The organism is Klebsiella spallanzanii (assembly GCF_902158555.1).
GTDB classification, from domain to species: domain Bacteria; phylum Pseudomonadota; class Gammaproteobacteria; order Enterobacterales; family Enterobacteriaceae; genus Klebsiella; species Klebsiella spallanzanii.
On record NZ_CABGGS010000012.1, the window covers coordinates 627,935 to 671,711 of the forward strand.

Annotated in this window: 46 protein-coding genes (1 of these 46 only partly in view); 33 read left to right on the plus strand and 13 right to left on the minus strand. The window is 53.4% G+C overall.

Annotation, left to right across the window (positions count from 1 at the left end; genetic code table 11):
- From damX to FN082_RS14115, 13 genes are all read left to right on the plus strand, one after another.
- On the plus strand, positions 1–625 hold the final stretch of the coding sequence (gene damX / locus FN082_RS14055) for a cell division protein DamX (protein ID WP_142463654.1). Its footprint begins 668 nt before the window's first position; only the last 625 of its 1,293 coding nucleotides appear in the window; its start codon lies off the left edge, out of view; the stop codon is at positions 623–625.
- 78 nt (positions 626–703) lie between these two features.
- Positions 704–1,531 (plus strand): adenine-specific DNA-methyltransferase, encoded by an 828-nt coding sequence (gene dam, locus FN082_RS14060; protein WP_139538985.1) that lies wholly within the window; start codon positions 704–706, stop codon positions 1,529–1,531.
- Between the two features lie 17 nt (positions 1,532–1,548).
- A complete protein-coding gene (gene rpe, locus FN082_RS14065) occupies positions 1,549–2,226 on the plus strand; it encodes a ribulose-phosphate 3-epimerase (protein ID WP_139538984.1) in 678 nt (225 codons plus the stop codon).
- Complete coding sequence (gene gph / locus FN082_RS14070) at positions 2,219–2,968, plus strand: phosphoglycolate phosphatase (RefSeq protein ID WP_142465381.1); 750 nt, start codon at positions 2,219–2,221, stop codon at positions 2,966–2,968. The genes rpe and gph overlap by 8 nt, the downstream gene beginning before the upstream one ends.
- Positions 2,969–2,971: 3 nt before the next feature.
- Positions 2,972–3,976, plus strand: a complete 1,005-nt coding sequence (trpS, locus tag FN082_RS14075; protein ID WP_139538982.1) for a tryptophan--tRNA ligase — start codon at positions 2,972–2,974, stop codon at positions 3,974–3,976.
- A 150-nt stretch (positions 3,977–4,126) separates the two neighbouring features.
- Positions 4,127–5,032, plus strand: coding sequence for a GntR family transcriptional regulator YhfZ (gene yhfZ / locus FN082_RS14080; protein ID WP_139538981.1), 906 nt, complete (start codon positions 4,127–4,129; stop codon positions 5,030–5,032).
- 16 nt (positions 5,033–5,048) lie between these two features.
- The gene (locus FN082_RS14085; RefSeq protein WP_139538980.1) at positions 5,049–5,411 is read left to right on the plus strand and encodes a PRD domain-containing protein; all 363 of its coding nucleotides are present in this window, start codon (positions 5,049–5,051) and stop codon (positions 5,409–5,411) included.
- Positions 5,412–5,494: 83 nt separating this feature from the next.
- Positions 5,495–6,658, plus strand: coding sequence for a YhfX family PLP-dependent enzyme (locus FN082_RS14090; RefSeq protein WP_142981809.1), 1,164 nt, complete (start codon positions 5,495–5,497; stop codon positions 6,656–6,658).
- Entirely contained in the window at positions 6,658–7,884 is a 1,227-nt protein-coding gene (locus FN082_RS14095) for a phosphopentomutase (RefSeq protein WP_139538978.1), read from the plus strand. The genes FN082_RS14090 and FN082_RS14095 overlap by 1 nt, the downstream gene beginning before the upstream one ends.
- Positions 7,881–8,759, plus strand: a complete 879-nt coding sequence (locus tag FN082_RS14100; RefSeq protein ID WP_139538977.1) for a phosphotriesterase-related protein — start codon at positions 7,881–7,883, stop codon at positions 8,757–8,759. Before FN082_RS14095 ends, FN082_RS14100 begins: the two co-directional genes overlap by 4 nt.
- A 10-nt stretch (positions 8,760–8,769) precedes the next feature.
- On the plus strand, positions 8,770–9,123 hold the full coding sequence (locus FN082_RS14105) for a DUF2620 domain-containing protein (protein WP_139538976.1): 354 nt from the start codon (positions 8,770–8,772) through the stop codon (positions 9,121–9,123).
- Positions 9,124–9,135: 12 nt separating this feature from the next.
- The gene (locus FN082_RS14110) at positions 9,136–10,440 is read left to right on the plus strand and encodes a YhfT family protein (protein ID WP_142465378.1); all 1,305 of its coding nucleotides are present in this window, start codon (positions 9,136–9,138) and stop codon (positions 10,438–10,440) included.
- A gap of 16 nt (positions 10,441–10,456) precedes the next feature.
- Entirely contained in the window at positions 10,457–11,545 is a 1,089-nt protein-coding gene (locus FN082_RS14115) for an aminotransferase class I/II-fold pyridoxal phosphate-dependent enzyme (RefSeq protein ID WP_142465377.1), read from the plus strand.
- A 40-nt stretch (positions 11,546–11,585) separates the two neighbouring features.
- Here FN082_RS14115 and cysG read toward each other — a convergent pair whose 3' ends face one another.
- The 4 genes from cysG to nirB form a co-directional block, all read right to left on the minus strand.
- On the minus strand, positions 11,586–12,959 hold the full coding sequence (cysG, locus tag FN082_RS14120) for a siroheme synthase CysG (protein WP_139538973.1): 1,374 nt from the start codon (positions 12,957–12,959) through the stop codon (positions 11,586–11,588).
- A gap of 11 nt (positions 12,960–12,970) precedes the next feature.
- Positions 12,971–13,780: a nitrite transporter NirC gene (gene nirC / locus FN082_RS14125; RefSeq protein ID WP_139538972.1), complete on the minus strand. Its 810-nt coding sequence runs from the start codon at positions 13,778–13,780 to the stop codon at positions 12,971–12,973.
- Between the two features lie 67 nt (positions 13,781–13,847).
- The gene (gene nirD / locus FN082_RS14130) at positions 13,848–14,174 is read right to left on the minus strand and encodes a nitrite reductase small subunit NirD (RefSeq protein WP_142981810.1); all 327 of its coding nucleotides are present in this window, start codon (positions 14,172–14,174) and stop codon (positions 13,848–13,850) included.
- Entirely contained in the window at positions 14,171–16,714 is a 2,544-nt protein-coding gene (nirB, locus tag FN082_RS14135; RefSeq protein WP_139538970.1) for an NADPH-nitrite reductase large subunit, read from the minus strand. Before nirB ends, nirD begins: the two co-directional genes overlap by 4 nt.
- Positions 16,715–16,954: 240 nt before the next feature.
- Between nirB and FN082_RS14145 the strand changes: the two genes are divergently transcribed.
- On the plus strand, positions 16,955–18,277 hold the full coding sequence (locus FN082_RS14145) for a cytosine deaminase (RefSeq protein ID WP_139538968.1): 1,323 nt from the start codon (positions 16,955–16,957) through the stop codon (positions 18,275–18,277).
- Here the strand turns inward: FN082_RS14145 and tsgA are convergent.
- Positions 18,274–19,458: an MFS transporter TsgA gene (gene tsgA / locus FN082_RS14150; RefSeq protein ID WP_139538967.1), complete on the minus strand. Its 1,185-nt coding sequence runs from the start codon at positions 19,456–19,458 to the stop codon at positions 18,274–18,276. The genes FN082_RS14145 and tsgA overlap by 4 nt on opposite strands.
- Before the next feature lie 277 nt (positions 19,459–19,735).
- Here tsgA and ppiA point away from each other — a divergent pair, with 277 nt between their 5' ends.
- From ppiA to argD, 3 genes are all read left to right on the plus strand, one after another.
- Positions 19,736–20,305 (plus strand): peptidylprolyl isomerase A, encoded by a 570-nt coding sequence (ppiA, locus tag FN082_RS14155; protein WP_004854889.1) that lies wholly within the window; start codon positions 19,736–19,738, stop codon positions 20,303–20,305.
- A 130-nt stretch (positions 20,306–20,435) separates the two neighbouring features.
- Entirely contained in the window at positions 20,436–20,999 is a 564-nt protein-coding gene (gene pabA / locus FN082_RS14160) for an aminodeoxychorismate synthase component 2 (protein WP_139538966.1), read from the plus strand.
- A gap of 90 nt (positions 21,000–21,089) precedes the next feature.
- The gene (argD, locus tag FN082_RS14165) at positions 21,090–22,310 is read left to right on the plus strand and encodes a bifunctional acetylornithine/succinyldiaminopimelate transaminase (protein ID WP_139538965.1); all 1,221 of its coding nucleotides are present in this window, start codon (positions 21,090–21,092) and stop codon (positions 22,308–22,310) included.
- Here argD and FN082_RS14170 read toward each other — a convergent pair.
- On the minus strand, positions 22,300–24,378 hold the full coding sequence (locus tag FN082_RS14170; protein ID WP_139538964.1) for a YccS/YhfK family putative transporter: 2,079 nt from the start codon (positions 24,376–24,378) through the stop codon (positions 22,300–22,302). The genes argD and FN082_RS14170 overlap by 11 nt on opposite strands.
- A 51-nt stretch (positions 24,379–24,429) precedes the next feature.
- Positions 24,430–25,062 (minus strand): cAMP-activated global transcriptional regulator CRP, encoded by a 633-nt coding sequence (crp, locus tag FN082_RS14175; RefSeq protein ID WP_000242758.1) that lies wholly within the window; start codon positions 25,060–25,062, stop codon positions 24,430–24,432.
- A gap of 304 nt (positions 25,063–25,366) precedes the next feature.
- Here crp and FN082_RS14180 point away from each other — a divergent pair, with 304 nt between their 5' ends.
- Positions 25,367–25,771, plus strand: coding sequence for an OsmC family protein (locus tag FN082_RS14180; RefSeq protein WP_004106401.1), 405 nt, complete (start codon positions 25,367–25,369; stop codon positions 25,769–25,771).
- Positions 25,772–25,817: 46 nt separating this feature from the next.
- Here the strand turns inward: FN082_RS14180 and FN082_RS14185 are convergent, their stop codons facing one another.
- The 4 genes from FN082_RS14185 to FN082_RS14200 all read right to left on the minus strand — a co-directional run bounded on the left by FN082_RS14185 (position 25,818) and on the right by FN082_RS14200 (position 28,760).
- Complete coding sequence (locus FN082_RS14185) at positions 25,818–26,687, minus strand: phosphoribulokinase (RefSeq protein WP_139538963.1); 870 nt, start codon at positions 26,685–26,687, stop codon at positions 25,818–25,820.
- Positions 26,688–26,722: 35 nt separating this feature from the next.
- Positions 26,723–26,941 carry a YheU family protein gene (locus FN082_RS14190; RefSeq protein ID WP_138359210.1) on the minus strand — a complete coding sequence of 73 codons (219 nt, stop codon included), beginning with the start codon at positions 26,939–26,941 and terminating at the stop codon, positions 26,723–26,725.
- The gene (locus tag FN082_RS14195) at positions 26,938–27,936 is read right to left on the minus strand and encodes a hydrolase (protein ID WP_180349582.1); all 999 of its coding nucleotides are present in this window, start codon (positions 27,934–27,936) and stop codon (positions 26,938–26,940) included. Before FN082_RS14195 ends, FN082_RS14190 begins: the two co-directional genes overlap by 4 nt.
- A 104-nt stretch (positions 27,937–28,040) precedes the next feature.
- Positions 28,041–28,760 (minus strand): NUDIX hydrolase, encoded by a 720-nt coding sequence (locus FN082_RS14200; RefSeq protein WP_139538961.1) that lies wholly within the window; start codon positions 28,758–28,760, stop codon positions 28,041–28,043.
- 191 nt (positions 28,761–28,951) lie between these two features.
- On the opposite strand from FN082_RS14200, the gene prs reads away from it, so the two are divergent.
- Together prs and FN082_RS14210 are read left to right on the plus strand one after the other, a co-directional pair.
- Positions 28,952–29,812 carry a ribose-phosphate diphosphokinase gene (prs, locus tag FN082_RS14205; protein WP_139538960.1) on the plus strand — a complete coding sequence of 287 codons (861 nt, stop codon included), beginning with the start codon at positions 28,952–28,954 and terminating at the stop codon, positions 29,810–29,812.
- Positions 29,813–29,825: 13 nt separating this feature from the next.
- Positions 29,826–31,316, plus strand: coding sequence for a nicotinate phosphoribosyltransferase (locus FN082_RS14210; RefSeq protein WP_139538959.1), 1,491 nt, complete (start codon positions 29,826–29,828; stop codon positions 31,314–31,316).
- A 60-nt stretch (positions 31,317–31,376) separates the two neighbouring features.
- On the opposite strand, the gene FN082_RS14215 is transcribed toward FN082_RS14210, so the two are convergent.
- A complete protein-coding gene (locus tag FN082_RS14215; RefSeq protein WP_139538958.1) occupies positions 31,377–33,281 on the minus strand; it encodes an ABC transporter ATP-binding protein in 1,905 nt (634 codons plus the stop codon).
- A gap of 175 nt (positions 33,282–33,456) precedes the next feature.
- On the opposite strand from FN082_RS14215, the gene kefG reads away from it, so the two are divergent.
- The 4 genes from kefG (at position 33,457) to slyD (ending at position 36,704) form a co-directional block, all read left to right on the plus strand.
- Complete coding sequence (gene kefG, locus FN082_RS14220) at positions 33,457–34,017, plus strand: glutathione-regulated potassium-efflux system ancillary protein KefG (protein ID WP_139538957.1); 561 nt, start codon at positions 33,457–33,459, stop codon at positions 34,015–34,017.
- Positions 34,004–35,809 carry a glutathione-regulated potassium-efflux system protein KefB gene (gene kefB / locus FN082_RS14225; RefSeq protein WP_142463636.1) on the plus strand — a complete coding sequence of 602 codons (1,806 nt, stop codon included), beginning with the start codon at positions 34,004–34,006 and terminating at the stop codon, positions 35,807–35,809. The genes kefG and kefB overlap by 14 nt, the downstream gene beginning before the upstream one ends.
- A gap of 12 nt (positions 35,810–35,821) precedes the next feature.
- Positions 35,822–36,022, plus strand: coding sequence for a YheV family putative zinc ribbon protein (locus tag FN082_RS14230; RefSeq protein ID WP_096000183.1), 201 nt, complete (start codon positions 35,822–35,824; stop codon positions 36,020–36,022).
- A gap of 94 nt (positions 36,023–36,116) precedes the next feature.
- Positions 36,117–36,704 carry a peptidylprolyl isomerase gene (gene slyD / locus FN082_RS14235; RefSeq protein ID WP_139538955.1) on the plus strand — a complete coding sequence of 196 codons (588 nt, stop codon included), beginning with the start codon at positions 36,117–36,119 and terminating at the stop codon, positions 36,702–36,704.
- Positions 36,705–36,762: 58 nt separating this feature from the next.
- Here the strand turns inward: slyD and FN082_RS14240 are convergent, their stop codons facing one another.
- The gene (locus tag FN082_RS14240) at positions 36,763–36,981 is read right to left on the minus strand and encodes a protein SlyX (protein ID WP_139538954.1); all 219 of its coding nucleotides are present in this window, start codon (positions 36,979–36,981) and stop codon (positions 36,763–36,765) included.
- Between the two features lie 222 nt (positions 36,982–37,203).
- On the opposite strand from FN082_RS14240, the gene fkpA reads away from it, so the two are divergent.
- The 9 genes from fkpA to FN082_RS14290 form a co-directional block, all read left to right on the plus strand.
- Positions 37,204–38,022 carry an FKBP-type peptidyl-prolyl cis-trans isomerase gene (fkpA, locus tag FN082_RS14245; RefSeq protein WP_139538953.1) on the plus strand — a complete coding sequence of 273 codons (819 nt, stop codon included), beginning with the start codon at positions 37,204–37,206 and terminating at the stop codon, positions 38,020–38,022.
- A gap of 166 nt (positions 38,023–38,188) precedes the next feature.
- A complete protein-coding gene (locus FN082_RS14255; RefSeq protein WP_110275001.1) occupies positions 38,189–38,911 on the plus strand; it encodes a helix-turn-helix transcriptional regulator in 723 nt (240 codons plus the stop codon).
- Positions 38,911–39,297 (plus strand): sulfurtransferase complex subunit TusD, encoded by a 387-nt coding sequence (gene tusD / locus FN082_RS14260; protein WP_139538952.1) that lies wholly within the window; start codon positions 38,911–38,913, stop codon positions 39,295–39,297. Before FN082_RS14255 ends, tusD begins: the two co-directional genes overlap by 1 nt.
- Positions 39,297–39,656 (plus strand): sulfurtransferase complex subunit TusC, encoded by a 360-nt coding sequence (gene tusC / locus FN082_RS14265; RefSeq protein ID WP_142463633.1) that lies wholly within the window; start codon positions 39,297–39,299, stop codon positions 39,654–39,656. The genes tusD and tusC overlap by 1 nt, the downstream gene beginning before the upstream one ends.
- Before the next feature lie 7 nt (positions 39,657–39,663).
- Positions 39,664–39,951, plus strand: coding sequence for a sulfurtransferase complex subunit TusB (gene tusB, locus FN082_RS14270; protein ID WP_139538950.1), 288 nt, complete (start codon positions 39,664–39,666; stop codon positions 39,949–39,951).
- A gap of 124 nt (positions 39,952–40,075) precedes the next feature.
- Positions 40,076–40,450 (plus strand): 30S ribosomal protein S12, encoded by a 375-nt coding sequence (gene rpsL, locus FN082_RS14275; RefSeq protein WP_002920115.1) that lies wholly within the window; start codon positions 40,076–40,078, stop codon positions 40,448–40,450.
- A 95-nt stretch (positions 40,451–40,545) separates the two neighbouring features.
- Positions 40,546–41,016, plus strand: coding sequence for a 30S ribosomal protein S7 (gene rpsG, locus FN082_RS14280; protein ID WP_004106370.1), 471 nt, complete (start codon positions 40,546–40,548; stop codon positions 41,014–41,016).
- Positions 41,017–41,112: 96 nt separating this feature from the next.
- The gene (gene fusA / locus FN082_RS14285; protein ID WP_139538949.1) at positions 41,113–43,227 is read left to right on the plus strand and encodes an elongation factor G; all 2,115 of its coding nucleotides are present in this window, start codon (positions 41,113–41,115) and stop codon (positions 43,225–43,227) included.
- 70 nt (positions 43,228–43,297) lie between these two features.
- A partial coding sequence (locus FN082_RS14290) for a GTP-binding protein (RefSeq protein WP_040154968.1) occupies positions 43,298–43,777 on the plus strand: 480 nt, incomplete at its 3' end.

Below are 43,777 nucleotides of genomic sequence, written 5' to 3' on the forward strand. Positions count from 1 at the left end.
AGCTACCGTTGCTCCGGTTCGCAATGGTGCCGCCCCGCGCCAGGCAACAACAGAGCGTCAGACAGCGGCAGCGCCGCGTCCGGCTGAGCGTAAGCATACGGTTATCGAACCGAAACCGCAGGCAACGGCGAAAGCGCCGACCGAGCCGAAGCCGGTTCCGGCACAGCCTAAACGTGTAGAAAGCGTGGCGACGACGGCTCCGGCAAAAGCGCCAGCGGCTCAGCCGACTAAGCCTGTTGCCACCGCGCAGACTAAACCGGCACAACCCGCAGCGACGACTGCTCCAGCAGCAACTGCAACTGCCGCTCCGGCAGCAACAGCGGCCACCGGTAAAAGTTCTGGCGATGTAGGCTCAATGAAGTCTGCGCCGTCTGGTCACTACACCCTGCAGCTCAGCAGCTCTTCTAACTACGACAACCTCAACGGTTGGGCGAAGAAAGAGAAGCTGGAGAAATACGTTGTCTACGAGACTACGCGTAACGGTCAGCCCTGGTACGTTCTGGTGAGCGGCATTTATGCTTCGAAAGATGAAGCGAAACGCGCTGTTGCTACGCTGCCAGCAGATGTACAGGCGAAAAACCCGTGGGCAAAACCGCTGCATCAGGTTCAGTCTGACCTGAAATAATGCCGCTGTGTCGTCTGAAGCGCAGGATGCTGTCGGAGCTTTCTCCACAGCCGGAGAATGTGTAATTAGTTAGGCAGCATGAAAAAGAATCGCGCTTTTCTGAAATGGGCAGGGGGGAAATACCCCCTGCTCGATGATATTAAAAAGCACTTGCCGCAGGGCGACTGCTTGATTGAACCCTTTGTGGGGGCCGGGTCGGTATTTCTTAATACCGACTTTTCTCGTTATATTCTCGCTGATATCAATAGTGATTTGATTAGTCTGTATAACATCGTCAAACTGCAAACCGACGAGTACGTTGCTGCGGCGCGTGAGATGTTCACGCCTGAAAACAATGTTGCAGAGCGGTATTACCAGTTCCGTGATGAGTTTAACCAGAGTCAGGAACCGCTGCGCCGCGCGGTGCTGTTCCTTTATCTGAACCGCCATGGCTACAATGGTCTGTGTCGCTACAATCTGCGCGGTGAGTTTAACGTGCCGTTTGGTCGTTATAAAAAGCCCTATTTTCCCGAAGCTGAGCTGTATCACTTCGCGGAGAAGGCGCAGTATGCAGAGTTTCATTGTGAATCTTATGAAGACTGTATGAAGCGGGCAGATAATCGCTCTGTTGTTTACTGCGATCCGCCCTATGCGCCGCTCTCTTCGACGGCGAATTTTACGGCTTATCATACGAATAGCTTTAGCCAGGAGCAGCAGGAGCTGCTGGCGAAAAAAGCGGAATCGCTGATGAAAAAGCGTATTCCCGTGCTTATCTCAAACCATCGCACGCCGCTCACTCAGGAGTGGTATAAAAATGCCGCTGAGACGCATATCGTGAAGGTTCGACGCAGTATCAGCAGTAACGGTGGTACACGTAAGAAGGTGGACGAGCTTCTGGCTCTGTACCGTCCGCCCAAGACCAAATAAATTTCAAGGAGATGCGGATGAAGCAGTATTTGATTGCCCCTTCGATTTTGTCGGCTGATTTTGCTCGTCTGGGTGAAGATACCGCCAATGCGTTGGCTGCGGGTGCTGATGTTGTGCACTTTGACGTGATGGACAACCACTACGTGCCGAATCTGACCATTGGTCCGATGGTGCTGAAAGCTCTGCGCAATTACGGTATCACTGCACCGATTGATGTGCATTTGATGGTTAAGCCAGTTGACCGCATCATCCCAGATTTTGCCGCTGCGGGCGCCAGCATCATTACTTTCCACCCGGAAGCCTCAGAACACGTCGATCGTACTTTACAACTCATCAAAGAAAATGGCTGTAAAGCCGGTCTGGTGTTTAACCCTGCCACGTCCCTGAGCTATCTCGATTACGTAATGGATAAACTGGACGTCATTCTGCTAATGTCCGTGAACCCGGGTTTTGGCGGTCAGTCTTTTATTCCGCATACTCTGGATAAACTGCGTGAAGTTCGTCGTCGTATTGATGAGTCGGGCTACGACATTCGTCTGGAAGTGGATGGCGGCGTGAAAGTGAGCAATATTGCCGAGATTGCCGCCGCTGGTGCGGATATGTTTGTTGCCGGATCGGCCATTTTCGATCAGCCGGATTATAAAAAAGTGGTTGATCAAATGCGTAGCGAATTAGCAAAGGTTAGCCATGAATAAGTTACAAAATATTCGCGGCGTGGCGTTTGACCTCGACGGTACGCTGGTGGACAGCGCCCCGGGGTTGACCGCTGCCGTTGATAACGCGCTGTATGCTCTGGAGCTCCCGGTTGCGGGTGAAGAGAGGGTTGTGACCTGGATTGGCAACGGCGCTGACGTTCTGATGCAGAGAGCCCTGACCTGGGCCCGCCAGGAACGCGCGACCCTAAGAGCCGCACAGGGTAAACCTTCTGTTGATCATGATGATATCCCAGTGGCGGAACAGCAAGCCATTTTGCGCAAGCTGTTCGATCGCTATTATGCCGAAGTTGCGGAAGAGGGGAGCTTTTTGTTTCCGGCCGTTGCCGACACGCTCGGCGCGCTACACGCAAAGGGCTTGCCGCTGGCGCTGGTGACCAATAAGCCGACGCCGTTTGTCGCACCGATTCTTGAGTCGTTGGATATTGCTAAATATTTTAGCGTAGTGATCGGCGGCGATGATGTGAAAAATAAAAAACCACACCCGGATCCGCTGCTTCTGGTCGCGGAGAAACTGGGGCTGGCACCCGCAGAGCTGCTGTTTGTGGGTGACTCACGCAATGATATTCAGGCGGCGAAAGCGGCTGGCTGCTGCTCAATCGGTCTGACCTACGGCTACAACTACGGCGAGCCGATTTCGCTGAGCGAGCCGGACTATATCTTTGATCAATTTAATGAACTCTTGCCCGCTTTCGGGCTACCGAACAGTGAAAATCAGGAATAAAAAATGACTAAGCCCATCGTTTTTAGTGGCGCACAGCCCTCAGGTGAATTGACCATTGGCAACTACATGGGTGCGCTGCGTCAATGGGTAAACATGCAGGACGATTATCACTGCATTTACTGCATCGTTGACCAGCATGCGATTACTGTTCGCCAGGATCCGCAGCAGCTGCGTAAGGCTACGCTGGATACGCTTGCGCTGTACCTGGCATGCGGTATTGACCCAGAAAAAAGCACCATCTTTGTTCAATCTCACGTGCCGGAGCATGCGCAACTGGGCTGGGCGCTGAACTGCTACACCTACTTCGGCGAACTGAGCCGGATGACCCAATTTAAAGACAAGTCATCGCGCTATGCCGAGAACATCAACGCCGGTCTGTTTGACTATCCGGTGCTGATGGCCGCCGACATCCTGCTGTATCAGACTAATCAGGTACCGGTCGGCGAAGACCAGAAACAGCACCTGGAGCTGAGCCGCGACGTTGCCCAGCGCTTCAATGCTATCTACGGTGATGTGTTTAAAGTACCAGAGCCGTTTATTCCTAAATCCGGCGCGCGCGTGATGTCGCTGCTGGAGCCGACTAAAAAGATGTCCAAGTCAGATGATAACCGCAACAACGTTATCGGTCTGCTGGAAGACCCGAAATCGGTCGTGAAGAAAATCAAACGTGCGGTCACTGATTCCGATGAGCCGCCGGTGGTTCGCTATGACATCCAGAACAAAGCGGGCGTTTCCAACCTGCTGGACATCCTCTCAGCCGTTACCGGCCAGAGTATTCCAGAGCTGGAGCAGCACTTCGAAGGCAAAATGTATGGCCATCTGAAGGGCGAAGTGGCAGACGCTGTTTCCGGCATGCTGACCGAGCTTCAGGAGCGTTATCATCGTTTCCGTGGGGATGAAGCCTTCCTGAATCAGGTGATGAAAGAGGGGGCGGAGAAAGCCAGCGCTCGCGCCTCGGTGACCCTGAAAGCGGTCTACGAAGCGATAGGTTTTGTTGCTAAGCCTTAAGCCATCTGATGGTCGTGTGGTATTCCAAAGCCGGGTGCAATGCATCCGGCTTTTTAATATGTGATAGCTGTCGTGATTTGATGTTTTGTTCCTTGTTAATTATCTTCAGTTTCGTGAAGATATAAATATTCAATTTAGTGAAGATTATTGATGCGTAGGACATTCATAAAAAAAGAGGGCATGGCGTTAACCACCCTGGCCCGGTATCTGCTGGGTGAACAGTGCGGTAACCGCCTGAAAACGATTGATGAGCTAGCGGGTGAATGCGGCTCTTCCGTTGGCCTGACTCAGGCAGCGTTAAAAACGCTGGAGTCTTCGGGCGCTATTCGTATCGAACGACGCGGCCGCAACGGCAGTTACCTGGTTGATATGGACAACAAAGCGCTGTTGGCGCATATCGATATCAGTAACGTGGTTTGCGCGATGCCTCTGCCTTACACGCGGCTATACGAAGGGCTGGCCAGCGGTTTGAAAGCGCAGTTTGAAGGCATCCCTTTTTACTACGCGCATATGCGCGGCGCAGATATTCGCGTGGAGTGTTTGCTCAACGGCGTTTATGACATGGCCGTCGTTTCGCGGCTGGCGGCGGAAAGTTATTTAGCGCAAAGCGGCCTGAGTATGGCAATGGCTTTGGGGCCACACACCTATGTTGGCGAGCATCAGTTGATTTGCCGTAAAGGTGAAATTGATGAGGTTCGGCGGATTGGTCTTGATAACCGCTCGCCGGACCAGAAAATCATGACCGAAATTTATTTTGCCGGTCGCGATGTGGAGCGTGTTTATCTCTCTTATCACGAGAGTCTGAGCCGCATTGCAAAGGGTGAGATTGATGCTGTTATCTGGAACGTCGCTGCAGGTGATGAGCTGACGATGCTGGGGCTGGAAGCCCAGCCGCTAAGTGGCGACCCGCGTTTTTTGCTGGCAACGGAAGCGGTGGTGCTGACCAGAAGCGATGATTACCCGATTCAGCACCTGCTGTGTGCGGTGGTGGATAAACAGGCGCTGTTAGCTCATCAACAGCGGGTGGTGAGCGGCGAACAGGAGCCAAGCTATTAATATTGAGGCGAGTACTATGGAAAACAGGCTCAACCTGCTGTGTGAAGCAGGGATTATCGATCAGGATATTTGTCGTGGAATGATGCAGGTTGTCCGGCAACTGGACGAGCAGTGGCATCTCCCTGTGTTTAGCGAGCAGGGCGAAATTGCCGTGACCCATATGGCCAATGCGTTAATGCGCAGCCGTCGCGGCGAAGTTATTGAACCACTGGATGAAGAGTTCATGGCTGAGATTGTCGGTTCAGCATGTTGGGAAGATATCCATCAATTGCACCATGCGCTGATGCAGGAGTTTGATGTTGCTCTGCACGCGAACGAAAAAGGCTATTTGCTAGCCAACTGGTATGGGCTATGGGGTGCGGCACAACAGGCCGTGTAAAGGATAGTGGGAATTAGCGTTATGCGACTTAAATATTCAAAAAAATGAATATTTAAGAAAGGAACAAGAGCAGAGGCAGGTAAATGTTTATTAAAGCATTACAACGGCAGAACCCGGCGCTGATTGCGTCGACGCTCCGCTTCTGGCAGCAAGGGCGTATTGCCCCGGATAGCTGGGTTATTGATGTCGATCAGGTGCTGGAAAACGGTAAGCAATTGTTAAAAACCGCGCAGCAATATGGGATCAGTCTGTACCTGATGACGAAACAGTTTGGGCGTAATCCCTGGCTGGCGGAAAAACTCCTGGCGTTGGGATATCAGGGCATTGTCGTTGTGGATTACAAGGAGAGCCGGGTGATGCGTCGTGCCGGTTTACCTGTTTCTCATCAGGGACATCTGGTGCAAATCCCTTCTGCGCAGGTTGCGGGAGCGGTGGAGCAGGGCACAGAGGTCATCACGTTATTTTCGCTGGAGAAGGCGCGCGAAGTTTCGGCGGCGGCGGTAGCGGCGGGCCGGACGCAGGCGGTCATGCTCAAGGTTTATGGTGAAAACGATTTTCTCTATCCCGGCCAGGAAAGCGGCTTTTCGCTGGCGGACCTGGATAGCGTAGTTGCAGACATACGTCAGCTGCCGGGTATTACGCTTGCTGGTTTAACCCATTTTCCTTGCCTGCTATGGGATGAGAAACAGGAAAAAATTCTGCCCACGCCGAATTTACGTTCACTGCTCGCCGCCAGAGACAAACTGGAAAGCCTGGGCGTGTCGGTCCGGCAGCTCAATGCCCCTTCGGCGACCAGCTGCAGCTCCCTGCCGATGCTGGCGGAATTTGGCGTCACCCACGCGGAACCGGGACATGCGCTGACTGGAACCATCCCCGCGAATCAGCAGGGAGATCAGCCGGAACGTATTGCCATGTTATGGCTGAGCGAAGTTTCCCATCACTTTGCCGGGCAAAGCTATTGCTACGGCGGCGGCTATTACCGACGCGGTCATGCAAAACACGCGCTGGTATTTGCACCTGGTTCGTCAATCGCCCAGCAAGCGCAGCTTAATAAGGTCGATGACAGCAGTATTGACTACTACCTCCCCCTTGAAGGCGAGTTTCCGATAGGCAGCGCGGCAATCTTCTGTTTCCGCACGCAGATTTTCGTTACCCGTAGCGATGTGGTGCTGATTGCCGGTATTCAAAGCGGTAAACCTGAAATCGTTGCCCGTTACGACAGTCTTGGCAACGTTCTGGAGGACTAATGGCGAGATTTGTGGTGTTGGTGATAGACAGCTTTGGCGTTGGCGCCATGGACGATGTCCCTCAGGTGAGGCCGCAAGATAGCGGCGCGAATACCTGCGGGCATATTTTGCAACGCTTTCCCGCGTTGCGCCTGCCAACGCTGGAAAAGCTCGGGCTGATCAACGCGCTTGGTTTCGCGCCTGGCGTTATGCAGCCCTCTGATGATGCCGTGTGGGGAACCGCGGAGCTTGGGCATGAAGGCGGCGATACTTTTATGGGGCATCAGGAAATTTTAGGGACTCTGCCTCGTACCCCGCTGCGGATGCCGTTTAATGCCGTTATCGACAAGGTTGAAGCCGCTCTGCTTGCTGCCGGACATCAGACCGAACGCCATGGCAAAGGTCCGTTTTGGTTACTGGTAGATGGTGCGGTGGCGGTGGGCGATAACCTGGAAGCCGATCTGGGGCAGGTTTACAACATTACCGGCAACCTGAGTGAAAAAAGCTTTGCCCAGGTGAAAGCGATCGGCAGGACGGTGCGTGAACAGGTTTCGGTGGGGAGAGTTATCGCCTTTGGCGGCCAGCTGTCCAGTACGCAGAACATATTCGACGCGGTGGAAGAGAAAGAGGGCGGTTATATCGGCATCAACGCACCGCGCTCAGGAGCCTATAAGCAGGGATTCCAGGTTGTACATATGGGCTATGGCGTTGATGAGAAAGTTCAGGTTCCTGCCCAGCTTTTTGACATCGGCGTGACGACGGTACTGGTGGGTAAAGTCGCCGATATCGTGAGTAACCCGCACGGCGTGAGCTGGGAAAACCTGGTCGATAGCCAGCAGATTATGGAGATCACCCGGGCGGAATTTAACCGCCGACAAACAGCCTTTATTTGCACCAATATTCAGGAAACCGATCTGGCCGGTCACGCCGAAGATGCCGAGCGCTATGTCGACAGGTTGCAGCTGGTTGATGAACAGCTGGCTCTGCTGATGGCCGATATGCGCCCGGACGATTGCCTGGTGATGATGGCCGACCACGGTAATGACCCAACGATAGGCCACAGTAAACATACGCGGGAGAAGGTGCCGCTGCTGGTGTGGTCTCCCGGACAGTCACCTGCACAGCTCGGTACCCGCCGCACGTTATCTGATGTCGGTGCGACCGTATGCGACTTTTTTGGTGCGCATGCACCGGAAAATGGGCGCTCTTTCCTTTCGCTTTTAACGCTCGCAAGGAATACACAATGATGATTGATAGCTCCGGTTATACCTACGCACACGAGCACTTACATATCGATTTGTCTGGTTTTAAAGGTGATATCGATTGTCGTTTGGATCAGTACGAGCTGATTCGTCACGAGATGCGCGATTTAATGCACCTCGGTGTGCGCAATATTGTTGAGATGACCAACCGTTATATGGGGCGCAACCCTGCATTTATGCTGGACTTGATGCGCGATACCGGCATCAACGTTATCGCCTGTACTGGCTACTATCAGCACGCTTTTTTCCCGGAACACGTGGCGACGCGCTCAGCGCAAGAGCTGGCGCAGGAGATGATCGATGAGATCGAAATCGGCATTGATGGTACGCCGTTAAAAGCCGGGATTATCGCGGAAATTGGCTCCAGCGAAGGGGTGATTACCGATCTGGAAGCGAAAGTTTTTACCGCCGCGGCGCTTGCGCATAACGCGACCGGACGGCCTATTTCAACCCACACGTCGTTCAGCACCATGGGCCTGGAGCAGTTGGCGTTGCTCAAGCAGCAGGGTGTCGATCTTTCCCGCGTGGTGATTGGCCACTGCGATCTGAAAGATAACCTCGACAATATTCTGCGCATGATCGATCTCGGCGCTTACGTTCAGTTCGACACAATTGGCAAAAACAATTATTACCCGGACGCAAAACGCATCGCTATGCTGCTCGCCCTGCGCGAGAAGGGGATGCTCAATCGCGTGATGTTATCAATGGATATCACCCGCCGCTCGCACCTGAAGGCCAACGGCGGCAATGGTTATGACTATCTGTTAACCCATTTTGTCCCCCAGCTTTACCAGGCCGGTTTCAGCCAGGCCGATGTGGATGTGATGTTACGTACTAACCCTACTCAATTTTTCCTGTAAGGACATAGAGATGAAAAAGATTGGTGTTGCTGGCTTACAGCGCGAGCTGATTAAAAAAACGATTGAGAACACAGCGCCAGGTTGTTTTGAGGTGTTCATCTATAACGACATGGAAGCGGCCATGAAGGTGAAAAACGGCCAGTTGGATTACTACATTGGCGCGTGTAATACCGGTGCGGGAGCGGCGCTTTCGATTGCGATCGCCATAATCGGCTTCAATAAAAGTTGCACCATTGCCAAGCCGGGGATTAAAGCGAAAGAGGATCATATTGCGAAAATGGTGGCGGAAGGGAAAGTGGCATTCGGCCTTTCTGTTGAGCATGTTGAGCATGCGATTCCATTATTGATCAATCATTTAAAATAAAAAGGCACTGTTATGGCGCTTTATATTCAACTCATTGTGGTTGCTTGTCTGACAGGGATGACGTCGCTCCTGGCGCACCGGTCAGCCGCCGTTTTTCATGATGGCATTCGTCCAATTCTGCCGCAGTTGATTGAAGGCAACATGAACCGCAGGGAAGCGGGGAGCATTGCGTTTGGTTTGAGCATTGGCTTTGTGGCCTCTGTCGGGATTTCGTTCACCTTGAAAACCGGGCTGCTGAACGCCTGGCTGCTGTTTCTGCCTACGGATATCCTCGGCGTACTGGCGGCAAATAGCCTTCTGGCTTTTGGTTTAGGCGCGGTCTGGGGGATCCTGATCCTCACCTGCTTGCTGCCGGTGAATCACCTGCTGACGGCCCTGCCGGTTGATGTATTAGGTTCGCTGGGAGAACTGAGTTCACCAGTGGTTTCTGCTTTTGCATTGTTCCCGCTGGTGGCGATTTTCTATCAGTTTGGCTGGAAAAGCAGCCTGCTGGCGGCCGCTGTTGTCTTGATTACACGCGTTCTGGTGGTCCGCTATTTCCCGCATCTTAACCCGGAGTCAATTGAGATTTTCGTTGGTATGGTCATGCTGCTGGGAATTGCCATTACTCAGGATATTCGCAATCGCGGCACTGAAGACCATGACGCCAGCGGTATGTCGGTATTCGAAGAACGTACGTCAAGAATCATCAAAAACTTGCCGTACATTGCGATCGTCGGCGCGCTGATCGCCGCCGTAGCCAGCATGAAGATTTTTGCCGGCAGCGAGGTATCTATCTTTACGCTGGAAAAAGCCTACTCGGCTGGCGTGACGCCAGAGCAGTCTCAGACGCTGATTAACCAGGCAGCGCTGGCGGAATTTATGCGTGGTCTGGGCTTTGTGCCGATGATTGCCACCACCGCTCTGGCAACGGGGGTTTATGCGGTAGCCGGTTTTACCTTCGTCTATGCGGTAGGCTATCTGGCGCCGAATCCGTGGATTGCTGCGCTGCTGGGAGCGATTGTGATTTCAGCTGAAGTTCTGCTGCTGCGTTCCATTGGTAAATGGCTGGGTCGTTTCCCCTCCGTGCGCAATGCGTCAGATAACATCCGTAATGCGATGAATATGCTGATGGAGATGGCGCTGCTGGTCGGTTCTATTTTTGCCGCTATCAAAATGGCGGGCTATACCGGCTTCACCATCACCGCTGCGCTCTATTTCCTCAATGAATCGCTGGGTCGTCCGGTGCAGAAGATGGCCGCGCCGGTTGTGGCGGTGATGATTACCGGTATTGTGCTCAATATTCTGTTCTGGCTCGGATTATTTATTCCGGCATAACGCGGGGAGTGAGTGAATGAAGACCTTTCCGCTGGAAAGCCTTTCGCTGGTCGAAGCCCAGCATAAGCAGTTCGCGTTGGTGGATGCTATCTGTCGCCATTTTCCGGGCGCGGATTTCCTCGGCGGCGGTGACTTTGGTTTGGTGTCGGGGCTTAACCAGCCCCGCGTCACGCAGCGCGTCGAGGCCGTGCTGGCCGAGGCGTTCCATGCTGAGGCCGCCGCACTGGTGCAGGGGGCCGGAACCGGGGCGATACGTGCTGCTCTGGCCGCGTTAGTGAAGCCTGGCGGAACGCTATTAATTCATGACGCGCCGGTTTATCCGACGACGGCGGTGATTATTGAGCAGATGGGACTGAAGACGATCCGCGTGGATTATAACGATCTGGCTGCGCTTTCACAGGCTATCGCTCAGTCCCAGCCTGATGCAGCGCTGGTGCAGCATACACGTCAGCGCCCGGAAGATAGCTATCAGCTGGCGGAGGTGCTATCCCGGCTTAACGCACAGCAGGTGCCGACGCTAACGGATGATAATTATGCGGTCATGAAAGTGAACGCTATCGGCTGTGAGTGTGGTGCGACGCTGGCGACCTTCTCCTGCTTTAAGCTGTTTGGTCCGGAAGGCGTCGGCGCGGTGGTGGGTAACGCTGATGCCGTTGCCCGTATTCGTGCCAGCATGTATTCCGGCGGCAGCCAGATTCAGGGGGCGCAGGCGCTGGAGGTGCTACGCGGCCTGGTGTTTGCACCGGTAATGCATGCGGTGCAGGCCGGGGTGACGGAACGGCTTCTGTTACAGCTGAATCACGGCGTGGTTCCGCAGGTGAAGCAGGCGATTATTGCTAACGCGCAGTCCCGAGTCCTGCTGGTGGAGTTTCATCAGCCGATTGCGGAACAAGTGTTGGCCAACGCGCAGCGGCTTGGCGCGCTGCCGTATCCGGTCGGTGCGGAATCAAAATATGAGGTCCCGCCGCTTTTTTACCGCCTTTCAGGCACGTTTCGCGAGGCGAACCCCGGCATCGAGCGCTATGCAATTCGTATTAACCCGAATCGCAGCGGAGAAGAAACGGTGTTGAGGATATTGCAGGAAAGCTGTGAGGGCGTGAAGTAACTCGCATCCCGGCGAAATGACTCGCCGGGATGCGAAGTCATTAATGATTGGAGAACCAGTTCAGCTTATCGCGCAGGCCGACCACGCGGCCGACGATAATCAGCGCCGGGCTGGCCATCTGCTGAGCCAGAATATCCAGCTGCTCTAACGTACCGGTGACTACCTTCTGCGTGATTGCCGTACCGTTTTCAACGATGGCTGCGGGCATATCCGCCGCCATACCGTGAGCAATCAATTTTTCCCTGATGGCAGGAGCCTGGTTCAGGCCCATATAAAACACCAGGGTTTGCTTTTCTACTGCCAGATTTTCCCAGTCCAGCTCGCCGCCGGTTTTAAGGTGCCCGGTAACCAGACGTACGCCCTGAGCAAAATCACGATGGGTCAGAGGGATGCCGGAATAGGCGGAGCAACCAGAAGCCGCGGTAATGCCCGGCACCACGGAGAAGGGAATGCCTGCGTGGCACAAGGTTTCCAGCTCTTCGCCGCCGCGACCAAAAATAAACGGGTCGCCGCCTTTCAGCCGCACAACGCGTTTACCGCTCTGGGCTTCGCGTAGCAGAATCTGGTTAATCTCCTCTTGCGGTACGCAGTGGTAGCCAGAGCGTTTGCCGACGAAGACCCGATCGGCATCGCGGCGTACCAGGTTCATAATATCGTCGGAAACCAGGCGGTCATAAACCACGACATCAGCCTGCTGGATTTGCTGCAACCCCTTGAGGGTTAGCAGCCCGGCATCACCGGGGCCAGCGCCCACCAGTACCACTTCGCCACGATGATCCAGCGGTTCGGTCAGCAGCTGTTCCGTGGTGTCCGCGACGGCCTGGCGATCCTCGTTGGCCAGAGATTGCGCCAGCCTGTCGTTAACAAAAAGCTTCTCCCAGAAACGCCGGCGTTCGCCGACGGTGGCAAACTGCTTCTTCACCCGGGAACGTAGCTGACCCGCGTAGTGGGCCAGTTGGCCTAAATGTAACGGCAGAACTGACTCCAGCTTTTCACGCAGCAGGCGCGCCAATACCGGTGAGGTGCCGCCTGAAGAGACGGCAACCATCAATGGAGAACGGTCGATAATCGACGGCATGATAAAGCTGGCCTGCTGAGGTGCGTCGACCACGTTGCAAAATATTCGCCTTGCTTCTGATGACTCACTGACCTGCTGATTCACCTTTTCGTTGTCGGTAGCAGCAATCGCCAGCCAACAGTTATCCAGCAGAGCAGGGTTAAACTCGCCTTTTACCAGGGTGAGCATATTCGAATCGGCCCACACCTGGAACTGGGGCACAAAATCCAGCGCGTTGACCGTTAATCTGGCTCCCGCGTCGAGTAACAGGCGAGCTTTACGCTCAGCAACATCGCCACCGCCGACCAACAGGCAGTCGCGATCGCGTAATTGGCAAAATATAGGCAAATGGTCCACGACATTACCTCTTAATTATTGGCAGCAGCCTCTGATTGTTTAATTTTTTCCGGAGCTGGGCGCTCCGATTTCGGCGTAGCATACCAATAACCCAATCCCATAAATACGACACCGGACAAAGTATTGCCGAGTGTTACCCATAACAGATTGTGACCAATTCCCGCAAGGGTGTAGGCATCGCTGTGATGACCGAACCAGGAGAGGGCAAACAGCGTCATGTTGGCAACGGAGTGCTCATAGCCGGAAGCGATAAACGCCAGCAGGCACCACCAGATAGCGATAAATTTTGCTGAGCCTTCAGTACGGATCGCCATCCAGATTGCCAGACATACCAGCCAGTTACACAGCGCGCCTTTAAAAAAGAGCGCCATCGCAGATTGGCTGGTTTTAGCCAGCGCGACGGTGTGAACGAGGCTGGTATCGACCGGCAGCAGACTGCCGCTACCCCAGCTATACAGCAGCGCCACGAAAATAGAACCGAGCAGGTTGCCCATCCAGGTTTGCGGCAAAATCGCCCACATCTGCCCCTGGCTGATGGTCCCCGCTTTAACACCCAGAGTCAGGAACATAGTATGGCCGGTAAACAGTTCAGAACCGGCGATAATTACCAGGGTTAACGCAATACCAAAGGTGGCCCCCATCACTAGCGGGCGAATCGCAGGATCGAGTAGGTTGCCGAGGGTAAAAATAAGAATAATGCCAAGGCCGACATAAGCGCCTGCCATCATGGAGCTGACCCAGAAGCTGAATGGATTATTGGCCGAGAGGCGCGCAATGCGCGCAGCGTTAGCCGCGCACTTGTTTATTGTGTCCGTAAACATAGGTTTCCTTGAGATATAAAGATAAAAAATTCAAAAAAAGGGAGGCGTTGCGCCTCCCGTTAATCTATTAACCGCGTAGTTGCACGACGCCGTCTTTTACCCGGGCTTCATAGTGCGCCACCGAATGGCTTTCATCTTCCATACACAGGCCATCGCGCAGGCGGAAACGCTGCTTTTTCAGCGGGCTGGCAACCCACAGCTCGCCTTGATGCTCGGAGATCAGGCCGCGGGACAGGACGCTGGACTCAAAGAACGGGTCGATATTGCTGATCGCAAAAACCTGGTCGCCGTGATACGGGCGGAAAATCGCCACTTGTTTATCGCCTAACAGCGCGCAGACGCCGGTTTCCGGCACGATGTCATCGAGTTTGCAGATATTTTTCCACTGGCTCATGCGTTTTCCTCCACCAGAGTTACCGGGATGCGTTCGTACGGCGTAGCCGGGCGATGCTGTTCACGCTCAGGCACTACCTGGACGTTCGGATCGCGCTTGTCGCTGTTGATGAAGTGCTTGAAGCGAACCTGGGCGGCTGGTGTGTTGACGGTTTCCGTCCACTCGCATATCACCGCTTCGCGCAGGCGGGCCATCTCTTCTTCAAGATGTTCGTTCAGACCCAGCTTGTCGTCGATAATAACTGACTTCAGATAGTCGATGCCGCCTTCCAGGTTATCTAACCACGGTGCGGTACGGGTGAGTTTGTCGGCGGTACGGATATAGAACATCATGAAGCGGTCGAGGTATTTCATCAGCGTTTCACGGTCAAGATCCGCTGCCAGCAGATCTGCATGGCGCGGTTTCATGCCGCCGTTACCGCAGACGTACAGGTTCCAGCCTTTTTCCGTGGCGATGATGCCGACGTCCTTACCCTGGGCTTCCGCACATTCACGGGTACAGCCGGAGACGCCAAACTTCATTTTGTGCGGAGTGCGAATGCCTTTGTAGCGGTTTTCCAGCTCCACGCCAAAGCCGACGCTGTCGCCAACGCCGTAGCGGCACCAGGTGCTGCCGACGCAGGTTTTCGCCATACGCAGCGCTTTGGCATACGCGTGGCCTGTTTCGAAGCCTGCATCAATCAATTGACGCCAGATTTCCGGCAGATCGTCTTTTTGCGCGCCGAACAGGCCAATACGCTGAGAACCGGTGATCTTGGTGTACAGATTAAATTCACGGGCGATACGACCGACGGCCACCAGGCCTTCCGGGGTGATTTCACCACCCGCAGAGCGTGGAATAACGGAGTAGGTGCCGTCTTTCTGGATATTAGCCAGGAAGTTGTCGTTGGTATCCTGCAGCGGAGTATGCTGCGGCTTGAGGATATATTCGTTCCAGCAGGAGGCCAGCAGGGAGCCAACAGTTGGTTTACACACTTCGCAGCCGTAGCCTTTGCCGTGTTTCGCCAGCAGTTCTTCAAAGGTTTTGATGCCTTCCACGCGGATGAGGTGGAACAGTTCCTGGCGAGAGTACGCGAAGTGCTCGCACAGGTTGTTGTTCACTTCGATGCCCTGTTTCGCCAGCTCGGCGTTGAGCACCTGGGTTACCAGCGGAATACAGCCGCCGCAGCCGGTACCCGCTTTGGTTTCCGCTTTCAGCGCCGCGACGGTGTGGCAGCCTTTGTTGATGGCAGCGACCAGCATGCCTTTAGTGACGTCGAAGCAGGAACAGATCTGCGCGCTGTCCGGCAGTTTATCCACGCCGATGGACGGCTTACCGCTGCCCGCGTGCGCAGGCAGGATCAGCGAGTCCGGGTTTTCCGGCAGTTCAATCGCGTTGAGAACCAACTGCAGCAGGTTGCCGTAATCGCTGGTGTCGCCCACCAGTACCGCGCCGAGCAGGGTTTTGTTATCAGGGCTAACGATCAGACGTTTGTAGACCTCTTTACTTTCGTCGAGGTAAACATAGCTGCGCGCGCCGGGAGTACGCCCGTGGGCGTCGCCAATCCCGCCAACGTCAACGCCGAGCAGTTTCAGCTTGGCGCTCAGATCCGCGCCTTCAAAGGCGTTTTCGGTGTTGAGGATATGGTCAACAGTCACCTGGGCCATTTTGTATCCCGGAGCGACCAGACCGTATACGCGGTTGTTCCAGCTGGCGCATTCACCGATGGCGTAGATGTCCGGGTCAGAGGTTTGGCAACTGTCGTTGATAACGATGCCGCCGCGTTGAGCGACTTCCAGACCGCACTGGGTGGCGAGCTTATCGCGCGGGCGGATACCGGTGGAGAAGACGATGAAATCGACTTCCAGCTCACTACCGTCAGCAAAACGCATGGTTTTACGCGCTTCGGTGCCTTCCTGGACGATCTCTTTGGTGTTTTTGCTGGTGTGCACGCGCACGCCCATGCTTTCAATTTTGCGACGTAACTGCTCGCCACCCATCTGATCGAGCTGTTCAGCCATCAGCATGGGGGCGAATTCAATCACGTGGGTCTCAACGCCGAGGTTTTTCAGCGCGCCAGCGGCTTCCAGACCTAACAGGCCGCCGCCGACCACCGCGCCGCGTTTGCTGCGGCGAGCGCAGGCTTCAATGGCGTTCAGGTCTTCAATGGTGCGATAGACAAAACAGTCCTGGGTTTCGGAACCTTTAATCGGTGGGATCCACGGATAAGAACCGGTCGCCATAATCAGCTTGTCATAGAATACGGTACGGCCCGCGCTGGAGTGAATAACCTTCTCCTGGCGGTTGATGGTGATGGCGCGCTCGCCAATCAGCACCTTAACGCCATGCTTCTCATAGAAACCTTCGCGTACCAAAGAGAGCTCTTCGGCGGTATGGTGAGAGAAGTAGGAGGAGAGGTGTACGCGGTCGTAGGCGATACGGGGTTCTTCACAGAAGACGGTAATATCGAACAGGTTGGCGTCGGATTTATCAAGAAGGTCCTCAATAAAGCGATGGCCGACCATACCATTACCAATAATAGCGAGTCTGACTTTGCTCATTTTTGCCTCGATTTCTTTTATATTACCGCCTACCTTAACGATTCAGCCGCGACACTTATTGATGCAAATCAATTACACCTTTACCTACTACTTAAGTGGTATATTTATGATTTGTCAGCATTTTTATAAGTGCAGGAAAATGCTGGCTTTTCCTTTTTGCTTTTTTTATGTACAAAATTAGCAACAGAGAGTCACGCCTGGTTGAGCAAATCTTCAGCAATATTTACGGGAGTCATCCATATGACAACAGCGCCGCTTTGGTTAATTGAGAACGTTCGCCTGCCCGATCGCGAAGGGCTGTGGCAGATAGCGATAGATAAGGGGCGTTTCGGGGATATCACCCCAATGGGTGAGGCGCGCAATGAGAGTTATGAAGTACTGAATGCGCGCGGCGGGCTGGCTATTCCGCCTTTTATTGAGCCGCATATACATCTTGATACGACCCAAACCGCCGGTGAGCCAAACTGGAATCAGTCGGGGACCCTGTTTGAGGGGATTGAGCGTTGGGCGGAGCGTAAGGCTCTATTGAGCCATGAAGACGTTAAAGCCCGGGCATGGAAAACGCTGAAGTGGCAAATTGCCAACGGTATCCAGTTTGTACGCACCCACGTTGATGTTTCTGACCCTACGCTAACCGCGCTCAAAGCCATGCTGGAGGTAAAACAGGAGGTCGCGCCATGGGTAGATTTGCAGATCGTTGCCTTCCCACAAGAGGGGATTCTCTCTTATCCCAATGGAGAGGCTCTGCTGGAAGAGGCGCTGCGTTTGGGGGCCGATGTGGTGGGCGCGATTCCTCATTTTGAATTTACGCGTGAATATGGCGTGGAATCTCTGCATATTGCTTTCCGCCTGGCGAAAAAATACCAACGGCCTCTGGATATCCACTGCGATGAAATCGACGATGAACAGTCTAGATTCGTTGAAACCGTGGCGGCCCTGGCGTTAAAAGAGGGGATGGGGCCGCAGGTGACCGCCAGCCATACCACCGCCATGCACTCCTATAACGGTGCTTACACCTCGCGTCTTTTCCGTTTACTCAAGCTGTCTGGCATTAACTTCGTGGCTAATCCGTTGGTTAATATCCACCTCCAGGGGCGCTTTGATGACTATCCGAAGCGCCGCGGCATTACGCGTGTTAAGGAACTGATGGCGGCGGGAATTAACGTCTGTTTTGGTCATGACGATGTGTTTGACCCGTGGTATCCGCTGGGTACCGGCAACATGCTGCAGGTGCTGCATATGGGGCTGCACGTTTGTCAGATGATGGGATATCAGCAAATTAACGATGGGCTGAAATTGGTGACGGAAAACAGCGCGCGGACGTTCGGCCTGAGCGATTACGGTATTGTATCCGGGAACCCGGCAAACCTGGTTATTCTGCCCGCTGAAAACGGGTTTGAGGCTGTGCGCTGCCAGGTGCCGGTACGCTGGTCAATTCGTCAGGGGAGAGTGATCGCCACAACGCAGTTGGCGCAGACCTGGGTACAGACGGATAGCGGCGGAGAGGAACTATTTTTTACCCGAAATAGCCCCTTTGCCGGAACAAAGGGGCCTAAGGCTTAGTGCGATGCCGCTGCCGCGTTATTCTGGCGGTGGCGCGAGACAAAGCCGAGGATCAGACACATCACAAATACCACGGCATAGAGGCCGTTAGCAGTATGCAACGCTGCCAGCGGGCCGCTGGCGGCAACGATAGGGCCGGTAACCACGAAGGTCAGCATGGTACCCACGGTGCCGCAGGTCAGAATGAAGTTAACCAGCTTCGGCGACGACACTTTGGTCTGCTGTGAGCCCAGGGTAATAATTGACGTGTAGATTGCGCTGGAGAAGAAGCCGAGGGTCAGAATAAACCACGGCATATGCTCTGGCGAACCGTTAATAAACAGATACATCAGAACCGTCGCTACGCCTGCCAGCACGGTCAGAATACGTTGAAGGTCGAAGAAGCGCAGGATAAAGCTGAATGACCACATGCCTATCATGTACGACATCCAGAAATCGCTCACCAGTTTACCCCCATCGCCGAGGCTCATGCCCAGACTTTTGGCGTATTCCGGCACCCAGGAGATAAAGCCCAGCTGGCCGAGGATATAGCACAGCGCAGCGATGGAAAGAAACAGCACGCCGATGCCCCATTTCTCTTTCACGACCGGCTGGCTGTCCTGCTGGGCCTTTTTACCCAATACCGGGAATTCACAGCCAAAGGTCAGTACGAAAATAGCGACGTAGACCAGGCCGATGCAGGCGTACACCCAGTACCACTCGATGCTGCGTGCCAGCAGATAAGCAGCCAGCATCGGGAAGATCATTCCCGCCATGCTGAAGAAGGAGTCGGTGAACAGCAGACGCGCGCCGCGCTGACGACCTTCATACATATGAGTGATCAGGAAAGTACCGATCGACATGGTGATCCCGCTGACCAGCCCGAGCACGAACATTGACGCGGAGAACAGCGCCAGGCTGTGGCTAAACATCAAACCGGCGACGGCCAACACCATCAAGATAAAGCCAAAGCGCAGTTGGGTTTTCAGCGGAATAATTTCCATCAGCCAGGCGTTCAGGAAGATAGAGATCAGGATACCGGCGTTAAGGAAAGTAAAGGTGTTGCTCATACTGGAAACGGGCAGATGGAAATAATCTGCGATATTTCCCATCACCATCCCGGTGACAATCACCAACGCGCCGGTCAGGGCGTAGGAGAAGAAGCTGATCCATGTGAGCTTGATACGATTGCTGTTAGTCATGACTGGCCTGTGAATAGAAATGTAAAGCGCGTTGACTCTGCGCCGGGCGGACAGATTTTATTCGTTCACGTGATGTAAGCAAACGTTTATTATGAAATGTAGATCTATTTGCATCTTTTAATGTGACATATATCACGTTTAATTATTCGCTGATTTAATGAGTGCGTCGTTACAAGTGTTTCAGCTAAGTAAAATTAGGTAAAAGGCTGGCCCAGGATGCAAAGGCTCTTTAGAATCAAGGCACTCGCTTTTTATTCTGCTCCGTTAAGGAATTTCCATGCTCAAATCAACTCTCGCGGCGGTGGCTGCCGTTTTCGCCATTTCAGCATTCTCCCCGGCCATGGCGGCAAAGGGTGATCCTCATGTGTTGCTGACCACGTCTGCGGGCAATATTGAGCTGGAACTGAATAGTCAGAAAGCGCCAATATCGGTTGATAACTTTCTGAAGTACGTTAACAGCGGTTTCTATAACAACACCACTTTTCACCGCGTGATCCCGGGCTTTATGGTGCAGGGCGGCGGTTTCAACGAGCAGATGCAGCAAAAACAGCCTAACCCGCCGATTAAGAACGAAGCCGACAACGGCCTGCGTAATACCCGCGGGACCATCGCCATGGCGCGTACCGCCGATCAGGACAGCGCGACCAGCCAGTTCTTTATCAATATTGCGGATAACGCCTTCCTCGATCACGGCCAGCGTGATTTTGGCTATGCGGTCTTTGGTAAGGTCGTCAAAGGTATGGATGTTGCGGATAAGATTTCTCAGGTACCGACTCACAACGTTGGGCCGTACCAGAATGTTCCGTCCAAACCGATTGTTATTCTGTCGGCGAAAGTGCTGCCGTAAAATATTCTCGCGCGCGGGATATCACTCCCGCGCGGCTTCTTTTCCCGCCGTCATCTCCCGCCAGATAAAGTGATAAGCGAAACCTGAGAATCTGCGTAGAATAGTCCGGTTTGTGACTTCCGGAGCCGCTATGATCCTGCTTATCGACAACTACGATTCTTTTACCTGGAATTTGTATCAGTATTTCTGCGAGCTGGGGGCGGAAGTGCAGGTCAGACGTAATGATGAGCTGACGTTGGAGGAGATTATCGCGCTGGCGCCGGCCAAAATCGTTATTTCGCCTGGCCCCTGCACTCCAGATGAATCAGGGGTTTCGTTGGAAGTGATTCGCCACTTTTCTGGCAACACTCCGATCTTAGGCGTTTGCCTCGGCCATCAGGCGATTGCTCAGGTTTTCGGCGCGACCATCGTGCGGGCCGCCAGAGTGATGCACGGGAAAACGTCCCCCATCAGCCATCGTGGTCAGGGGGTATTTCGTGGGCTGAATAACCCGCTTACCGTGACCCGCTACCACTCCTTATTGATTGACCCGCCAACGCTGCCCGAATGTTTTGAGGTGACCGCCCGCAGCCAGGAAGGGGAGATTATGGGGATACGCCATCGCGAGTTCGATCTGGAAGGCGTGCAGTTTCATCCGGAGAGTATTCTTAGCGAACAGGGGCATCAGCTGCTGGCAAACTTCCTCCATCGTTGATTTGTAGTTGCCATTGATTGATTTTTTATGCATATTTTGTGATTAGATTATCATAATCATTGCTGCATAACGAAGAAGGATGGGCATGACATGGCAACTGAACAACCGGCAATCACCCGCGCTACATTCGATGAGGTCATTTTGCCGATTTATGCACCGGCAGAATTTATTCCGGTGAAGGGTAAAGGTAGCCGAGTATGGGATCAACAGGGTAAAGAGTACGTTGATTTCGCAGGCGGCATTGCCGTGACCGCGCTTGGTCATTGCCATCCGGCGCTGGTGGCGGCGCTCCATGAGCAGGGTGAAAAGCTGTGGCACACCAGTAACGTTTTTACCAACGAACCGGCCCTGCGCCTGGGGCGTAAGCTGGTCGATGCGACCTTTGCCGACCGCGTGGTGTTTATGAACTCCGGGACTGAAGCCAACGAAACGGCTTTCAAGCTGGCGCGTCATTACACCGTGACTCGTCATAGCCCGTACAAAACCAAAATCATCGCTTTTCATAACGCGTTCCATGGCCGGTCGCTGTTTACCGTCTCTGTCGGCGGTCAGCCGAAATATTCTGATGGCTTTGGGCCGAAACCGGCGGATATCGTCCACGTACCGTTTAACGATTTACATGCGGTGAAAGCTGTCATGGACGATCATACCTGCGCGGTGGTGGTCGAGCCGATTCAGGGTGAAGGCGGCGTAACCGCGGCGACGCCTGAATTCCTGCAAGGGTTGCGTGATTTGTGCGACCAGCACCAGGCTCTGCTGGTGTTTGATGAAGTCCAGTGCGGTATGGGGCGTACGGGCTCGCTGTTTGCATATATGCACTACGGCGTAACGCCGGATATCCTGACCAGCGCCAAGGCGATTGGCGGCGGCTTCCCTATCAGCGCGATGCTGACCACCCATGAAATCGCCAGCGCTTTCCATGCCGGATCTCATGGTTCGACCTACGGCGGGAACCCGCTGGCCTGCGCGGTGGGCGGAGCGGCGTTCGATCTGATTAACACACCGGAAGTACTGGATGGTGTGAGTGCGAAGCGTGAGCTGTTTGTTAAACATCTCCAGCAGATTGACGCGCAGTTCGATTTGTTTAGCGATATCCGCGGAATGGGTCTGCTCATCGGCGCGGAGCTTAAGCCGCAGCATAAAGGCCGCGCGCGTGACTTCCTGTACGCCGCCGCTGATGCGGGTGTAATGGTGCTGAATGCCGGGCCGGACGTGATGCGTTTTGTCCCGTCGCTGGTCATTGACGATAGCGATATTGCTGAAGGGATGGCGCGTTTTGCCCTGGCGGTTGAGCGCGTACTTAGCGCTTAGCGGTGCGTAGCCATATGCCATGATGCGGACGCTGACGCCATGCCACCGACGAAATGGTGTGCATGGTGTTCAGGTGACCCAGAATGCGCTGCAGATGCTGTTCCATGGTACTGAGCGGGCCGCGAGGGACCTCGGCATCCTGCGCTTCCATAATATTCACATCCCCAGCGCTCCCCGGTCCATCTGAATCCAGCCGTTGCTGACAGCGCTGTAGTGCAATCTCACAGGACTCCAGATAGCGTTGTGCCAGGTCCGGCGTCAGCATATTGTGCTCGCGCGCCAGAGTAGTCATGGCATTGATATGCTCGACAATAAACTGGCTATGGGTCACCCATAGCTTCATATCTTCCAGATAGTTCGAGTTAAAGCCGGGTTCCTGCATCGCCTGATTTAGCGAGTTAAACAGCGCGTTATGCGCCTGATTAACGCGCATTCGCTGATAGGCCAGCGCCGGGGCCTGATGGTCGTCGCTGAGGATCAGTCTGATGGCTTCCTGATCGGCTTCCAGCGCATCGTGGGCATTTTTTCGCAGCAGGCCGCTCTGCCACTGCGGCCATAGCCAAACCATTCCGCCGAAGGCAATCAGACAGCCAATTAATGTATCAATCAACCTGGCGACGATAAACTGCTCGCCGTTCAATGTCAGTAGCTGCAGGGTATATACCGCCGTGACGGTAAAGCCGACCATTGCCCAACCGTAATGTTTGCGAATAATCAGGTAGCTTAATAGCGTAATGAAGAGCATGGCGGTCAGCGTATAGCCTTCCGGGACGTGAAAGTGTAGCGTCAGTCCGGCGATCACCAGTCCGGCGATGGTCCCGGCAGCCCGGTGAACAATGCGTACCCGCGTCGCGCCGTAGCCGTTTTGCGTCACGAACAGCACCGTCATCAGGATCCAGTAGGGTTTTGGCAGATGCAACGCGCTGCCCATCAGGCTGGCGGCGCTCAGCATCACGCTAATGCGCGCCGCGTTACGTAACGCCGGAGATTTAAACGACAGGTAGTTTTTCAACGCCGGCAGCAGTGGTAGACGGCGAGTTTTATCCGCCATCAGGTTACGCGAGTAGAGTGGGCGCTGGGTACGCAGAACTCTGGCAATACGGCTGAAGTGCCAGGCGCAGAACTGGCCGACCGGGTTATCAGGATGCTGCCAGGCGATTTTTTCCAGCGCGCCTATCTGTTTATCCATTTGAAAACGACGGGGATAGCGATGGTAGAGCAGATCATCAGCCAGCTCACGCAGGCGGGCGGCGACGGTTTGCGCGTTCCAGCGAATCACCGCTTCTGCGTGGCTGCGTTCCACCAGTTTCTGCACCTCTTCAGGCTGATGAAGGCTGACGGAAATATGCTCCTGAAGATCCAGCCCGACCTGGAAAGCGCGTAGAAGGCGTTTGTGATCGCTGCGCTGGTTGGCTGCCAGCATGTGCATCTGCTGGTAGCATTGGGTAATCAGGTCCACAACCTTTTGCTGGCGGTTAAGCAGCGGCGGCAGTGAAGTCGCGGGATCCGTATGCTGAGTAAGCAGGCTGTATTTGGCTTCGCAATAATTGGCCAGCTCCCGGTAGAGCAGGCTCAGGGATTCGCGTAGCGGCTGCTCGCGCCATAACCAAAACCAGAACCAGTTAAAGACGCCGTACCATAAGGTGCCGAGCGCATAGATTAGCAGCGGTTCCCAGATTGGCATGTTGCCAGCGAGACTTAGCGTAAAAATAGCCGCGATAAGCGAGGCGGGGAGGAGTCTTGCGTGCAGCGAACTGATTTCGGCAGTCACGCCGAGGATGAGCGCCAGGCCCGTAAGAATAATCGGTAGCGGGATGTCGCGTTGCAGCAGGAGCTGGACAATCAGACTACAGCCAGCAAACAGGCAGCCGCCGATAATCAGGCGTTTAAAGAAGCGCTTATGCGGAGTATCCAGACCGGCAATGTTGCAACAGGCAGGGACGAGGGAAAACAGAAGCCCTTGCTGTAAATGCCCGAGTAAAAGCCCAATTGCGATCGGCAAACATAACACCAGCGTTTGCCGCAGTGCATAGTTGACTTCCGGGTGGTAAATCAGCCTGCGCCACATGAGGAGAAAACAAAAACGGCGTATTGCCTGACAATACGCCGTTTTACCGACTTAGCGGGTACCGTAGACGACGATAGTTTTACCGTGCGCAGAGATCAGGTTTTGATCTTCCAGCATTTTCAGTATGCGACCCACGGTTTCGCGGGAGCATCCGACAATCTGACCGATTTCCTGACGGGTAATTTTAATTTGCATACCGTCCGGGTGAGTCATTGCATCCGGCTGTTTTGCCAGATTCAGCAGCGTCTGAGCGATGCGGCCGGTAACGTCGAGGAAGGCGAGGTTACCGACTTTCTCTGACGTAACCTGCAGACGACGCGCCATCTGTGAAGAGAGACGCATCAGGATGTCCGGGTTAACCTGGATTAGCTGACGGAATTTTTTGTAGGAGATTTCGGCCACTTCACATGCGGTTTTCGCACGTACCCAAGCGCTACGCTCCTGACCTTCTTCAAACAGGCCTAATTCACCGATGAAATCGCCCTGGTTGAGGTAAGAGAGGATCATCTCTTTACCTTCTTCATCCTTGATGAGTACAGCCACGGAGCCTTTAACGATGTAGTACAGCGTTTCTGCTTTCTCACCCTGGTGGATCAGCGTGCTCTTTGATGGGTACTTATGAATGTGGCAATGAGACAAGAACCATTCAAGGGTAGGGTCTGTTTGCGGTTTGCCAAGCACCATGCGCGGTTATCCTCTGTTATAAGCTATCTCCGGGTGCCGACACTACACGGCATCCGGGCATGCAATCGTATTAAATCCCTATACCTGGGAATCTGGCTGAAAATTTTCTGCAGCCTGTAATGTGAACTCCTCTGCATACATGCAGTACATCAATGTATTACTGTAGCATCCAGACTGTTTTAGCATAGCTTTCGCCGCGTGTCTCCTGGTGTCTCGCTTCAGCATGACGTAGGTCGCCTTCCGTTGCGAGAATTGTTATGTGCGCGTAATCTGTCAGGAAAATTACAGCCCTGGAGTTAAATTTATGCAAGCGCGAGTGAAGTGGGTTGAAGGGTTAACCTTCATTGGTGAGTCGGCTTCTGGTCACCAGATTCTGATGGACGGTAATTCCGGGGATAAAGCGCCAAGCCCGATGGAAATGGTACTGATGGCAGCGGGCGGATGCAGCGCAATTGACGTGGTTTCTATTTTGCAGAAGGGGCGTCATAACGTGACTAACTGCGAAGTTAAGCTAACTTCAGAGCGCCGGGAAGAAGCGCCGCGCCTCTTTACTCATATCAATCTGCATTTTATCGTCACCGGCAAAGAGCTGAAAGACGCTGCTGTTTCTCGTGCCGTTGACCTGTCAGCGGAGAAATATTGCTCGGTAGCGCTGATGCTTGAGAAAGCGGTAAACATTACTCACTCTTATGAAGTGATCGAAGGGTAATTCGAAAATACCCCGGCGGACAACCGCGCTACCGGGGTTTTAGCTATTAGCTGATTTTCCTGCCGTCCATCAGCCGCTCAACCAGCGGAGCCATAATGAGCTCCATTGCCAGCCCCATTTTCCCGCCCGGCACCACTAGCGTATTCATATGTGAGATAAATGAGCCCTGAAGCATTGCCAGTAGCCAGGGAAAATCAATATTTTTCAAATTACGGAAATGGATGACGACAAAGCTCTCATCTAGTGAAGGAATGGCTTTGGCGGCAAATGGGTTAGACGTATCTACCGTAGGCACGCGCTGGAAGTTGAGATGGGTACGTGAAAACTGCGGGGTGATAAAGTTGATGTAATCTTCCATCGAGCGAACGACGGAGTCCATCACCGCCTCACGAGAGTGCCCGCGCTCGCTGGTATCGCGGATAAGCTTCTGGATCCACTCCAGATTGACGATAGGTACCACGCCGACCAGCAGGTCGACATGGCTCGCGACATCATGCTGCGGCGTAACAACGCCACCGTGCAGTCCTTCATAAAAAAGCACATCAGTCGGCTCTGGCAGCGGCTGCCAGGGCGTGAAGGTACCCGGAACCTGATTCCAGGGTACGGCTTCATCATAGGTATGCAAATACTTGCGCGACTGCCCTTTTCCGCTTTGTCCGTATTCAGCGAAAGTTTGTTCCAGCAGGCCGAAGTCGTTCGCCTCGGGGCCGAAGTAGCTGATATGTTTACCCTGATCCCGCGCTTTACGGATTGCCATGTCCATTTCTGGACGGGTATAGCGGTGAAAGCTATCGCCCTCTACTTCGGCGGCGTGCAGATTTAGCTGGGCGAAGATTTTGCGAAAGGCGAGGCTGGTGGTTGTGGTTCCCGCGCCGCTAGAGCCCGTGACGGCAATCACCGGATGTTTGGCAGACATAACAACTCCCAGGATAAACGATAGTGTGTGCCGCCTTAGCCGTGAAACTGCTTGCGGGGCATGATGTTGACCGTCTCGTGCAGTTCTGACCACACCAGCACGGCTTCTCCGCTTTTCAGCTGTTGTTTTACATCACTGACTTTATCAGTCAGTGAACGTTCATGTTCACCATAATCGGTGCCTTCGCGTAATACAAAACTTTCGATCAGGTTATCCAGCGTTTCGGGATCCAGATCTTGCCAGGGAATAATCATATTTTCCCTCCTAACCAGCGGGTTAACCAATCCGGAATGCGTTTTTCCAGCCACATTTCTGGCTTACGCAGCGTTCCACCGACGAATCCAACGTGTCCGCCGTGCTCAGTTAACTGATACTCGACATTAGCAGGCAGCTGTTCCTGCGGGGGAATAGAGTGGTGATCCATAAAGGGATCGTCCTTTGCGTGAATAATTAGCGTCGGCTTCGTGATATCACTTAAGCGCGGCATAGCGCTGCACTGGCGATAATAGTCCAGCGCATCGGCAAAACCGTGGATTCTGGCGGTGATGCTGTCGTCAAACTCGCGGATACGGCGCATGCTTTTTAGCTGGCGTAAATCGACGGGCAAAGAACCTGGGTAGGCTTTTAGCTTACGCGCGGCGTTGGCTTTTAGCAGGTTGAGCAGGTAACGCTGATAAACGCGGGAGAAGCCTTTGTCCATATGATAGCTACAGGCTTCCAGCATAAACGGAGCTGAGACAATAACGGCGGCATCAATGGGAATATCATCGCCTTCTTTTGCCAGCAGGCAGCCCAGCATGTTGCCTCCGAGTGAATAACCAACCGCAGCGGTTGGTACATCGCCGTGCTCGCGCTGAAGCCAGCGCAGGAACCAGGAGCCGTCTTCCGTTTCGCCCGAATGGTAGATGCGGTTATTTCGATTGGGTTCGCCGCTGCAGCCGCGAAAATGCATCACCACGCCCAGCCAGCCGCGCTGCATTGCCGCGTGGATCAGTCCGTGAGCATAGGGGCTGTGCAGGCTGCCTTCGAGCCCGTGAAACACCACCAGACGTGGTTTATGACGCGCCTGTGAAGGGGCTTCGCTCCATGCCAGATCGACAAAGTCGCCATCAGGTAATTCCAGGCGCTGCCAGTGTGGCGTGAAACGAAGTTTGCGACGGATTAGCCGCGGCAACATGGTCTGCAAATGACGATTGCCCACGCCGCGCATCGGGTGAAACTGCTGCGAGTCGTCTTCGGGGGGCGTCATTTCTGTGGGAGTGATATCAACCATAGCACCAGAGCAATTAATAATCTTTATACATACTATACCGCGCATGAAGTGCGCAGGTTAGCCAATATGTGGTCTTGTGGCTAATCGGTAAGCAGATTGCGCGAGAAAAGATGAATATCCCCTCCGGGCTTACGCCGCCACAGGCGGGCCTTCCTTGTGCCTGTCGCCATGCTCTCACCTGTCTCTTCAAACATCCCTGACGCTTCAAAACGGCGAATCAGGCTTTTACGCTGTATGGACTGACCGAGGATTACCTCCGTCGCTTCCTGTAGCTGGCCATGGGTGAAGGTCTCCGGCAAGCAGTAAACGGGCAGTAAAGAATACATGGTCTTTTGCCTTAAACGATGCAGGGCGGCGGCGATGATTTTCTGGTGATCAAATGCCAGGGAATAGTCGGCAAGCCCGGCAATTGGCACCCAACGGGCATCGCTGACGCTGGCGATATGCGGTTCGCAGTCTGCCCAGGCAATTAGTGCAAACCAGGTGACGGTCAGGCTCCAGCCGCGCGGGTCGCGATCGGGCCCGGAAAAAGTGTCCAGCTGTTCCAACCATGAAGGGGAAATCCCGGTTTTCTCAGTGAGCTTACGCATCGCGGTGGCGCGGGTGGAGTCATCGCGCGCCATATCAATAAAGCCGCCGGGCAATCCCCAACATCCTTTCTGCGGGTGGTTTGCCCGCTCTACCAGCAGGACGCACAGCGCTTGTTGATGGAGCGTGAATAACACACTATCCACCGTCACCAGAGGGGAGGGAAAGCGGCTGGCATCATATTGATTCAGATAGTCGGCTTCGGTGTTCATAGGCTACTCGCGATGATTTGGAACGCCCATCAGTGTACCAGCCCGACACTGAGCAGCAAGGCTGAGTTTTTTATTATTATTTATCAGTCAATTACCTTTGCAGGGAAATAATTCATTTTTATGCTTGCCTAATATGTGTCTTAGGGACATTATTAATTGTGTCGAAGGGACATAATTGTGAGGGAAGAGTGATGAGTATGAAATTGACGTTAACCCTGGATAACCAGACTTACACTATCGCCAACGGTGTTTTTCCTGATGGCGCTGTCTGGCTGAAGGTGACTAATCCGTTGCCATCCTCTGCCCGCTTGATGTGCATTCGCGCTGCTGCGATGCAGGATATGAACGACTTTATGTTGCTTGCGCAACTGGTGGACGCGGTCCGTCACCAGACCGATGTGCTGGTCAGCCACCTCGAACTACCCTGGCTACCGTGGGCGCGTCAGGACCGACATATGGTTGCTGGTGACAGTTTTGCGTTGAGAGTCTTTGCTACTCAACTCAACACGCTGAAGTTCGATAAGGTGAAAGTGCTTGATCCGCACAGCGACGCTGCGGCGGCGGCAATAGATAACTTTGTGGCGATTCCACAGGAGAGGTGCCTGTTGCAGAGTACGACTCTATGCCATCGGTTTCAGCAAAAGGCGCTAATGCTGGTGGCGCCAGATGCGGGGGCGCTGAAAAAAATTGATGCCGTCGCCAGAGCAACAGGCGTCTCGGAGTACGCCATTCTGAGCAAAAAGCGTGATGTGGCAAGCGGCAACCTGACAGGCTTTGCGCTGGTTGCGGGTGATGTCAGGGGCAGGGATCTGCTGATTGTTGACGATTTATGCGACGCCGGCGGCACCTTTATCGGTTCGGCGCAGGTGTTGCGCGATGCTGGTGCCCGCAGCGTCAGCTTGTATGTGACGCACGGCATTTTTTCAAAAGGCGTTGAACATCTGCTGAACAACGGCGTTGATGCCATCTATACCACCACTTCTTTGGCTGCTCCGACGCTGGCACATCCGCAGCTCGAACTTATCGACATTGACGCGATCTACCGCGCTTAAGGGAGAAATCATCATGAAAATTAACCCTATTCTGGCTATTGATGGCTACAAAGTTTCTCACCGTGCGCAATATCCCCAGGGTACGACGCGGGTCTATTCTAACTTCACTCCGCGCAGCGATCGTTTTTTCCAGTCGCCGTTGGCAGATGGCAAGCTAGTGTTTTTCGGTCTGCAGGGCTTTTTGCAGTGGTTCCTTGTCGATCAGTTCAACGAGGCATTTTTTGCTCGTCCGGAAGATGAAGTGGTGAACGAATATAAGCAGGTCATGGATGGTTATCTTGGTCGCGATGTGGTCCCGGTGGATCATATTCGCGACCTACATCGTCTGGGCTATCTGCCGCTGCACATTAAATCGCTGGATGAAGGCACAAAAGTGCCGATGAAGGTGCCGGTATTGACCATCATTAATACGAAAGAAGAATTTTTCTGGCTGGTGAATTACCTGGAAACGGTGCTTTCGGCAGAGCTTTGGAAGTCATCCACCAATGCCACTATTGCCCATCACTATCGCAAAATTTGCGAACGCTGGGCGGAAAAAACCTGTAGCGATCTGACCCATCTCGATTTTCAGTGTCACGATTTTTCATTTCGCGGTATGGCCGGTTTGCAGGATGCCGCCCAGGCGGGGTGTGGGCATTTGTTAAGCTTCAAGGGGACCGATAGCATTCCGGCACTGCTCTATGCCCGCGATTACTATACCGAAAGTGAAGACTGTTTTATCGGCGCCAGCATACCGGCGACTGAGCATAGTGTGATGTGTATGGGGGAGCGTGAGCATGAGATAGAAACCTTCCGTCGTCTGATTGCCGATATTTATCCGCAGGGATTTGTTTCTATTGTCTCCGATACCTGGGACTACTGGCGGGTACTGAGTGAATTTACCCGCGAACTGAAGGGGATCATTATGCAGCGTCAGGGACGGGTTGTGTTCCGCCCGGACAGTGGTGATCCGGTTGAGATTCTGTGCGGTACTGCTGCTAGCGATGATGTACGTACTGAACGAAGTGTAGAAGAGAAAGGCTCTGTCGAGGTGCTGTGGGAGATTTTTGGCGGCACAATAAATGATAAAGGCTACAAGGTATTGGATCCCCATGTGGGCCTGATTTACGGTGACTCCATTACTCTCGCCAGAGCCGATGAGATCATGCGTCGCCTGGAAGCGAAGGGTTTCGCCAGTTCCAATGTGGTGTTCGGCGTGGGTTCCTTTACCTACCAGTACAATACGCGCGATACCTTTGGTTTTGCGATGAAAGCAACCTGGGGGGAAGTCAGTGGCGAAGGGCGAATGATTTTCAAAGAGCCAAAAACGGACAATGGCCTGAAACGTTCGGCCCGCGGTCTTTTACGGGTTGATCGCGATGCTCTGGGAGAGCTGCAGTTGCATGATGAACAAACCCTGGAGCAGGAGCTGCAGGGAGAGCTAAAAACTCGCTTCCTGGATGGCAAAGTGTTCCGCCACGAACATCTTGAACAGATACGCGCCCGGTTGGCAGCGCAGCGCTAAGCTGCTGTGAGAAAGATTAAAAAGGCGGGTTATCCCGCCTTCCTGTATTGTAAATTGCCACTAACCTTCTTGCAGCATCTGCTCCAGCTGTTCCTGGGCATCCAGCCAGGCCATTTCACACTCTTCTAGCCCGGACTTCGCGCTGGCCTGCTGCTGTAAGCACTCGGTAAGCTCAGCTTTGCGGCTTTGATCGTACAATCCGCTGTCGCCCAGCTTCTCTTCAGCCTGCGCCAGCTGTGCGTTGAGCTTCTCCATCTCTTTTTCCAGACGAGCAATCTCTTTGCGCAGCGGCTGGGTCTGCGTGCGCAGCTCAGCTTCCCGACGTTTTTGGTCTTTACGCGCCTGAGCGCTGTTGCCGTTATCTTTTGGCTCTTCCGACGCCTGGCTTTCCTGCTTTTGCGAGTCGCTCAACCACTGCTGGTAATCTTCGAGATCGCCGTCGAAAGGTTCGACTTTGCTATCGTGTACCAGGTAGAGGTCATCGGTGGTAGAGCGAATAAGATGGCGGTCGTGCGAAACCACCACCAGCGCGCCTTCAAAATCGATCAGCGCTTCGGTCAACGCCTGGCGCATATCAAGATCGAGGTGGTTAGTTGGTTCATCAAGCAGCAGCAGGTTTGGCCGCTGCCAGACGATTAACGCCAGCACCAGGCGTGCTTTCTCGCCGCCGGAGAAACGTTTTGTCTCTTCATTGACTTTATCGCTCTGGAAGCCGAAACCGCCAAGATAGTCGCGTAGCTTCTGTTCCAGCTCCTGCGGCGCCAGACGGGCAAGATGCTGTAGCGGAGATTCGTCCGCGCGCAGGAATTCAAGCTGATGCTGAGCGAAATAGCCGAGTTTAATCCCCTTCGCCAGACCAATTTCTCCATGCAGCGGCTGTAGCTCACCGGCCAGCAGTTTTATCAGCGTTGACTTACCGGCACCGTTACGCCCCAGCAGGCCGATGCGTGAACCCGGAACCAGATTCAGTTTTATTGAGTCGAGAATCACGCGCTCGCCATAGCCGGCGCTGACCTTTTCCATTTTCAACAGCGGATTGGGCAGGCTTTCCGGCGCGCGGAAGCTAAAGTGGAATGGGTTATCGACATGGGCAGGTGCAATGAGCTCCATGCGTTCGAGCATTTTGATACGGCTTTGCGCCTGCTTGGCCTTGGTGGCTTTAGCGCGAAAACGATCGATATAGCTCTGTAAATGCGCGACGCGCAGCTGCTGGCTCTCATACATTGCTTGCTGTTGAGAAAGGCGAGTTGCGCGCTGAATTTCAAACGAGCTGTAGTTACCGGTGTACTCGAACATCGTCTGCTGTTCGATATGGATAATTTTATCGACGATAGGATCGAGGAAGTCGCGGTCGTGAGAGATAAGGATCAGCGTGCCGCTGTAGCCCTTAAGCCATTTCTCCAGCCAGATAACCGCATCGAGGTCAAGGTGGTTAGTCGGTTCATCAAGCAGCAGCAGATCGGAACGACAAATGAGCGCCTGAGCGAGGTTAAGGCGCATACGCCAGCCGCCGGAAAAGTCGCTTACCGGCCTTTCCAACTGCTCGTTGCTGAAACCCAGACCGTGCAACAGGCTGGCGGCACGAGAACGTATGGTCCAGGCATCGATGGCGTCAAGTTTACCGTGTACCGTCGCGATGGCGTGACCGTCATTGCGTTCATTAGCCTCGTGCAGATCGGCTTCCAGCTTGCGGAATTCGCGATCGCCATCAATAACATAGTCAATGGCCGGCTGCGGTAGCGCAGGGGTTTCCTGGTTAACCCACGCCAGTTGCCAGCTGCCGGGGAAGGTCATAGAGCCGCCATCGGCGCTAATCTCGTTTTTCAAAAGCGAAAGCAGCGTGGATTTGCCGCAGCCGTTTTTACCCACCAGGCCGACTTTTTGCCCGGGGTTGATGGTGGCGGTAGCGTTGTCCAGCAGGACGCGTACGCCGCGACGAATTTGTAACGAGGAGAAAACAATCATAAGGCGCCGTATGTTCTGACTATGTTAATTTGTCATTATGATAATGTAGTGTGGAGCGAATCGCTCAACCGGGCCGCAATGGTAGCCCAAAATGAAGACGATACACAAAGTCATTCTGGTTGCGTCGGGACGCAGCCGCTGCACAGGCCACCAGAAGACGTTCGGGAGGGGAAAGATGTCTCAGACAGCGAAAGTATTGCTGCTGTATGCCCACCCAGAATCTCAGGATTCCGTGGCCAACCGGGTTTTGCTTGAACCGGCTTTACAGTTGTCGAATGTTACCGTGCACGATCTCTACGCGCACTATCCGGATTTTTTTATTGATATCGCCCATGAACAGGACCTACTGCGCCAGCATGAGGTGATTGTTTTCCAGCACCCGCTATATACCTGGAGTTGTCCGGCGCTAATGAAAGAGTGGCTGGATAGAGTGCTAAGCCGCGGTTTTGCCAGCGGGGCAGGGGGGAACCAACTGGCGGGAAAGTACTGGCGTAGTGTGATTACCACCGGAGAACCGGAGAGCGCCTATCGACGCGATGCGCATCGTTATCCGATGAACGACATTCTGCGTCCTTTTGAATTGACTGCCGGTATGTGCCGCATGCACTGGATGAGCCCTATTATTGTCTACTGGGCGCGTCGGCAATCCCCAGAAGACCTGAAAAGCCGCGCTCGCGCTTATCGAGACTGGTTAAGTCACCCTATCACGGCAGGAGGTTCAAATGGCGGGAGCTGATTTACTGCTGGCCGGGGTGTTGTTTTTATTTGCCGCTGTGGTGGCAGTTCCGCTGGCGGCAAGACTCGGGATTGGTGCCGTACTGGGGTATTTGCTGGCAGGGATCGCAATTGGCCCTTGGGGATTGGGCTTTATTAGCGATGTTGATGAAATTCTTCACTTCTCTGAGTTAGGCGTCGTCTTCCTGATGTTTATCATTGGGCTGGAGCTGAATCCGTCCAAACTTTGGCGACTGAGAAGCTCAATTTTCGGCGTAGGGGCCGCGCAGGTCGCCTTCAGCGCGCTCATTCTTGGCGGTTTGCTCATGCTGAGTGATTTTTCATGGCAGGCTGCGGTGGTTGGTGGAATCGGGCTGGCGATGTCCTCAACCGCGATGGCGCTGCAGCTGATGCGTGAGAAAGGTATGAGCCGCAGCGAGTCCGGGCAATTAGGCTTTTCCGTCTTGCTGTTTCAGGATCTGGCCGTGATCCCGGCCCTGGCGCTGGTTCCCTTGCTCGCAGGTTCGGGTGACGATCATTTTAACTGGCTCACCATAGGGATGAAGGTGTTGGCTTTCGGCGGAATGCTGATGGGGGGGCGTTATCTGCTGAGGCCGGTATTTCGTTTTATCGCCGGATCCGGCGTGCGGGAGGTCTTTACCGCGGCAACGTTGCTGCTGGTTCTTGGCTCGGCTCTGTTCATGGATGCGCTTGGACTGTCAATGGCGCTGGGAACCTTTATCGCTGGAGTCCTGTTGGCCGAGAGCGAGTATCGCCACGAACTGGAAATTGCCATTGAGCCTTTTAAAGGGCTCTTACTTGGGCTGTTCTTTATTTCCGTTGGCATGGCGCTGAATCTTGGGGTGCTATATACCCATTTGCTATGGGTTGTGGCCAGCGTCGCGATACTGGTGGCGGTAAAAGGCGTCGTCCTGTATCTCCTGGCGCGGGTTTACGGCTTGCGTAGCTCGGAACGTATGCAGTTTGCCGGAGTGCTGAGCCAGGGGGGAGAATTCGCTTTTGTGCTGTTCTCATTACCCGCCTCGATGCGCCTTTTTCAGAACGATCAAATGGCTCTACTGCTGGTGACGGTGACATTGTCGATGATGACCACGCCGCTGTTGATGAAGCTAATCGACAAAATACTCTCTCGCCGATTCAATCAATCCGAAGAGGAGGGCGAGGCTCCGTGGGTCGAAGATGATAAACCGCAGGTCATTATCGTTGGTTTTGGGCGCTTTGGTCAGGTGATTGGCCGCCTGCTGATGGCGAACAAAATGCGTATTACGGTGCTGGAGCGCGATATCAGCGCGGTCAATCTGATGCGCCAATATGGCTATAAGGTCTACTTTGGCGATGCGACGCAGCTGGAGCTCCTGCGCTCGGCGGGAGCCGAAGAGGCGCAGTCGATCGTCATTACCTGCAATGAGCCGGAAGATACCATGAAGCTGGTCGAGATGTGTCAACAACACTTTCCACATCTTCATATTCTGGCGCGAGCGCGAGGACGCGTCGAGGCGCATGAACTGCTGCAGGCGGGAGTGGCGCAATTCTCACGTGAAACCTTCTCCAGTGCGCTGGAGTTGGGGCGTAAAGCGCTTATCTCTATAGGTATGCATCCCCATCAGGCGCAGCGCGCGCAGCTGCATTTTCGGCGTCTCGATATGCGCATGCTGCGTGAGTTAATGCCGGTGCAGAGTGATACTTTGCAGATATCCCGCGTTCGGGAAGCCAGACGCGAACTTGAGGAAATCTTTCAGCGCGAGATGCAAAAAGAGAGCAGGCAGTTAGACGGCTGGGATGAGTTTGAATAAAAGGTAAAAAATATGGCGGTACGTAAACGTTTTATTGCCGGTGCGAAATGTCCGGCATGCCAGGCCCAGGATTCGCTGGCGATGTGGCGTGAGAATAATGTCGATGTAGTTGAATGCGTTAAGTGCGGTCACCAGATGCGTGAGGCGGATAAAGAGGTCCGTGAGCATGTTCGCAAAGAAGAGCAAGTGATAGGCATTTTTCATCCGGACTAGCGTTATCTATCGGCTTTTTTTAAGCTAGAGGGTACACGGCTGCAGAATTCCGCTACAATCTGCGCCACTATTCTTCCCATGCTCAGGAGATATCATGAAAGTAGCAAAAGACCTGGTGGTCAGCCTGGCCTATCAGGTACGTACAGAAGACGGTGTGTTGGTTGATGAGTCTCCGGTAAGCGCGCCGCTGGACTACCTGCATGGTCACGGTTCCCTGATTTCCGGCCTGGAAAATGCGCTGGATGGCCATGAAGTGGGCGACAAATTTGATGTAGAAGTTGGTGCTAACGACGCGTACGGTCAGTACGATGAAAACCTGGTTCAGCGCGTTCCTAAAGACGTATTCATGGGCGTTGATGAGCTGCAGGTTGGCATGCGTTTCCTGGCAGAAACCGATCAGGGGCCGGTGCCGGTAGAAATCACCGAAGTGGGTGACGAACACGTTGTTGTTGATGGTAACCACATGCTGGCTGGCCAGAATCTGAAGTTCAATGTTGAAGTCGTCGCGCTGCGCGAAGCCACGGCGGAAGAGCTGGAACATGGTCATGTTCACGGTGCTCATGGTCACGATCATGGCCACGACCACGATCATGACGGTTGCTGCGGTGGCCACGGCCACGGTCATGACCATGAACATGGCAAAGGCGGCTGCGGTGGTAATGGCGGCTGCGGTTGCCACTAATTCTGCTGCGCTAGCGCTGTGGAATAGAAAAAGCGGGGAGACCCGCTTTTTTTACGTCTCAATAATGCGGTGGAGGCGTTTCTTCCGACGGTGAAGCCATGTGCGATGGCTGAGTAGCCTTCAGTTTTTCTACCATCAGGCGCATATGTTCGCGCATCCTGGCCATTTCGATCTCGTGGGCGGTGACGGTCTTGTTGAGGTCTTCAATAGTGATTTCCTGAAACGCTAACCTGCTCTCCAGCTCCGCAAGGCGAGTCTCTAAAGTGCTATCGTGCATGAGTAACCTCTTCTGTCTTATCCTGCGGGCGGATTCTACTGAAGTTTCAGTATTCGCGCAGCATTGTTACGCGTGACAGGAAACTAATTCATACAAAAATAGTCCTAAATGAGGCGATATTCAGGTACGTCTGTATGTTGATTTGTTCTGCAACGTTCTATAGTACGTTTTTTGCTTTTTATGATAACCCTGGGGTGAGATGCCCCGGCCCTGGAGAAATGGATGAAATCACTGTTTAAAGTAACGCTGCTGGCGACCACAATGGCCGTCGCCCTGAATGCACCGCTGACCTTTGCTGCTGATACCGCAGCAAAAGCAGCACCTGCCACGGACAGCAAATCGGCATTCAAAAATGACGATCAGAAATCTGCTTATGCGCTGGGTGCATCACTGGGACGTTACATGGAAAACTCCCTGAAAGAACAAGAAAAACTGGGCATCAAACTGGATAAAGACCAGCTGATCGCCGGTGTTCAGGATGCTTTTGCCAATAAGAGCAAACTGTCCGATCAGGAGATCGAACAGACTCTGCAGACGTTTGAAACCCGCGTAAAAACTGCCGCTCAGCAGAAAATGGAAAAAGACGCATCTGAGAACGATGCCAAAGGTAAAGCTTACCGCGACACCTTTGCTAAAGAGAAAGGCGTCAAAACGTCTAAATCTGGTCTGCTGTACAAAGTTGAGAAAGCCGGTACTGGCGATGCGCCTAAAGATAGCGATACCGTGGTCGTTAACTACAAAGGTACGCTGATCGACGGCAAAGAGTTTGATAACTCCTACACCCGTGGCGAGCCGCTTTCTTTCCGTCTGGATGGCGTGATCCCCGGCTGGACCGAAGGCCTGAAGAACATCAAGAAAGGCGGTAAAATCCAGCTGGTCATCCCACCGGATCTGGCTTATGGCAAAACCGGCGTTCCGGGTATCCCGGCTAACTCTACTCTGGTATTTGACGTAGAACTGCTGGATATCAAACCGGCACCGAAAGCGGACGCTAAGCCAGAAGCTGCCGCTGAAGCACCAGCTGCTGACGCGAAGAAGTAATCTGGTTTAAGCCGCCGCCTTCAGGGGCGGCGGTTTTTTTATTGAGGGTAGATATAATTAAAACTGGAAAGAACCTCAGGCGCTGTATTACTTTAGATAGATTAATAATGATGATGAGCCTGCCCTGACGATAACGACAGGCTCCTGAAAAGGAGTGCTTTTTTCCATGTCCAGGTCGCTTTTAACCAACGAGACCAGCGAGCTTGATTTGCTGGATCAACGTCCTTTTGACCAGACCGACTTCGATATCCTTAAATCCTATGAAGCGGTAGTGGACGGGTTAGCGATGCTCATTGGTTCCCACTGTGAAATCGTACTGCACTCATTGCAGGACTTAAAATGTTCCGCTATTCGTATCGCCAACGGTGAACACACCGGCCGTCAAATCGGCTCGCCAATTACCGACCTCGCGTTGCGCATGTTGCATGATATGACCGGAGCCGATAGCAGCGTTTCTAAATGCTATTTTACTCGTGCCAAAAGCGGTGTACTGATGAAGTCAGTCACGATCGCTATTCGAAACCGTGAACATCGGGTTATTGGCCTGTTGTGCATCAACATGAACCTCGACGTGCCGTTCTCCCAGATAATGAGCACCTTTATTCCGCCGGAAACGACGGAAGTGAACTCTCAGGTTAACTTTGCCTCATCGGTAGACGATCTGGTTGCGCAGACGCTTGAGTTCACCATTGAAGAGGTGAACGCCGACCGTAACGTTTCTAACAACGCCAAAAATCGCCAGATCGTCCTGAACCTCTACGAGAAAGGGATCTTTGATATCAAGGATGCCATTAATCAGGTAGCCGATCGGCTGAACATCTCTAAACACACGGTATATCTCTACATTCGCCAGTTCAAAAGCGGAGATTTCCAGGGGCTGGATAAGTAATGCGCTTTGCCATTACGGTGACGGGGCCTGCCTACGGTACGCAGCAGGCCAGCAGCGCGCTACAGTTTGCCCGAGCCGTTTTGCAGGAAGGCCACGAGCTTATCAGCATCTTTTTCTATCGCGAAGGCGTTTACAACGCGAATCAGCTAACGGCCCCCGCCAGCGATGAATTTGATCTGGTACGCGCGTGGCAGGTACTGCATGACGAACATGCCGTTTCCTTGCATATCTGTGTAGCCGCAGCTTTACGCCGTGGAATAACGGATGAACAGGAGGCCCGACAGCTGAATTTACCTGCGCATAATTTGCAGCCAGGTTTTGCGTTGAGCGGATTGGGCGCACTGGCGGAAGCCGCATTAACCTGCGATCGAATGGTGCAGTTTTGATGACGCGTATCGCCTTTGTTTTTTCATCAGCACCTCATGGCTCGGCATCGGGCAGGGAAGGGCTGGATGCTTTGCTTGCGACGTCAGCACTGACGGAAGAGATCGGCGTTTTCTTCGTTGGTGATGGCGTATTTCAGCTACTTCCAGAACAGCGACCCGCCGCAGTGCTGGCACGCGATTATATCTCTACCTTTAAACTCCTGTCGCTATACGATATTGAACAGTGTTGGATTTGCGCGGCTTCAGCGCGCGAGCGTGGCCTGACTTCCGCCACGCCGTGGGTCGTGGACGGTGAATGGCTGGAGCCTGAGGCTCTGCGCGCCCGGTTGGACGATTTTAACGTGATACTGCGTTTCTGAGGCCTGAATGCTCCATACATTAAGTACATCCCCCTGGCATGCCGATATTGCGGCAATGCTCCGCTTGCTAAAAGAGGGCGACGATTTGCTACTGCTCTCGGACGGTGTTATCGCGGCCGTTGCTGACGGCCGCTTCCTTGAAATCCTGCAATCTGCCCCCATATCCCTCTACGCTCTGCAAGAAGATCTCGAAGCCCGAGGGCTGGCTGGTCAAATTGCGGACAGTGTCGTCAGGGTTAGCTATACTGATTTCGTCAGACTTTCAGTCAAACATGCCGGCCAGTTGGCCTGGTAATGGCGGGATCGTTGTATATTTCTTGACACCTTTTCGGCACCGCCCTAAAATTCTGCGTCCTCATATTATATGAGGCGATTTATTACGTGTTTACGAAGCAAAAGCTAAAACCAGGAGCTATTTAATGGCAACAATTAACCAGCTGGTACGCAAACCACGCGCGCGCAAAGTTGCAAAGAGCAACGTGCCGGCGCTGGAAGCCTGCCCGCAGAAACGTGGCGTATGTACTCGTGTATATACCACCACTCCTAAGAAACCGAACTCCGCACTGCGTAAAGTTTGTCGTGTGCGCCTGACTAATGGTTTCGAAGTCACTTCCTACATCGGTGGTGAAGGTCACAACCTGCAGGAGCACTCCGTGATCCTGATCCGTGGCGGTCGTGTTAAAGACCTTCCGGGTGTTCGTTACCACACCGTTCGTGGTGCGCTTGACTGCTCCGGCGTTAAAGACCGTAAGCAAGCTCGCTCCAAGTATGGCGTGAAGCGTCCTAAGGCTTAATGGTTCTCCGTTAAGTAAGGCCAAACGTTTTATATTAATGTCAAACTAAACTCTTAGAGTTTTGGACAATCCTGAATTAACAACGGAGTATTTCCATGCCACGTCGTCGCGTCATTGGTCAGCGTAAAATCCTGCCGGATCCTAAGTTCGGATCAGAACTGCTGGCTAAATTTGTAAATATCCTGATGGTAGATGGTAAAAAATCTACTGCAGAAGCAATCGTATACAGCGCGCTGGAGACCCTGGCTCAGCGCTCTGGTAAAAATGAACTGGAAGCTTTCGAAGTCGCTCTCGACAACGTACGCCCGACTGTAGAAGTTAAGTCTCGCCGCGTTGGTGGTTCTACTTATCAGGTTCCAGTTGAAGTCCGTCCGGTTCGTCGTAATGCCCTGGCAATGCGTTGGATCGTTGAAGCTGCTCGTAAACGTGGTGATAAATCCATGGCTCTGCGTCTGGCGAACGAACTCTCTGATGCTGCAGACAACAAAGGTACTGCAGTTAAGAAACGTGAAGACGTTCACCGTATGGCAGAAGCCAACAAGGCGTTCGCACACTACCGTTGGTAATCCCTTCGGAGTCATAGTCACCAGGCGGGCGCTTCAGGTAAGTCGCCCGTTTTGGATAACTTAACTGAACGCCTAAAGAAATAAACGAGGAATCAAATGGCTCGTACAACACCCATCGCACGCTACCGTAACATCGGTATCAGTGCGCACATCGACGCCGGTAAAACTACTACTACCGAACGTATTCTGTTCTACACCGGTGTAAACCACAAAATCGGTGAAGTTCATGACGGCGCTGCCACCATGGACTGGATGGAGCAGGAGCAGGAGCGTGGTATTACTATCACCTCCGCAGCGACTACTGCATTCTGGTCTGGTATGGCTAAGCAGTATGAACCGCATCGCGTTAACATCATCGACACCCCGGGGCACGTTGACTTCACTATCGAAGTAGAACGTTCCATGCGTGTGCTTGATGGTGCAGTAATGGTTTACTGCGCAGTTGGTGGTGTTCAGCCTCAGTCTGAAACCGTATGGCGTCAGGCAAACAAATATAAAGTTCCGCGCATTGCGTTCGTTAACAAAATGGACCGTATGGGTGCGAACTTCCTGAAAGTTGTTGGTCAGATCAAAACCCGTCTGGGCGCGAACCCTGTTCCGCTGCAGCTGGCGATTGGCGCTGAAGAAGCGTTCACCGGTGTTGTTGACCTGGTGAAAATGAAAGCCATCAACTGGAACGAAGAAGATGCAGGCGTAACCTTCACTTACGAAGATATCCCGGCAGACATGCAGGAACTGGCCGAAGAATGGCATCAGAACCTGATCGAGTCCGCAGCGGAAGCTTCCGAAGAGCTGATGGAGAAATACCTGGGTGGTGAAGAACTGACTGAAGAAGAGATTAAAACTGCTCTGCGTCAGCGCGTTCTGAACAACGAAATCATCCTGGTAACCTGTGGTTCTGCGTTCAAGAACAAAGGTGTTCAGGCGATGCTGGATGCGGTAATTGATTACCTGCCATCCCCGGTTGATGTACCTGCGATCAACGGTATCCTGGACGACGGTAAAGATACTCCGGCTGAGCGTCACGCTAGCGATGAAGAGCCGTTTGCTGCTCTGGCATTCAAAATTGCTACCGACCCGTTCGTGGGTAACCTGACCTTCTTCCGCGTGTACTCCGGTGTGGTTAACTCTGGTGATACCATCCTGAACTCCGTGAAAACTGCACGCGAGCGTTTCGGTCGTATCGTTCAGATGCACGCTAACAAACGTGAAGAGATCAAAGAAGTTCGCGCGGGCGATATCGCTGCTGCTATCGGTCTGAAAGACGTTACTACAGGTGATACTCTGTGTGATCCTAACGCGCCGATCATTCTGGAGCGTATGGAATTCCCTGAGCCGGTAATCTCTATCGCTGTTGAACCGAAAACCAAAGCTGACCAGGAAAAAATGGGTCTGGCTCTGGGCCGTCTGGCTAAAGAAGACCCGTCTTTCCGCGTATGGACTGACGAAGAATCTAACCAGACTATCATCGCCGGTATGGGTGAGCTGCACCTCGACATCATCGTTGACCGTATGAAACGTGAATTCAACGTTGAAGCGAACGTCGGTAAACCTCAGGTTGCTTACCGTGAAGCAATTCGCGCGAAAGTTACCGATATCGAAGGTAAACACGCTAAACAGTCTGGTGGTCGCGGTCAGTATGGTCACGTCGTTATCGACATGTACCCGCTGGAGCCGGGCTCTAACCCGAAAGGTTATGAGTTCATCAACGACATCAAAGGTGGTGTAATTCCTGGTGAATACATCCCGGCCGTTGATAAAGGCATCCAGGAGCAGCTGAAAGCTGGTCCTCTGGCTGGTTACCCGGTAGTTGACCTGGGCGTGCGTCTGCACTTCGGTTCTTACCACGACGTTGACTCCTCCGAACTGGCGTTTAAACTGGCCGCTTCTATTGCCTTTAAAGATGGCTTTAAGAAAGCGAAACCAGTTCTGCTTGAGCCGATCATGAAGGTTGAAGTAGAAACTCCGGAAGAGAACACTGGTGACGTTATCGGTGACCTTAGCCGTCGTCGCGGTATGCTGCGCGGTCAGGAATCCAACGTAACTGGCGTTGTGATCCACGCTGAAGTTCCGCTGTCTGAAATGTTCGGATATGCAACTCAGCTGCGTTCTCTGACCAAAGGTCGTGCTTCTTACTCCATGGAGTTCCTGAAGTATGATGATGCGCCGAACAACGTTGCTCAGGCCGTAATCGAAGCCCGTGGTAAATAAGCCGCAGGGTTAAAACCAAAGTCCCGTGCTCTCTCCTGAAGGGGAGAGCACTATAGTAAGGAATATAGCCGTGTCTAAAGAAAAATTTGAACGTACAAAACCGCACGTCAACGTCGGTACTATCGGCCACGTTGACCATGGTAAAACTACTCTGACCGCTGCAATCACTACCGTTCTGGCTAAAACCTACGGTGGTTCTGCTCGTGCATTCGACCAGATCGATAACGCGCCGGAAGAAAAAGCTCGTGGTATCACCATCAACACTTCCCACGTTGAATATGACACCCCGACTCGCCACTACGCGCACGTAGACTGCCCGGGCCACGCCGACTATGTTAAAAACATGATCACCGGTGCTGCGCAGATGGACGGCGCGATCCTGGTTGTTGCTGCGACTGACGGCCCGATGCCGCAGACTCGTGAGCACATCCTGCTGGGTCGTCAGGTAGGTGTTCCGTACATCATCGTGTTCCTGAACAAATGCGACATGGTTGATGACGAAGAGCTGCTGGAACTGGTTGAAATGGAAGTTCGTGAACTTCTGTCTCAG

Bases quoted from the DNA above. Each gene is read 5' to 3' on its own strand.
- dam (WP_139538985.1), top strand. From the start codon at position 704: ATGAAAAAGAATCGCGCTTTTCTGAAATGGGCAGGGGGGAAATACCCC.
- rpsL (WP_002920115.1), top strand. From the start codon at position 40,076: ATGGCAACAATTAACCAGCTGGTACGCAAACCACGCGCGCGCAAAGTT.
- fusA (WP_139538949.1), top strand. From the start codon at position 41,113: ATGGCTCGTACAACACCCATCGCACGCTACCGTAACATCGGTATCAGT.
- FN082_RS14180 (WP_004106401.1), top strand. From the start codon at position 25,367: ATGCAAGCGCGAGTGAAGTGGGTTGAAGGGTTAACCTTCATTGGTGAG.
- rpe (WP_139538984.1), top strand. From the start codon at position 1,549: ATGAAGCAGTATTTGATTGCCCCTTCGATTTTGTCGGCTGATTTTGCT.
- nirD (WP_142981810.1), bottom strand. From the start codon at position 14,174: ATGAGCCAGTGGAAAAATATCTGCAAACTCGATGACATCGTGCCGGAA.
- tsgA (WP_139538967.1), bottom strand. From the start codon at position 19,458: ATGACTAACAGCAATCGTATCAAGCTCACATGGATCAGCTTCTTCTCC.
- nirC (WP_139538972.1), bottom strand. From the start codon at position 13,780: ATGTTTACGGACACAATAAACAAGTGCGCGGCTAACGCTGCGCGCATT.
- pabA (WP_139538966.1), top strand. From the start codon at position 20,436: ATGATCCTGCTTATCGACAACTACGATTCTTTTACCTGGAATTTGTAT.
- FN082_RS14170 (WP_139538964.1), bottom strand. From the start codon at position 24,378: ATGTGGCGCAGGCTGATTTACCACCCGGAAGTCAACTATGCACTGCGG.
- tusC (WP_142463633.1), top strand. From the start codon at position 39,297: ATGACGCGTATCGCCTTTGTTTTTTCATCAGCACCTCATGGCTCGGCA.
- FN082_RS14090 (WP_142981809.1), top strand. From the start codon at position 5,495: ATGTTTATTAAAGCATTACAACGGCAGAACCCGGCGCTGATTGCGTCG.
- FN082_RS14240 (WP_139538954.1), bottom strand. From the start codon at position 36,981: ATGCACGATAGCACTTTAGAGACTCGCCTTGCGGAGCTGGAGAGCAGG.
- slyD (WP_139538955.1), top strand. From the start codon at position 36,117: ATGAAAGTAGCAAAAGACCTGGTGGTCAGCCTGGCCTATCAGGTACGT.
- FN082_RS14255 (WP_110275001.1), top strand. From the start codon at position 38,189: ATGTCCAGGTCGCTTTTAACCAACGAGACCAGCGAGCTTGATTTGCTG.
- argD (WP_139538965.1), top strand. From the start codon at position 21,090: ATGGCAACTGAACAACCGGCAATCACCCGCGCTACATTCGATGAGGTC.
- prs (WP_139538960.1), top strand. From the start codon at position 28,952: ATGAGTATGAAATTGACGTTAACCCTGGATAACCAGACTTACACTATC.
- yhfZ (WP_139538981.1), top strand. From the start codon at position 4,127: ATGCGTAGGACATTCATAAAAAAAGAGGGCATGGCGTTAACCACCCTG.
- FN082_RS14095 (WP_139538978.1), top strand. From the start codon at position 6,658: ATGGCGAGATTTGTGGTGTTGGTGATAGACAGCTTTGGCGTTGGCGCC.
- tusB (WP_139538950.1), top strand. From the start codon at position 39,664: ATGCTCCATACATTAAGTACATCCCCCTGGCATGCCGATATTGCGGCA.
- FN082_RS14190 (WP_138359210.1), bottom strand. From the start codon at position 26,941: ATGATTATTCCCTGGCAAGATCTGGATCCCGAAACGCTGGATAACCTG.
- FN082_RS14185 (WP_139538963.1), bottom strand. From the start codon at position 26,687: ATGTCTGCCAAACATCCGGTGATTGCCGTCACGGGCTCTAGCGGCGCG.
- FN082_RS14085 (WP_139538980.1), top strand. From the start codon at position 5,049: ATGGAAAACAGGCTCAACCTGCTGTGTGAAGCAGGGATTATCGATCAG.
- kefB (WP_142463636.1), top strand. From the start codon at position 34,004: ATGGCGGGAGCTGATTTACTGCTGGCCGGGGTGTTGTTTTTATTTGCC.
- fkpA (WP_139538953.1), top strand. From the start codon at position 37,204: ATGAAATCACTGTTTAAAGTAACGCTGCTGGCGACCACAATGGCCGTC.
- FN082_RS14230 (WP_096000183.1), top strand. From the start codon at position 35,822: ATGGCGGTACGTAAACGTTTTATTGCCGGTGCGAAATGTCCGGCATGC.
- FN082_RS14210 (WP_139538959.1), top strand. From the start codon at position 29,826: ATGAAAATTAACCCTATTCTGGCTATTGATGGCTACAAAGTTTCTCAC.
- FN082_RS14100 (WP_139538977.1), top strand. From the start codon at position 7,881: ATGATGATTGATAGCTCCGGTTATACCTACGCACACGAGCACTTACAT.
- FN082_RS14110 (WP_142465378.1), top strand. From the start codon at position 9,136: ATGGCGCTTTATATTCAACTCATTGTGGTTGCTTGTCTGACAGGGATG.
- FN082_RS14195 (WP_180349582.1), bottom strand. From the start codon at position 27,936: ATGACGCCCCCCGAAGACGACTCGCAGCAGTTTCACCCGATGCGCGGC.
- FN082_RS14145 (WP_139538968.1), top strand. From the start codon at position 16,955: ATGACAACAGCGCCGCTTTGGTTAATTGAGAACGTTCGCCTGCCCGAT.
- gph (WP_142465381.1), top strand. From the start codon at position 2,219: ATGAATAAGTTACAAAATATTCGCGGCGTGGCGTTTGACCTCGACGGT.
- rpsG (WP_004106370.1), top strand. From the start codon at position 40,546: ATGCCACGTCGTCGCGTCATTGGTCAGCGTAAAATCCTGCCGGATCCT.
- FN082_RS14215 (WP_139538958.1), bottom strand. From the start codon at position 33,281: ATGATTGTTTTCTCCTCGTTACAAATTCGTCGCGGCGTACGCGTCCTG.
- FN082_RS14200 (WP_139538961.1), bottom strand. From the start codon at position 28,760: ATGAACACCGAAGCCGACTATCTGAATCAATATGATGCCAGCCGCTTT.
- trpS (WP_139538982.1), top strand. From the start codon at position 2,972: ATGACTAAGCCCATCGTTTTTAGTGGCGCACAGCCCTCAGGTGAATTG.
- kefG (WP_139538957.1), top strand. From the start codon at position 33,457: ATGTCTCAGACAGCGAAAGTATTGCTGCTGTATGCCCACCCAGAATCT.
- nirB (WP_139538970.1), bottom strand. From the start codon at position 16,714: ATGAGCAAAGTCAGACTCGCTATTATTGGTAATGGTATGGTCGGCCAT.
- ppiA (WP_004854889.1), top strand. From the start codon at position 19,736: ATGCTCAAATCAACTCTCGCGGCGGTGGCTGCCGTTTTCGCCATTTCA.
- FN082_RS14115 (WP_142465377.1), top strand. From the start codon at position 10,457: ATGAAGACCTTTCCGCTGGAAAGCCTTTCGCTGGTCGAAGCCCAGCAT.
- tusD (WP_139538952.1), top strand. From the start codon at position 38,911: ATGCGCTTTGCCATTACGGTGACGGGGCCTGCCTACGGTACGCAGCAG.
- crp (WP_000242758.1), bottom strand. From the start codon at position 25,062: ATGGTGCTTGGCAAACCGCAAACAGACCCTACCCTTGAATGGTTCTTG.
- FN082_RS14105 (WP_139538976.1), top strand. From the start codon at position 8,770: ATGAAAAAGATTGGTGTTGCTGGCTTACAGCGCGAGCTGATTAAAAAA.